This window comes from Chelativorans petroleitrophicus (genome assembly GCF_025398195.1).
Classification (GTDB): domain Bacteria; phylum Pseudomonadota; class Alphaproteobacteria; order Rhizobiales; family Rhizobiaceae; genus Chelativorans; species Chelativorans petroleitrophicus.
Window position 1 is genome coordinate 1 of the sequence record NZ_JAODNV010000015.1, and the last position, 56,142, is coordinate 56,142.

54 protein-coding genes and 2 pseudogenes (1 of these 56 only partly in view) are annotated in these 56,142 nt (G+C 64.3%); 24 read left to right on the forward strand and 32 right to left on the reverse strand.

The window, feature by feature from the left end; genetic code table 11:
- Nucleotides 1–297: 297 nt before the first annotated feature.
- The 6 genes from ligM to NYR54_RS13855 all read right to left on the reverse strand — a co-directional run bounded on the left by ligM (nt 298) and on the right by NYR54_RS13855 (nt 6,831).
- A complete protein-coding gene (gene ligM, locus NYR54_RS13830) occupies nt 298–1,704 on the reverse strand; it encodes a vanillate/3-O-methylgallate O-demethylase (RefSeq protein ID WP_261516282.1) in 1,407 nt (468 codons plus the stop codon).
- Between the two features lie 279 nt (nt 1,705–1,983).
- Nucleotides 1,984–2,721, reverse strand: a complete 738-nt coding sequence (locus NYR54_RS13835) for an ABC transporter ATP-binding protein (RefSeq protein ID WP_261516283.1) — start codon at nt 2,719–2,721, stop codon at nt 1,984–1,986.
- Nucleotides 2,714–3,478, reverse strand: coding sequence for an ABC transporter ATP-binding protein (locus tag NYR54_RS13840; RefSeq protein WP_261516284.1), 765 nt, complete (start codon nt 3,476–3,478; stop codon nt 2,714–2,716). The genes NYR54_RS13835 and NYR54_RS13840 overlap by 8 nt, the downstream gene beginning before the upstream one ends.
- Nucleotides 3,475–4,470, reverse strand: coding sequence for a branched-chain amino acid ABC transporter permease (locus NYR54_RS13845; protein ID WP_261516285.1), 996 nt, complete (start codon nt 4,468–4,470; stop codon nt 3,475–3,477). The genes NYR54_RS13840 and NYR54_RS13845 overlap by 4 nt, the downstream gene beginning before the upstream one ends.
- A gap of 14 nt (nt 4,471–4,484) precedes the next feature.
- Nucleotides 4,485–5,336: a branched-chain amino acid ABC transporter permease gene (locus NYR54_RS13850; RefSeq protein WP_261516385.1), complete on the reverse strand. Its 852-nt coding sequence runs from the start codon at nt 5,334–5,336 to the stop codon at nt 4,485–4,487.
- Between the two features lie 316 nt (nt 5,337–5,652).
- On the reverse strand, nt 5,653–6,831 hold the full coding sequence (locus tag NYR54_RS13855; protein ID WP_261516286.1) for an ABC transporter substrate-binding protein: 1,179 nt from the start codon (nt 6,829–6,831) through the stop codon (nt 5,653–5,655).
- Between the two features lie 439 nt (nt 6,832–7,270).
- Between NYR54_RS13855 and NYR54_RS13860 the strand changes: the two genes are divergently transcribed.
- From NYR54_RS13860 to NYR54_RS13870, 3 genes are all read left to right on the forward strand, one after another.
- Nucleotides 7,271–7,960 carry a GntR family transcriptional regulator gene (locus tag NYR54_RS13860; protein ID WP_261516287.1) on the forward strand — a complete coding sequence of 230 codons (690 nt, stop codon included), beginning with the start codon at nt 7,271–7,273 and terminating at the stop codon, nt 7,958–7,960.
- A gap of 193 nt (nt 7,961–8,153) precedes the next feature.
- Nucleotides 8,154–9,086, forward strand: coding sequence for an AEC family transporter (locus tag NYR54_RS13865; RefSeq protein ID WP_261516288.1), 933 nt, complete (start codon nt 8,154–8,156; stop codon nt 9,084–9,086).
- A 176-nt stretch (nt 9,087–9,262) separates the two neighbouring features.
- Entirely contained in the window at nt 9,263–10,591 is a 1,329-nt protein-coding gene (locus NYR54_RS13870) for an NAD(P)/FAD-dependent oxidoreductase (RefSeq protein WP_261516289.1), read from the forward strand.
- Between the two features lie 24 nt (nt 10,592–10,615).
- Here NYR54_RS13870 and NYR54_RS13875 read toward each other — a convergent pair whose 3' ends face one another.
- The 14 genes from NYR54_RS13875 to NYR54_RS13940 form a co-directional block, all read right to left on the reverse strand.
- On the reverse strand, nt 10,616–11,653 hold the full coding sequence (locus NYR54_RS13875) for an NAD(P)-dependent alcohol dehydrogenase (protein ID WP_261516290.1): 1,038 nt from the start codon (nt 11,651–11,653) through the stop codon (nt 10,616–10,618).
- Nucleotides 11,654–11,709: 56 nt separating this feature from the next.
- A complete protein-coding gene (gene cydB / locus NYR54_RS13880) occupies nt 11,710–12,714 on the reverse strand; it encodes a cytochrome d ubiquinol oxidase subunit II (RefSeq protein ID WP_261516291.1) in 1,005 nt (334 codons plus the stop codon).
- Nucleotides 12,715–12,719: 5 nt separating this feature from the next.
- Nucleotides 12,720–14,156: a cytochrome ubiquinol oxidase subunit I gene (locus NYR54_RS13885; RefSeq protein ID WP_261516292.1), complete on the reverse strand. Its 1,437-nt coding sequence runs from the start codon at nt 14,154–14,156 to the stop codon at nt 12,720–12,722.
- 284 nt (nt 14,157–14,440) lie between these two features.
- The gene (locus NYR54_RS13890; RefSeq protein WP_261516293.1) at nt 14,441–15,610 is read right to left on the reverse strand and encodes a glycoside hydrolase family 172 protein; all 1,170 of its coding nucleotides are present in this window, start codon (nt 15,608–15,610) and stop codon (nt 14,441–14,443) included.
- A gap of 23 nt (nt 15,611–15,633) precedes the next feature.
- Nucleotides 15,634–16,473, reverse strand: coding sequence for a carbohydrate ABC transporter permease (locus NYR54_RS13895; RefSeq protein WP_261516294.1), 840 nt, complete (start codon nt 16,471–16,473; stop codon nt 15,634–15,636).
- Complete coding sequence (locus tag NYR54_RS13900; RefSeq protein WP_261516296.1) at nt 16,466–17,401, reverse strand: carbohydrate ABC transporter permease; 936 nt, start codon at nt 17,399–17,401, stop codon at nt 16,466–16,468. The genes NYR54_RS13895 and NYR54_RS13900 overlap by 8 nt, the downstream gene beginning before the upstream one ends.
- A gap of 105 nt (nt 17,402–17,506) precedes the next feature.
- A complete protein-coding gene (locus NYR54_RS13905) occupies nt 17,507–18,865 on the reverse strand; it encodes an ABC transporter substrate-binding protein (protein WP_261516297.1) in 1,359 nt (452 codons plus the stop codon).
- Between the two features lie 66 nt (nt 18,866–18,931).
- Entirely contained in the window at nt 18,932–19,936 is a 1,005-nt protein-coding gene (locus NYR54_RS13910; protein ID WP_261516298.1) for a LacI family DNA-binding transcriptional regulator, read from the reverse strand.
- Between the two features lie 456 nt (nt 19,937–20,392).
- Nucleotides 20,393–21,898: a tripartite tricarboxylate transporter permease gene (locus NYR54_RS13915; RefSeq protein ID WP_261516299.1), complete on the reverse strand. Its 1,506-nt coding sequence runs from the start codon at nt 21,896–21,898 to the stop codon at nt 20,393–20,395.
- Between the two features lie 11 nt (nt 21,899–21,909).
- Complete coding sequence (locus NYR54_RS13920; RefSeq protein ID WP_261516300.1) at nt 21,910–22,374, reverse strand: tripartite tricarboxylate transporter TctB family protein; 465 nt, start codon at nt 22,372–22,374, stop codon at nt 21,910–21,912.
- A 72-nt stretch (nt 22,375–22,446) separates the two neighbouring features.
- Nucleotides 22,447–23,427: a tripartite tricarboxylate transporter substrate binding protein BugD gene (locus tag NYR54_RS13925; RefSeq protein WP_261516301.1), complete on the reverse strand. Its 981-nt coding sequence runs from the start codon at nt 23,425–23,427 to the stop codon at nt 22,447–22,449.
- A gap of 326 nt (nt 23,428–23,753) precedes the next feature.
- The gene (locus tag NYR54_RS13930) at nt 23,754–24,461 is read right to left on the reverse strand and encodes an RNA polymerase sigma factor (protein WP_261516302.1); all 708 of its coding nucleotides are present in this window, start codon (nt 24,459–24,461) and stop codon (nt 23,754–23,756) included.
- Nucleotides 24,462–24,478: 17 nt separating this feature from the next.
- Complete coding sequence (locus NYR54_RS13935) at nt 24,479–25,000, reverse strand: plastocyanin/azurin family copper-binding protein (protein WP_261516386.1); 522 nt, start codon at nt 24,998–25,000, stop codon at nt 24,479–24,481.
- Nucleotides 25,000–25,374, reverse strand: a complete 375-nt coding sequence (locus tag NYR54_RS13940) for a DUF5602 domain-containing protein (protein WP_261516387.1) — start codon at nt 25,372–25,374, stop codon at nt 25,000–25,002. Before NYR54_RS13940 ends, NYR54_RS13935 begins: the two co-directional genes overlap by 1 nt.
- Nucleotides 25,375–25,734: 360 nt before the next feature.
- Between NYR54_RS13940 and NYR54_RS13945 the strand changes: the two genes are divergently transcribed.
- The 9 genes from NYR54_RS13945 to NYR54_RS13985 all read left to right on the forward strand — a co-directional run bounded on the left by NYR54_RS13945 (nt 25,735) and on the right by NYR54_RS13985 (nt 32,846).
- Complete coding sequence (locus NYR54_RS13945) at nt 25,735–26,181, forward strand: hypothetical protein (protein WP_261516303.1); 447 nt, start codon at nt 25,735–25,737, stop codon at nt 26,179–26,181.
- A 312-nt stretch (nt 26,182–26,493) separates the two neighbouring features.
- A complete protein-coding gene (locus NYR54_RS13950; protein WP_261516304.1) occupies nt 26,494–27,162 on the forward strand; it encodes a tetratricopeptide repeat protein in 669 nt (222 codons plus the stop codon).
- Nucleotides 27,163–27,165: 3 nt separating this feature from the next.
- A complete protein-coding gene (gene der, locus NYR54_RS13955) occupies nt 27,166–28,593 on the forward strand; it encodes a ribosome biogenesis GTPase Der (RefSeq protein WP_261516305.1) in 1,428 nt (475 codons plus the stop codon).
- 152 nt (nt 28,594–28,745) lie between these two features.
- Nucleotides 28,746–29,915, forward strand: coding sequence for a cell wall hydrolase (locus NYR54_RS13960; protein ID WP_261516306.1), 1,170 nt, complete (start codon nt 28,746–28,748; stop codon nt 29,913–29,915).
- A 238-nt stretch (nt 29,916–30,153) separates the two neighbouring features.
- Nucleotides 30,154–30,510 (forward strand): AtpZ/AtpI family protein, encoded by a 357-nt coding sequence (locus tag NYR54_RS13965; RefSeq protein WP_261516307.1) that lies wholly within the window; start codon nt 30,154–30,156, stop codon nt 30,508–30,510.
- A gap of 40 nt (nt 30,511–30,550) precedes the next feature.
- Nucleotides 30,551–31,300: a F0F1 ATP synthase subunit A gene (locus tag NYR54_RS13970; protein ID WP_261516309.1), complete on the forward strand. Its 750-nt coding sequence runs from the start codon at nt 30,551–30,553 to the stop codon at nt 31,298–31,300.
- Between the two features lie 72 nt (nt 31,301–31,372).
- Nucleotides 31,373–31,597 (forward strand): F0F1 ATP synthase subunit C, encoded by a 225-nt coding sequence (locus tag NYR54_RS13975; RefSeq protein WP_261516310.1) that lies wholly within the window; start codon nt 31,373–31,375, stop codon nt 31,595–31,597.
- Nucleotides 31,598–31,663: 66 nt separating this feature from the next.
- Nucleotides 31,664–32,245, forward strand: coding sequence for a F0F1 ATP synthase subunit B (locus NYR54_RS13980; protein WP_261516311.1), 582 nt, complete (start codon nt 31,664–31,666; stop codon nt 32,243–32,245).
- Between the two features lie 115 nt (nt 32,246–32,360).
- Nucleotides 32,361–32,846, forward strand: coding sequence for a F0F1 ATP synthase subunit B (locus NYR54_RS13985; protein WP_261516312.1), 486 nt, complete (start codon nt 32,361–32,363; stop codon nt 32,844–32,846).
- Nucleotides 32,847–32,904: 58 nt separating this feature from the next.
- Here the strand turns inward: NYR54_RS13985 and NYR54_RS13990 are convergent, their stop codons facing one another.
- Complete coding sequence (locus NYR54_RS13990) at nt 32,905–33,642, reverse strand: TetR/AcrR family transcriptional regulator (protein ID WP_261516313.1); 738 nt, start codon at nt 33,640–33,642, stop codon at nt 32,905–32,907.
- 132 nt (nt 33,643–33,774) lie between these two features.
- On the opposite strand from NYR54_RS13990, the gene NYR54_RS13995 reads away from it, so the two are divergent.
- Nucleotides 33,775–34,344: an NnrU family protein gene (locus tag NYR54_RS13995; protein WP_261516314.1), complete on the forward strand. Its 570-nt coding sequence runs from the start codon at nt 33,775–33,777 to the stop codon at nt 34,342–34,344.
- 51 nt (nt 34,345–34,395) lie between these two features.
- Here the strand turns inward: NYR54_RS13995 and NYR54_RS14000 are convergent, their stop codons facing one another.
- From NYR54_RS14000 to NYR54_RS14035, 8 genes are all read right to left on the reverse strand, one after another.
- Nucleotides 34,396–35,097, reverse strand: coding sequence for a ribonuclease HII (locus NYR54_RS14000; protein ID WP_261516315.1), 702 nt, complete (start codon nt 35,095–35,097; stop codon nt 34,396–34,398).
- Between the two features lie 194 nt (nt 35,098–35,291).
- Nucleotides 35,292–36,443, reverse strand: coding sequence for a PA0069 family radical SAM protein (locus tag NYR54_RS14005; RefSeq protein WP_261516316.1), 1,152 nt, complete (start codon nt 36,441–36,443; stop codon nt 35,292–35,294).
- 155 nt (nt 36,444–36,598) lie between these two features.
- The gene (gene moaB, locus NYR54_RS14010) at nt 36,599–37,141 is read right to left on the reverse strand and encodes a molybdenum cofactor biosynthesis protein B (RefSeq protein ID WP_261516317.1); all 543 of its coding nucleotides are present in this window, start codon (nt 37,139–37,141) and stop codon (nt 36,599–36,601) included.
- A complete protein-coding gene (locus NYR54_RS14015) occupies nt 37,134–38,018 on the reverse strand; it encodes a 4-(cytidine 5'-diphospho)-2-C-methyl-D-erythritol kinase (protein ID WP_261516318.1) in 885 nt (294 codons plus the stop codon). The genes moaB and NYR54_RS14015 overlap by 8 nt, the downstream gene beginning before the upstream one ends.
- 13 nt (nt 38,019–38,031) lie before the next feature.
- On the reverse strand, nt 38,032–38,217 hold the full coding sequence (locus NYR54_RS14020) for a hypothetical protein (protein ID WP_261516319.1): 186 nt from the start codon (nt 38,215–38,217) through the stop codon (nt 38,032–38,034).
- A gap of 74 nt (nt 38,218–38,291) precedes the next feature.
- On the reverse strand, nt 38,292–39,152 hold the full coding sequence (locus NYR54_RS14025; protein WP_261516320.1) for a S49 family peptidase: 861 nt from the start codon (nt 39,150–39,152) through the stop codon (nt 38,292–38,294).
- A 68-nt stretch (nt 39,153–39,220) separates the two neighbouring features.
- Complete coding sequence (locus NYR54_RS14030; RefSeq protein WP_261516321.1) at nt 39,221–40,012, reverse strand: tRNA1(Val) (adenine(37)-N6)-methyltransferase; 792 nt, start codon at nt 40,010–40,012, stop codon at nt 39,221–39,223.
- 8 nt (nt 40,013–40,020) lie between these two features.
- Nucleotides 40,021–40,242, reverse strand: coding sequence for a putative signal transducing protein (locus tag NYR54_RS14035; protein WP_261516388.1), 222 nt, complete (start codon nt 40,240–40,242; stop codon nt 40,021–40,023).
- Nucleotides 40,243–40,387: 145 nt separating this feature from the next.
- On the opposite strand from NYR54_RS14035, the gene NYR54_RS14040 reads away from it, so the two are divergent.
- From NYR54_RS14040 to NYR54_RS19360, 5 genes and pseudogenes are all read left to right on the forward strand, one after another.
- The gene (locus NYR54_RS14040) at nt 40,388–41,404 is read left to right on the forward strand and encodes a polyprenyl synthetase family protein (RefSeq protein ID WP_261516322.1); all 1,017 of its coding nucleotides are present in this window, start codon (nt 40,388–40,390) and stop codon (nt 41,402–41,404) included.
- A gap of 165 nt (nt 41,405–41,569) precedes the next feature.
- Nucleotides 41,570–43,648: a tetratricopeptide repeat protein gene (locus tag NYR54_RS14045; RefSeq protein ID WP_261516323.1), complete on the forward strand. Its 2,079-nt coding sequence runs from the start codon at nt 41,570–41,572 to the stop codon at nt 43,646–43,648.
- 297 nt (nt 43,649–43,945) lie between these two features.
- Nucleotides 43,946–44,893: a glycine--tRNA ligase subunit alpha gene (locus tag NYR54_RS14050; protein ID WP_279327548.1), complete on the forward strand. Its 948-nt coding sequence runs from the start codon at nt 43,946–43,948 to the stop codon at nt 44,891–44,893.
- A gap of 351 nt (nt 44,894–45,244) precedes the next feature.
- A pseudogene (gene glyS / locus NYR54_RS14055) lies at nt 45,245–46,834 on the forward strand (glycine--tRNA ligase subunit beta); the annotation flags it as partial.
- 396 nt (nt 46,835–47,230) lie between these two features.
- Nucleotides 47,231–47,872: pseudogene (locus NYR54_RS19360) on the forward strand (DALR anticodon-binding domain-containing protein); the annotation flags it as partial.
- Nucleotides 47,873–47,914: 42 nt separating this feature from the next.
- Here NYR54_RS19360 and NYR54_RS14060 read toward each other — a convergent pair.
- The gene (locus tag NYR54_RS14060) at nt 47,915–48,328 is read right to left on the reverse strand and encodes a hypothetical protein (RefSeq protein WP_261516326.1); all 414 of its coding nucleotides are present in this window, start codon (nt 48,326–48,328) and stop codon (nt 47,915–47,917) included.
- A 63-nt stretch (nt 48,329–48,391) separates the two neighbouring features.
- Nucleotides 48,392–48,730, reverse strand: a complete 339-nt coding sequence (locus NYR54_RS14065; RefSeq protein WP_261516327.1) for a hypothetical protein — start codon at nt 48,728–48,730, stop codon at nt 48,392–48,394.
- Nucleotides 48,731–48,861: 131 nt separating this feature from the next.
- On the opposite strand from NYR54_RS14065, the gene NYR54_RS14070 reads away from it, so the two are divergent.
- From NYR54_RS14070 to NYR54_RS14080, 3 genes are all read left to right on the forward strand, one after another.
- The gene (locus tag NYR54_RS14070) at nt 48,862–49,833 is read left to right on the forward strand and encodes an L-threonylcarbamoyladenylate synthase (protein ID WP_261516328.1); all 972 of its coding nucleotides are present in this window, start codon (nt 48,862–48,864) and stop codon (nt 49,831–49,833) included.
- A gap of 9 nt (nt 49,834–49,842) precedes the next feature.
- Nucleotides 49,843–51,273 (forward strand): FAD-binding oxidoreductase, encoded by a 1,431-nt coding sequence (locus NYR54_RS14075; RefSeq protein WP_261516329.1) that lies wholly within the window; start codon nt 49,843–49,845, stop codon nt 51,271–51,273.
- A 203-nt stretch (nt 51,274–51,476) separates the two neighbouring features.
- Complete coding sequence (locus tag NYR54_RS14080; RefSeq protein WP_261516330.1) at nt 51,477–52,040, forward strand: DUF6101 family protein; 564 nt, start codon at nt 51,477–51,479, stop codon at nt 52,038–52,040.
- A gap of 31 nt (nt 52,041–52,071) precedes the next feature.
- Here the strand turns inward: NYR54_RS14080 and ubiA are convergent, their stop codons facing one another.
- Entirely contained in the window at nt 52,072–53,055 is a 984-nt protein-coding gene (ubiA, locus tag NYR54_RS14085; protein WP_261516389.1) for a 4-hydroxybenzoate octaprenyltransferase, read from the reverse strand.
- A gap of 157 nt (nt 53,056–53,212) precedes the next feature.
- On the opposite strand from ubiA, the gene purD reads away from it, so the two are divergent.
- The 3 genes from purD to NYR54_RS14100 form a co-directional block, all read left to right on the forward strand.
- A complete protein-coding gene (purD, locus tag NYR54_RS14090; protein ID WP_261516331.1) occupies nt 53,213–54,490 on the forward strand; it encodes a phosphoribosylamine--glycine ligase in 1,278 nt (425 codons plus the stop codon).
- A 233-nt stretch (nt 54,491–54,723) separates the two neighbouring features.
- The gene (locus tag NYR54_RS14095; RefSeq protein ID WP_261516332.1) at nt 54,724–55,515 is read left to right on the forward strand and encodes a phytanoyl-CoA dioxygenase family protein; all 792 of its coding nucleotides are present in this window, start codon (nt 54,724–54,726) and stop codon (nt 55,513–55,515) included.
- Between the two features lie 129 nt (nt 55,516–55,644).
- Nucleotides 55,645–56,142, forward strand: the beginning of a protein-coding gene (locus NYR54_RS14100; protein ID WP_261516333.1) for an acyl-CoA dehydrogenase family protein. Its footprint extends 1,272 nt past the window's final position; only the first 498 of its 1,770 coding nucleotides appear in the window; it begins with the start codon at nt 55,645–55,647; the stop codon falls past the right edge of the window.

Consider the following 56,142-nt stretch of genomic DNA (forward strand, 5'->3'; position numbering starts at 1 on the left):
CTCCCCCCTTTGCGGGGGAGAAAGCAACTTCTTGGGCTTGGGCAGAAGCCCAAGTCCTAGAAGTTGCAAGAGGGGGGGATTGTGGCGGTGAGATAGGCCGGAGACTGATTTCTTCTTCTCCTGTCGGGGTCGTCACCAAAACCCCCTCACCGTCTCGGCTTCGCCTCGTCACCGCTCTCCCCCGCTTGCGTGAGGGAGAGGAAACGCCGGCAGCGGCGGTGCGAGCCTCACATAATCGGCATCGGCGCGGCGCGGATGACAGACGGGGTGAAGCGCAGCCGGCGGCGGCGTTTCCGCTTACGCGTTCTGCCTGGTGCGCCAGCCTTCCGCGTAGGACTCGCGGGCCTGGCGGGCGTAGGGTGTCGGCGACACCCGCACGCGGATCTCCGCCTGCCGGTGCCTTTCGGTGGAGGTCTTTGCGGTCGCCTCCGGCTCGCCCCATACCAGCGTCAGCACGTCGCCCACGTTGATGTCCGGATCGACAATGCCCAACGAGAGCATCGCCCGCTCGTTGAAGCTGAAGCCATTGAACATGGAAAGGCCGACCAGCCTGTCGCCCATCATCACCCGATCGAAGCCGGAAGAGGCATAGTTCGGCTGCGGGAAATCGATCCATTTGGCGTTCAGCTCGCCGGGACGGAGTGAGGATTCGATCACCTTCAGCAGGTCTTCCGCGTTCCACTCGAAGGTGACCTTCTTGCGGTGCGGTTTGCCGTGCATCTTCTCCAGCGCGGCACGCCCCACGAAATCATGGTCGAACTTGACGTACATGCCGTAGCCAAGTTCGTAGGGCGTGGTGTAGTAGTCGCGGATGTCGTCGGACACGAAGCTGCCGCCGATGGAACAGACGGCCTCGTAGCTGTCTGCGCCCAGCCATTCGCGATAGCCCTTCAGTTCCTCGCCCGTGTAGATGGCCGGCAGCGGCGAGGGGATCCAGCCCGATTCCAGCGTGTTGGTGGAATAGGCGCGCGAGCCCACTGGCCGCAGGTCCACGCCCGCTTCCTGCGCCGCCTTGAGAATGGCCGCGCGCACCTCGTCCTTCTCGTCATAGGGGCCCCAGATCTCCAGACCCGGCGCGCCGGCCATGCCGTGCCGGAGCGCGCGCACCCGGCGGCCAGCGATATTGATCCAGTCCACATGGAAGAACTTGATCTCGGGCAGCGGGCCGCCATTCAGCTTTTCGAGGACCTTCGGCGCCTCCGGGCCCTGTATCTGGAAGCGGTAGTGGACGCGCCGGACCTCCTTGCCATCGGGATTTGACGGAGAGCGGGGATCGCGCGTGACCTTCACGTCATGCTTGCCGAGCGAGGCGTTGTACTGAACCCAATTGGCCGTGGGCGCCCGGCCGACCAGAACGAACTTGTCGCGCTCCTCCCGGAACGCGATCATGTCGCCAATGACATAGCCTTCCGGCGAGACCGGGACGAAGTGCTTGGCGCGGTTGGTGTCGAAATTGGCAAAGCTGTTGATGGCCAGGCCCTCCAGAAGCTTCGCCGCGTCCGGCCCCTCCACGATGAGCTCGTCCATATGGTGCGACTGGTCGAACAGCACCGCCGACTCGCGCCAAGCGCGCTGCTCGTCGCGCCAGTTGGAGAACTCGGCCGCGACCACAGGGTATACATAGATGCCGATTTTGGAGTTCCTCAACATCTGAACGATGTTGCCTTTTTCCCGCAAGACGGCTTCCAGACTGGAATTTGCCATGGTCGTTCCTCCTGACCCTTGAGTGTTCTGTATACATACTGTCGCCAGGAGGCGGGGATGGCAAGATCATTTGCGGGCTTGCGTCGGTAAGGGGCGGGTCTTCTGCCGGAAAGAGCCGGAGCATCGGGAGCGCGCTGTCGGTGTCGAAGGCGGGTGCGGTATACAGAGCAGGCCTGACCCGTTGCGGGAGGAGCGGCCTGGTAAAGGGTGAGGTGAGAGAAGCGCTGGCCGCGAGGGCAAAGTCGCCGCCCGGGCGGCCACTTGCTGCGAAACCGGCGGTTACTGCGGACCGGCGGCGGTGCCGCTTTCCTCAAGCTTGAGGCCGACATAGCGGTCGAGCACTACCCGGTCGTGCATCAGATCGGACGATGGCGCGCGATAGGCGATGGTGCCACGCTCGATGATCACCGCGTTCTCCGTCAGCGAAAGCGCGACGTCCGCGCGCTGCTCGACCAGCACGAGGGTCATGCCCTCATCCGAGCCCATGCGGCGGATCGCGGCCGTCAGCTCCTCCACGATGATGGGCGCGAGCCCTTCCAGCGGCTCGTCGAGGAGCAGGATGGACGGGTTCGTCATCAGCGTGCGGGCAATGGCGAGCATCTGCTGCTCCCCGCCCGAAAGATGATTGCCCATATGGCCGCGCCGCTCCTCGAGCCGCGGGAAGAGCCGGTAGATCGACGCCAGGTCCCAGCGGCCCGGGCGGGCGGTGACGGTCAAGTTTTCCTCGACGCTCAAGGAGGGGAAGATTTCTCGCTCCTGGGGAACCCAGCCGAGGCCCGCCTGCGCCCGCCGGTGCGGCGGCAGGCGGGAGATGTCCTTGCCCGCCATCCGGATCGAGCCGCGCATCAGGCCAACGATGCCCATGATGGTCAGCAGCAGCGTCGTCTTGCCGACGCCGTTGCGGCCGAGCACGGCGAGGCTGCCGCCCGCGGCAAGCTCGAGCGAGACGCGGTCGAGCACCACGGCATCGCCATAGCCCGCGCGCACATCTTCCAGAACGAGAAGCGGTTCAGCCATGATGCGCCGACCCCAGATAGACTTCGCGCACCCGCGGATCGTCGCGCACCTCCGCAGGCTCCGCTTCCATGAGAACCGCTCCGGCGACTAGCACGATGATGCGGGAGGCGAAGGAGAAGACGATATCCATATCGTGCTCGATGAAGAGCACCGCGATATGTTCCGGCAGCGCCTCGATCACGCGAAAGAGCATCGCACTTTCGTCCTTAGGCACGCCGGCGGCGGGCTCGTCAAGCAGCAGAACCTTCGGACGCGTGGCGAGCGCCAGGGCGATTTCCAGAAGGCGCTGCTGCCCATAGGCGAGATGGCGCGTCCGCTTCGTGGCGACGTCGGCGAGGCCGAGCTGCCGCAGGATCTCGAAACCCTCGCTGATGGCCTGCTCGTGCGCGGTCAGGCTGCGCCAGAATTGCCCCGCGATCCCTTCGCGCTCGCAGATGGCGAGGGTGACGGCCTCGAGCGGCGTCAGGTCCGGAAAGAGCGCATTGATCTGAAAGGTGCGCGTGAGGCCGCGACGGACGCGCGCAGCCGTGCCGGTGCGGGTGACGTCCTGGCCTTCCAGAAGGATGCGGCCGGAATCGGGCCGCATCTCGCCAGTGATCAGGTTGATAAGTGTGGTCTTGCCCGCACCGTTGGGACCGATCAGCGCGTAGCGCGCGCCCGCGGGCAGCGCGAGATCGAGGTCGCGCGTCACCTGCAGCGAGCCGAAGCTCTTCTTTAGCCCCTCGGTGCGAAGCACGATGTCCGCGTTCTTCGTCATTGGTCCCTGCCTGCGAGGCGCGCGAGCCCACCCAGTATGCCGCGCGGCATGAACAGAACCACGACCATGAGCAGGAGCCCGATTCCGAAGTACCAGTATTGCGGATTGATGCCAGAAAGCTGGTCTCGCACCAGAAGGAAGATGATCGCGCCCAGGATGGCGCCGTAGAGCCGTCCCGTTCCTCCCAGAATGAGCATGACGACTACATCCGCCGAACGCTGGAAGCTCAGCACTTCGAGAGCCACCGTGTTGGTGGTCTGCGCAAGCAGCGCGCCCGAAAGCCCCGCGATCGCGGCCGAGATGGTGTAGATCTTGCGCAAATGCCCGCGATAGGCGGAGCCGATGGCGGGCATGCGGCGCACATTCTCCCTCACGCCACGCAGCGCCAGGCCGAAGGAGGAGTTGACGATCCGGCGGCTGATCAGAAAGCCGAGGAAGAGAGTGGCCAGCGTATAGGAATAGGCGGTGTAGCCCCACAGGTCGAAATCGAACAGGCCGAGTATCGGCCATGTGTCGATGCCGCGCAGCCCGTCCGTACCGCCGGTCAGCCAGCTCAAGGCATTCGCCAGCTCATAGGTGAGCAGGCCGAGCCCCAGGGTGACCATGATCAGCGCCAGATGCTGCACGCGCACGATGAGGAAGCTGGCGACGAAGCCCACCAGCCCGGCAAGGGCGCTGGCGAAGAGCAGCCCGGTGAGCGGCTCGCCCCAGCCCGCCTTGGCGCTCAACAGCCCCGCCGCATAGGCGCCCAGGCCGAAGAACATCGCATGCCCCAGCGTGATGATGCCCGCATAGCCAAGGACGAGGTCCACCGAGATCGCAAACAGCGCCGTGATCGCGATCTGGCTGGCGAGCATCAGATAGCTGGGGAAGAAATAGAACGTCAGCAAGGTGGCGAGCCAAAAGGCAATCTCGAAGACCGACCAGCGGCTCCTGCTGCGAAGCCAGGCAAGAGACGCTCCGGGCGCTTGCGTCGTCTGGGTCGCTGTCAAGGTCGCCTCCCGGTTCATCGCTTGCCGAAGAGTCCGAGCGGACGCGCGAGCAGGATCGCCACGAGCAGGAGATAAATCAGGAAGGAGCCTATCTCGGGCACGAAGTATTTCCCCGCAACGTCACCGATGCCGAGCAGGGCCGCGCCGGCGAACGAGCCGGTGATCGAGCCCAGGCCGCCGACGGCCACGACGATCAGCACATAGACAAGAAAGTGGAAGCCGAAGGAAGGATCCAGCCCCACGATCTCGATGGCGAGCGCGCCGCCGAGGCCCGCCAGCCCGCTGCCCAGCGCGAAGGTGATGGCGAAGACCCGCTCGACATTGAGCCCCAGGCCGGCGGCCACGCGCTGATTGTCCACGGCGGCGCGGATCTGCGCGCCGAGCCGGGTGCGCTCCAGGCCGAAGACCAGCAGCGCCGTGATGGCAAGCGAGACGACGATAAGGAAGATGCGGTACACACCGAAGCGCAGTCCGGCGATTTCCACGGAGCCGCGAAGCCAGCCAGGCAGCACGATGGGCTGCTGACCGGTGCCGAACAAATATGTGGCGATCGCCGCGGATACGAATACCAGCCCGATGGTGAAAAGCACCTGATTGAGTTCCCCGGCGCGATAGAGGCGGCGGAAAAGGGTCCGTTCAATCAGAACACTGACAAGGGCGGCGGCGATGAAGGCGAGGGGCAGCGAGAGGAGAAAGGGAAGGCCTAGCTGCCGCATGGCGGTGACGGCGACATAGCCGCCCAGCATGCCGAAGGCGCCGTGCGCGAGATTGATGAAGTTCATCAATCCCAGCGTGACAGACAGGCCGACCGACAGGACGAACAACAGCATCCCGAAGGCGAATCCGTCGAACAGCACGATGACGATATTGCCGATCACGATTAAGACACGCGCCTTGTGGATGTGGATTTCGAAACGGTACTCCCGCCCATGCCGTATTGATCCCGGGTATCGATCCTCCGGTCAACCCCGAGGATGCCAAGCAGAGCGGAAGCCGGTTGTAATCTGCGGCCCTGGCGGTTGCGGCAAAACCGCCAGAGCCGCCCGCCGGGGAGCCAGGAGGCTTATCAGCCCCTTCGCCAGCACCGGATATGACCGGTTGATGCCGGTTTCGACCCCGGCTGCTTCCGCAGATCGCATCGCGGCTTGCCCGCGCCTCAAGCGCGGGCGGGCCAGGCCCGGCTTACTGGGCGCCGTGCAGCGGGTCCTTCACATCCGGGATCTCGTGGATGATGACGTTCTGCAACTCGCCATCAACCTCCTGAACCTCGCGGATGTAGACCGTCTGAATCACGTCGCGCGTCTCGGGATCGATGGACATCGGCCCGCGCGGGCTCTGCCACGACATGCCCTTGGCCGCTTCCACGAGGGCGTCGCCGCTGGCATCGCCATTGGTCTTCTTCAGCACCTCGTAGATGAGGTGCATGCCGTCATACCCGCCGATCGAGAACAGGTCGGGAGCGCGCCCATTGTTCGCCTCGCGATAGCCGGCGACGAACTCGTTGTTGAGCGGGTCGTCGCGCTCAAGCGTGTAGTGGAAGGTGGTGATGATGCCGCGCGCCGTCTCGCCCATGCTCTCGAGCGCTTCGGGATGGGTGAGCTCGCCCTGGGCGAAGATCTTCACGTCTGGCGGCGCAAGGCCGCGATCCACCAGCGCCTTGCCGATCGCCGCGGGCTGTGCGCCGCCCGGAACGAAGATGTAGACGGCCTCGGGATTGGCGTCCTTCACACGCTGGACATAGGCCGAGAAGTCCGGGTTGGCGACCGGGGTACGGTCCGAGCCGACGATCTCTCCTCCCGCTTCGGTGAAGCCCTTGGAGAAGGAGCTTTCGGCGTCATGACCGGGGCCATAGTCGGAGACCAGCGTATAGGCCTGCTTGACGCCGGCCTCCTCGAAGGCCCACTTGCCGAGGGCATAGTTGAGCTGCGGAATAGTCACCGACGTGCGGACGATATAGGGCGACTGTTCCGTAATGACGGAGGTGGCGGCGTTCATCACGACCAGCAGTTTCTTCGCCTGGTCCGCAATCTCCGCCGCGCCCAAAGCTTCCGGAGTGAGCGCGAAGCCAGCCAGGATGTCCACCCCGTCCCGCACGACGAGCTCCTGAGCAAGCCGCCGGGCAACGTCCGGATTCGGCCCGCCCGTGTCCTTCTTGATGATCTCGATCTTCTTGCCGGCGACTTCGTCACCGTGCTTCTGGATATAGAGATCGATACCGGCCTGAAGCTGATTTGCCGCGTCCGCGAACGGACCCGAATAGGGCAGGAGCACGCCGATCTTCACCGTCTCCTGCGCCATTGCCATCATCGACCAGCTGACGCCGAGCCCGAGCGCGACCGCCGCTGCGATTCTCTTTACCATGACGTTCCCTCCCTGTGCCATTCCGGCCTCAACACGCGTCCCACAAGACACGATGCTGAAGCATTGTATACATCGGATACCGAATTAGCCAAGAGGGAGCTTAGCCTACCGAGTCGCTTGGTAAAAGCTCGGAGTTCCTGAAGTGCCGTCAAATGCCTAATGCCGCCCGCCACAGCGCTTGCATGTTGACAAAGCTTTTTGCGGCGACACAGTGTATACAAACGAAGGCCGGATGTCCGGCGCAAATCAGGGATGGGCGGCCGTGCATCGCCGTGGAACTCGGGAGGCGGAGACTGCGCTTGAGGGCACCTTGCCTCAAACGCCTCACCGCGATTCGTCCGCGCGAGGGGAGCATGCCCCGGCCAGGGCCGTCGCTTCCCGGGACGCTTCTGAAAACGCCGACCGCAATCCGTCGCGAACGGAAGGCGCGCTGCTTGCCATGCGCGAACTCATCTTCTCCGGCGCGTTCCGGCCCGGGGAGCGAATTTCGGAGCTGACGGTCGCGGAGCTGACCGGAATCTCCCGCACCCCCATCCGCTCCGCCCTACAGCAGCTTTCGCACGAGGGCTTTGTCGAGGTCATCCCCTCCGGCGGCTATGCCGTGAGGTCCTTCAGCGAGAAGGACGTGTTCGACGCGATCGAGGTTCGCGGGGCGCTCGAAGGCCTCGCGGCACGGCTCGCCGCGGAGCGGGGTTATTCGGCCGGCCGGCTTCGGCCGCTTGAGGACTGTCTCGATGAGCTGGACTCGGTGATCGAAAGGGAGCTCGGCACGGAAGAGGGCTTCTCCCGCTATATGGCGGCGAACCGCCGCCTGCACGCCCTGATTCTGGAGCTTGCCGACAGCCCGGTGCTGAAACAGCAGGTGGAGCGGGCCGTCGCCCTGCCATTTGCCTCTCCCAGCGGCTTCATCATGGCCCAGTCGACATTGCCAGATTCCAGAAAGCTGTTCGTCGTGGCGCAGGATCAGCACCGGTGCGTGGTCGAGGCGATCGCAGAGCGCGAGGGGGCGCGGGCGGAAAGGATCATGCAGGAGCATGCCCGCCTGGCCGCGCGCAATCTGCGGCTGGCGCTGCGCAGCGAAAGCGCGCTAAAGCTCATCCCCGGCGGCGCGTTGATCCGGAATGACTGATCTTGCCGCCTCGGCCTTGTACTAATGACATAGATATTCCAGCCATGACCGGAAGACGGATCGTCTTTGCCGAGACCACCCTTGTGATGCCGGCAAAATTGCCCTACCGCCGGGTGCAGCCTCTAAGTTATTGTTTTTGTGCAATTCCAATTCCGGACGGAAAGTCCGTACACGCTTTTCCCGGAATTGCGCTATGAGTGCTCTGCTCTCCGTCATATTGCCTATCTTCGTTCTGATCGGCGTCGGATTTACAGCGGTTCGCACGCGCTACGTTCCCTCCTCCGTGGTGGAGGCGCTTGGGGCCTTCGTTCTGAACTTCGCCCTTCCGGCGGTCATCCTTCATGCGCTGTTGCAGCAGGACCTGCAACGGACGCTCGACTGGGGCTACATTTTCGCATATGCGGCCGGCTCCCTGATCGCGTTCGTCGCGATCCTGGCGCTTTTCCGGCTGGCGATGGGCAAATCATTGTCCCATGCCGCCGCCGCCGCGCTGGGCGCCTCCGCCTCGAACAGCGGCTTTGTTGGCTTTCCCGTCGCCTCGCTTGCGCTTGGCGCCCCCGCGCTCGCAGCGCTTCCCCTTTCCATGCTGGTTGAAAACATCATCATCATTCCGCTGGCGCTCGCGCTGGGGGAGGCCAGCACTCAGAAGGGGGAGGGGCTCCGCGACATACTTTCGGGAACGCTTCGGCGCCTTTCACGCACGCCTCTGATCGTGGCCATTTTCATGGGCGTGGTCCTTTCGGCGGCTGGCGTGAGCCTGCCGCAGCCGCTTTCCACCGCGCTCAAGATGATGGCAGACGCGTCCGTTCCATGCGCGCTTTTCGTGGTGGGAGGAACGCTCGCGGGGCTGAAGGCCGGGTCCATCGCGGGCGACATCATGGCGATCGTGGCGGGAAAGCTTCTTCTGCATCCGCTTGCGGTCGGCGCGGGGTTTCTGCTCGCCGGAGACGTGCCGGCTGAGCTCATGGCCGCCGGCCTCATATTGGCAAGCTCGCCCATGCTGACGGTCTATCCCATCCTCGGCGCGCGGCTGGGCCATGGCGGAATGTGCGCGGCGGCGCTGCTGATTGCGACCACGGCGAGTTTCCTGACCCTGATCGCCGTTCTCGGCCTTGTCCGTCCATAGACCGGAGACGGCAGCTTCCCGCTCCGAGGGGTCTTGAAGGCTCGGGGCAGGGTTGCCCAGGGAACAGTCTCACGCTCCCGCCGTTGCATTGCGCGGAAAGGAGGGGATGACACTCCCGCTCCGCTGGCGTCTGGGCGGCCGGTCTGAGCGAGGATTTCGCCCTGCGGGAACCGAGTATGAATCAGGAAGGAACGGTAGCGGCACAGCCGCGCGCCCCGCGCATCGTCATTGTGGGGGGAGGCTTTGCCGGTCTCGAAGTGGCGAAGGCGCTGGGCCGCGCCGGTCTTCCGGCCGTAATGCTCGACCGGCAGAACCATCATCTTTTCCAGCCTCTGCTCTATCAGGTGGCCACGGCCGCGCTTTCGGCCACCGATGTGGCTGAGCCGATCCGCAAGGTGCTGAGGCGGTATGAAAGCGTGCAGGTCCTTCTCGGCGAGGTTTCGGAGATCGACACCGCCCGCAATACGCTGCGTTTGGCCGACGGGCTGGTGCTTGGCTATGATTATCTCGTGCTCGCCACCGGTGCGGGGCACAGCTATTTCGGCCATGACGATTGGGCCGAGAGAGCGCCGGGGCTGAAGACGCTTGGCGATGCGCGGCGCATCCGCGCGCTTGCACTGCTCGCCTTCGAGCGTGCGGAGCGCGCGATTGAGCCTGACGAGCAGGCGAGACTGATGACCATCGCCATTGTCGGCGGCGGGCCCACCGGGGTGGAGCTTGCAGGCTCGCTTGCCGAGCTGCGCCGCTACACGCTGGCACGCGATTTCAGGAGCGCCCGGCCGGAGGCGGCCAAGATCATGCTTATCGAGGCCGGCCCCCGAATCCTGCCGGCCTTCTTGCCGGAGACGTCCGATTACGCCCGGCGGCGCCTGGAAAAGCTGGGGGTGGACGTTTTCACCGGAACGCCGGTGGAGGATATCGGCGAGGACACCATCACCTTTGCGGGCCACACGGTTCCCGTTGGCGTTGTGCTGTGGGCCGCAGGCGTGGCCGCATCGCCGCTCGGCGCGCAACTCGGCGCCCCGACGGATAGGGCCGGCCGCGTTATGGTGGATGAGTGCCTGCGGGCCCAGGGCCTTTCCAATGTCTTCGTGCTTGGCGACGCAGCGGCTTTCACGGACCCTGCCGGCAAACCGCTGCCCGGGCTGGCGCAGGTTGCCAAGCAGCAGGGCATCCATCTCGGACAGGGCCTTGCGCGGCACATCAGGACGGGCGCGCCGCTTGAGCCCTTCGAATATCGCAGCCGGGGCAACACGGCGATCATCGGGCGTCACGCCGCAGTCTTCGAGCGGGAGCGCCTGAGGCTCAAAGGCTGGATCGCCTGGCTCGCCTGGGCCATCATTCATGTCTATCTGCTGGTCGGCTTCCAGCACCGGATGATGGTTTCGCTACAGTGGCTCTGGCGCTATCTCACCTTCGAGCGTGGCGCCCGCGTCATGACGGAAGAAAGCTTCGACGTGCGCACGGCCAGGTTGCCGACCCGCACCAGAACCTCGGGCAAGTGAAGTTTCAGGTCCATCGGGTGGGGGCTATGCGGGCATCTCGATCTGCACCTTCACCTGCCCGCGGGGCGCCTCGGCCGCGAACTCGAACGCTTCCACGCTTTCCTCGAAGGAAAAGGTTTTCGTGATCAGGGGCGAGACATCGATCGCGCTGGAGGCGAGCATGGCGACACAGCGCGGGAAGACGTGCGCATAGCGGAACACGTTCTCGATGCGCGCCTCCTTGATCTGCGCGGCTGAGACGTCATAGGCGATGGGCGAGAGGGGGATGCCCACAAAGACCACCGTGCCGCCGGGGCAGAGCGGGTCGAAAACCTCCGCAGCCGCCCTTTCGTTGCCCGAGCATTCGAAGACGATGTCGGCGCCCCAGCCGTCCGTTTCCCTTTTGACCCGATCCGCGAGATTTTCGGAGCGTACGTTCACTGGAGTGACCGGCCCGAGCCTGCTTGCGATGTCCAGCTTCGCCTCGTCCACATCGCTGACGATCACCCGTGCGCAGCCCGCGGCCAATGCCGCAAGAACGGTCACGAGGCCGATCGGCCCGGCTCCGGTTACAACCGCTATGTCCCCGGGCTTCACCCGCGCCTTCGTGGCGGCATGAACGCCGACGGCAAGCGGCTCCACCATGGCGCCGGCCGCGAAGGAGACGTTGTCCGGAAGCTTGAAGGTGAAGTCGGCCGGATGCACGACAGTCGGGCGAAGCACGCCGTGAACGGGCGGCGTCGCCCAGAAGCGCACTGCAGGATCGAGATTATAGAGGCCGAGACGAGTGGCCCGGCTGTTGGGGTCGGGGATGCCGGGCTCCATGCAGACACGGTCGCCGGGCTTGAACTCCGTGACCTCCGCGCCCGTTTCGACTACGACGCCGGCCGCCTCATGGCCGAGAATCATCGGCTCGCGGACGACGAACGGGCCGATCGCGCCGTGGGTGTAGTAATGGACGTCGCTGCCGCACACGCCGACGGTGCGGAGCGCAATTCGCAGGTCGCGCGGTCCGAGCGTCTCCTTGAGGGGAAAGTCCCGCAGCGAGAGTTTCAACTTTTCTTCCAGTACCAGTGCCTTCACGGCAAGCCTCCGTTGCTGCGGAGCGCACACGAGGTCGCTCCCGGCTCGTTCGCGGATCAGTGATAGCCTTCGCCCGGCGCTATCTTGCCGCGGAACACCCAGTAGACGAAGGCAGTGTAGCCGAGCACGAGAGGCAGAAGGAAGATCGTGCCCATCAGGAAGAAAATCTGGGAGGCGGGCGCAGCGGCCGTGTCCCAGAAGGTCAGGTCCGGCGGCACGAGATAGGGCACGTTGGAGATGACGAGTCCCGCATAGCCGAGCAGGAAGAGGACGATTGTGCCGAAGAAGGGAACGGCCTCGCGGCCCTGCCCGATTGCGCGCCACACGATGTAGGCCACGAGCACCGCCGCCAGGGGGATGGGCCAGAGCAGGAAGATGTTGGGCGTGGAGAACCAGCGCTCCGCGACGCGATCGATGGCAAGCGGCGTCCAAAGGCTGATGACCACCATTGCCGCCATGACGACGAGAAGCAGCGTGGGCGCCAGACGCCGGCCAAGGTCCTGCACGGGGCCGGAGGTGCGCATGATGAGCCAGGTGGCGCCCAGCAGGGCATAGCCCGTGACCACCGACAGGCCGACGAAGATCGAGAAGGGTGTCAGCCAGTCGAACGGCCCGCCTGCGAACTGGCGATCCTCCACGGCAACGCCCTGCAGGAGGCCGCCGAGGATCACGCCCTGAAGGAAGGAAGCAATGATGGAGCCGCCCGCAAAGGCGATGTCCCATTTGCGGTGACGGGGCTTGGCGATCCATCGAAACTCGAAGGCGACGCCACGGAAGACCAGCGCCAGAAGCATGCCGATCACCGGCAGGTAGAGGGCCGGCATGATGATCGAATAGGCGAGAGGGAAGGCGACCCACAACCCGCCGCCGCCCAAAACGAGCCAGGTCTCGTTGCCGTCCCAGAAGGGAGCGACGGAGTTCATCATCACGTCGCGCTCCTCCTCGCGGCGGGCGAAGGGGAACAGGATGGCTATGCCGAGATCGAAGCCGTCGAGGATGACATACATGGCCACGGCGGTGCCGATGAGGCCTGCCCAGATAACGGGGAGATACCATTCCATAGCCGTCATCCCTTCGGTGCGGTGAGCGGGCGGCCGGGGCCTTCGCCGGGCTCCCTGCCGGTTGCTTCGCGCGCGGCTTCCTCGGCCGCGGACATCGGCCTGTTGGGCAGGCCCGCCGCCGCTTCGATCGCCTCGCCCATGGGCCCGCGGTTGATGAGCCGGTTGATGTAGAAGATGCCCATCGTGAAGACGACGCCGTAGATGAAGACGAACAGGGCCAACGTGCTTGCGACGCTGGCGCCCGGGACGGGAGAGACGCCGTCAACGGTTCGCATGAGGCCATGCACCAGCCAGGGCTGCCGGCCCTGCTCGGTGACGAACCAGCCAGCGACGATGGCGACGAAGCCGAGGGGCCACATATAGGAGGCCGTGCGTAGGAACAGCGAGTTGTCGAACAGCCTCCCGCGCCACCAAAGGTAAAGACCCCAGAATCCGGTCGCGATCAGCAGAAGGCCGATGCCGACCATAAGGCGGAAAGTGAAGAAGACATTGACGACGGGCGGCCATTCGTCTTCGGGGAAATCCGCCATGCCGGGATAGGTGCCGTCCCAGTCGTGGGTGAGGATCAGCGAGCCGAGATGCGGAATGGCGATCTCGAAGTGATTTGTCCGCTCCTCCTCGTCCGGCAGGCCGAACAGGACGAGATGGCCGGGTTCCTCTCCGCTCCAGTGGCCTTCCATCGCCGCCACCTTGACCGGCTGATGCTCCAGCGTGTTGAGGCCGTGCAGGTCGCCGATCACGAGCTGTAGCGGGGCCGAAACCGCGATCATGCCGACGGCCATGCGGAGCATCGTGCGGCTTTCCTCACCATGCCGTCCGGCAAGCAGATAGCGCGCACCCACGGCCAGCACGACGGCCGCGGTCGTCAGATACGCCGCGTTCAGCATATGGGCGAAGCGGTAGGGGAAACTGGGATTGAAGATCACCCGCAGCCAGTCGACCGGGTAGGCGATCCCGTCGCGAACCTCATGGCCGGCAGGGGTCTGCATCCAGCTGTTGGCGGAAAGAATCCAGAAGGCGCTGGTGGCCGTGCCGAGGGCCACGAGCACCGAGGCCAGCGTGATCAGCCAGGGCGGAAGCCGGTTCCAGCCGAACAGAAGGATGCCGAGGAAGGTCGCTTCCAGATAGAAGGCCATCAGCACTTCGTAGCCGATGAGCGGCCCGATCACATTGCCCGAGAACTCGGAGAAGCGGCTCCAGTTCGTGCCGAACTGATAGGAAAGCACGATGCCGGACACCACGCCCATGGCGAAGGATATGGCAAAGATCTTGGTCCAGAAGCGCGCCAGCCGATGATATTTTTCCTGGCCGGTGCGCATCCACATCAGAAGGAGTACGGCGATGTAGGCCGACAGGCCAATGGTGAAGGCCGGAAAGATGATGTGGAAGGAGACGGTGAAGGCAAACTGGATGCGCGCCAGCGTCACTGGATCAAATTCCATGACCCTCTCCAATCGCCCCGCGCCCCGCGTGAACCGGCTACATAATTGGGAAAGAGTGGCGGCGTGTCCAGCCCTGGGAGGGAAACTGCGTCAAGGTGAGGCGGCTTCCGCACAGTGCCTGCGCCCCGGTTGCGGGCGGAACCGGCTGGTCACGCCGGCTTCAGCGGCATCATAAAGCGGGAGCGGGGTCAAAACGAACCGGCCGGTTGCCGTCGCGCGCATGGCGATCCGAAGCAACCGGCCGGGCGGTTTTCAGGTCAGGAAAAATCGTCGTCCGTTACCGGTTACCGCTCCTGGAAGGGACGGCGGAATGTCGGCAGGCGGTCGCGTACATCCGGCAGCTTGTCGAACGGTTTGTGCGGCTCGGCCTGATACCAGAAGGCCACGGATGAGATATCGTCGGAGCGCCGGTTGGCATGGCCGTGCTCAATTGTCACCCGAATCCGCTTGTGGAAGATCACCGGGTCCTCGATGTGCCAGCGATAGAGCGTGACGGGCTCCGTCCAGTTCGGTCCGCCAGCGGCGATGATGCCGTGATAGGGCCCGCTATATTCCTGCGTCGGGCACCAGGCCGTGTTGAAGTAGTCCTCCGTTCCTGTGCCGTGGAGCGTGGGAGGCCAGGCATCGTTGGCACCGGGGCTGGATTCCGGCCGCGGCTCTATGACCGCCGCCCGCGGCCCGATACGCGGATCCGGCTTGCGCACCGTGTCGGGAACGGAGATGCCCGGCTCCCCGTCGACGAAGATCATGTCGTCGCCTTCGCCGTACCAGTCCCAGAGGGCGGAGCGGCGGCGGGAATAGACGTTGAAGAGCACGCCGACATAGTGGCCGTGACCCTCCGCTTCCAGAATCGTGTAATTGTCCTTGCCGTCCACATTCTCGCCGCCGAACAGGAACTGCTCGTTGGTAAGCCCGGTCTCTTCGAGGCCCTTCGGGCGGTCCTGCCGGTACTGCGCGTGGAAGCGGCCGAGCCCTTCCTCCAGCGCTTCGTGAAGCTCCAGATCGATGTAGTAGTAGAAGAGCAGATCGTCCTCGGCCTCGTTCGTCACCGTAAACTTCATGTGGCTTCCGAAGGGCATGGGGAAATAGCAATTGAAGGCTTTCCCGTCCTCCGGGCTTGCCTGCACCGGGAGGCTTGCGAAGTTCCGCGTCCGCGCGTGCCCCATGCCGAAGAAATCGCCGATCGGGGTTTCGATGCTGGGATGCTCTTCCCCGTCCCAATAGGCGCGCAGCACGATCTTGCGCAGGAAATCGTCGCTCTTGCAGGCCAGCGTGGCCCAGATATGGGTGACGATGCCGGCGCCGTGATATTCGGCGATCGTCACCGTCTGGCCAGGCTCGATGTGCAGCCGGTCGTCATTGCCGCCCGTGCGGTCATAGCTCGAAAAGCGGCGCGTTTTGGCCGTCCGTAGTCTGGCAAGTCCCCTGAGCGGTGACAGCCCCGCATTCGTCATGTTTCTCTCCTTGTCGGTCGCGGCTACTTCAGTCCGCTGGTCTTGATGGATTCCATGATCTGCCGCTGGAAGATCACGAACAGGATGAGCATGGGAAGCGCCACGATGGTCGAGGCGGCCATCATGTAGTTCCAGGCGGCCGAATACTGGCTCTGGAAGTTCGCTATCCCCACCTGCACGACCCAGAGGTTCTGATCGGCCGTGATGGTGAGCGGCCAAAGGAAGGAATTCCAGTTGGCGAGGAAGAACAGGATCGTCAGCGCCGCGAGAATGGGGCGGCTGAGCGGCAGCACGACGCTCCAGTAGATGCGCCAGTAGCCTGCGCCGTCGATAACGGCGGCCTCCTCGAGCTCGCGCGGCAGCGACAGATAATATTGACGCAAGAGGAAGATGCCGAAAGCATTGAAGATCGCGGGCACGATGAGGCCGGCATAGGAGTTGAGCATGCCGAGCGTCTTCACCACGATGAAGAGCGGAACGATGATCACCGGCAGGGAGACGAGCAGGGTGGAGAAGATGGCGAGGAAGATCGCCTCGCGCCCGGGGAAACGCAGCCGCGCCAGCGCATAGCCCGCCATGGAATGGAACAACAGCGCCACGACGGTGACGGTGGCCGACACGATGAAGCTGTTGAACATGTAGCGCAGGAAGGGCACCTCGGTCAGAACATAGATGAAGTTCTGCCACGTGGGCGCCGCCGGGATCATGTTGGGCGAGAAGGATTCCGCCGGCGTCTTGAAGGCGATCGAGACCATCCAGAAGAGCGGAAACAGCGTCATGGCGGCAAGGACGGCAGAGACCGCCATCCAGACGAACTGCAGCAGTCTTGCCTGTGAGGGCGCGAAGAAATGGGGCCTAGGCATGTTCGAAGCGCCCGCCCCGCGTGAAGAGGAAGAGGATGGCCGTCATGAGCACGAGGGCCGCCACGAGGATCGAGGCCATTGCCGCCGCGTAGCCGAACGCGCCGAAGCCGAAGGCCTGCTGATAGATGTAGATAATCAGTACCGCGGTGGAGTTGGCCGGGCCGCCCTTGGTCATCACGTAGATGATGTCGAAGGCCTGCGCGCCGGCCACCGCCGCCACCATGGAGATCATGAGCACGAAGAAGCTCGTGGGTTTGAGCAGGGGCAGCGTGATGTACCAGAAACGCTGTACTGGCCCGGCGCCGTCGATCTCGGCCGCCTCGTAATATTGCACCGGAATGTCCTGCAGCCCTCCCAGAAAGATGAGCATGTAATAGCCCATGAGGAACCAGAGGCTTACTGCCACGACCGCAAGAAGGGCCAGATTGGGATCGCCCAGAAGGGAGACGCCGGGAAGGCCGAGCGCGGACATCAACCGGCTGAGAATTCCGATCTTGTCCACGGACATGAGCTGCCACACCAGCGCCACGACGACGAGGCTCACAACGTGCGGCGCGAAGAACATGGAGCGGATGACGCTGTTGAAGCGGTTCGACTTCTGAACGAGCAGGGCGAGGCCAAGACCGCAGACGAAGAGAAGCGGCACGAGCAGAATGGCGTAGAGGGCAGTCACGCGCGCGGCCTGCCAGAAGAGCGGGTCACGCATCATGCGCTGATAGTTGGCGAGGCCGACGAAGCGGTAGCCGCCAAAGCCGTCCACCTCGAAGAAGCCGATGACGAGCGAGAGCACCATCGGCACGCCGAGAAAGATGAAGAGGCCCAGCGCGTCCGGCAGCACGAACAGGTAGCCGGCGAGCCATTCCCGGTGTTTCGTGGAAAGGCCCCGCTCCTCGCTCGGATAGCTTATCTGCGCAACCTGATCAGTCATTCATTTCCCTTCGGCTCCGGGTCGCCAGCGCGGCCGCCACCCTCCCCGGGGAGGGGAGGGTGGCTGGGGCGGCCCCGCCGCATACGGCCGCCCCTGGGAGGACCGTTAAAGAATCGGCGCGCCGTTATAGGAGGCGAGGAACGCGTCGAGCTGCTGCGAGGCGGCGGTGGCCGTCGCCTGCGGATCGGCACCGCCAAGCTGCGTCTGCTGGATCGCGTCGGAAATGATCTTGTAGACCTCGGGCGGCACGCGCGGCTCGGCTCGGGTGCCCGGATGAATCTCTTGCGAGAACACGCCCATCACGCCCCTGTTGAAGGCGTCGCCGCCTGCCTCCAGTGCGCTGTTGCGCGGCGGCATATCGGACTTGGCCTCCGTGCACCAGTTCACCACGCGGTCGATCGAGCCCTGCTCCATCGAGGCCAGCGCCCAGGCGCAGAACTCGCCGGCCGCATCCGGGTTCCTGCCGCGCGCATTCGCGACGAAGGCCCAGCCGCCGCCGACGGTGACATATTTGCCGCCTGGAGGCGTGGGGAGCGGGAAGACGCCGAAGGGCATGTCAGGAGCGTTGTTGGTAAGCTGGGAGATTGCCCAGATGCCGACATTCTGCATGGCGCAGTAGCCGGAACCGAGATTGGCCGTGGCATCGTTCGCGCCGTAGCCCAGCACCTGACGCGGCGCCACGCCAAGATTGATCGCATCCTGCCAGAACTTCAGCGCCTGCACCGTGGCTGGAGAATCGAACGCGCTGCGTCCGTCCTCGGACTGGATCTCCCCGCCGCCCTGCCACATGAAGGGATACCAGGTGAAGTTCTGATAGTAGCCGGGTTTGGTCTCGAAAACGATGCCGTAGCGCTCGGGTGTGGTGAGCTTCTGCGCCACATCGAGCAGCTCCTCCCATGTCTTGGGCACGTCGTTTTCGTTGAGGCCAGCCTCCTCGAAGGCTTTCACCGAGTAGTAGATGGCCATCGGCTCCACTTCCATCGGGATGCCGTAGATCTTGCCATCCACCATCCGGTTGGCAATCACGCTTTCGGGGAAATCCGCCCGCGCCTCCTCGCTGATGAAGGGCGTGAGGTCATGCAGCACGCCGCCGTTGTAGTAGCGCAGGAAATCGCCAGGCGAGATGATGAAGATGTCCGGGCCGGTTCCGGAAGCGAAGGCCGTGGCGAGCTTCGTTCCGTTGATGTATTCGGAGTTCGGAACGTATTCGAGCTCGATCTTCTGCGCGTGGCTGTCGTTCCAGTCGGCAACGGTCTTTTCGAACCAGGCAACCTGTGAGGCCACCTGACCGCCGGGCGCATAGAACTGCCAGAACTTCAGGGGCGCGTCCTGGGCGCGCACGGCCATGCGGTTGATGAAGGGAAAGCCGGTGACGGTGCCTGCGGCCAGCGCCGCGGTGCCTGCAAGCAGGCTGCGCCGGCTGACTCCGGCGGTCTTCCCGGTTGGGGTTCTGCTGTCGTTCATTGAATCCTCCCTAGACGTTGGGTCTTTCACATCGCGGCGCTTTTCCGTCCGCATCCATTCTCCCGCTCAAGCCGTATCGAACTCGCGCAGGAAGCACGGGATGACTTCGGTGCGCGGAGGTCCTGTGAAGGTGCCATCCAGGCGTTCGAGCAGCATTTCGGTGGCGCGCTTTGCTAGCACGGAGGGGCTTGTGCCCACGCGCGTGAGCTTGGGCCGCACATATTCGAGCTGCGGCTGATCGCCGAACACGGCCATCGCGATGTCCTGCGGAATCCGGATGCCGCGGTCGTAGAATTCCGTCAGCGCGCCGGACGCCATGAGATAATTGGCGAAGAAAATTGCCGTGGGCAGGTTGCCGCCATGCTCCTCGAGAAGCCAGGCGACCGCCTCGCGGCCGGAGGGCGCCAGATAGGTGCCTTCGTAGCGCAGGCCCTCCACCATCGGCGCGCCGTGATCGGCAAGGCCCTGCTCGAAACCTTCCGCGCGCGCCATGGCTTCCTTGAAAAAGGAAGGGCCGGTGACATGGGCCACCCGCCGGTGGCCCTTCTTCGCCAGATAGGCCCCCATCTGATAGCCGCCGCCATAGTCATCGACCTTCACGCTGTCGACGGCGTGGTTGGGCAGGTTGCCGATGAAGACGGCGGGCATGTCGAGGCCGATCAGATGGTCGTGCATGCCGTGCAGCGCGAAATCGCCGACGATCAGCCCGTCCACCCGCTTGTGCCGGATCTGGCGCAGATATTCGCGGCCATGCTCCTGGGAATGGCCGCCGGGCACGTCCGTGTTGAAGATCAGCATGTCGAGGCCGACGGCCTCCAGCTCCGACTGCGCGGTCTTCACCAACTCCGGATAGAACGGGTTGCGGATGTCCGGGATCAGCATGGCGACGATGTTGGTGCGCCCCGTGCGCAGGCTCCGCGCCTGGGGGTTCGGCACGTAACCCAGCTCCTCGATCGCCTTCTCCACCCGCTCGCGCAGCGTCTTCGACACGCGGTCCGCATGGTTGATGACATGCGACACCGTCGTCCGTGACACGCCCGCGCGCTCTGCAACCTTGGCAATCGTGCTCATGCCTTCATCATAATTTCTGTGAATGCATTTGCAAATCGATTTGCAAACCGATTTGTGGATAGCGCGCATTCCGGAAAATCGGGGAACGGGGCCGCGAGGATGCAGAACTGGCGGAACGAGACCGCAAGGATTCAGAACTGGCGCGACGGCGGGGGCGGCGGTCCAGAAAGACGGGACGGCAGTGACGGTGATCCAGAAATAGCGTGAGGGCAGCGACGGCGACTGTCAAATCGTGTCCGGTGAGCTCTGGCCCGGAAGCAGGAGGTGCTGCGCACGGCGGTTCAGCCGGCCGTTCAGGGGAATGGGGTTCGGGGTCCTGTCAGGAGGCGCGCAAAACTCAGGTCGCTTCGCCTTCTGGAGCGAAGCGACCTGAGGGATTGCCGGCTGTTAAGGCTAAGGCGACGGCCCGTAAGGCCTTGTCCGCCGCAAAGGCCTGCTGGCCTCGGATGTCCCGGCTCAGTCCTCTTCGACGAAGACTTCCTCGCGCTTGCGGCGGATCGCCGGCATGAGCGAGAGCACGATTGCGATGACAGCGACGGCGAGCAGTGCGGCGCTGATGGGGCGCTCGATGAAGGTCATCGGATCGCCCCGCGAGATGATCATGGCGCGCCGCAAATGTTCCTCAAGAAGCGGCCCGAGCACGAAGCCGAGCAGCAGCGGCGCCGGCTCGCAATCGAGCTTCACGAGGACGTAGCCGACGAGCCCCAGCAGGGCGATGGCGTAGATGTCGAAAGCGTTCGAACCGATCGAGTAGGTGCCGATGCAGGCGAAGGTGATGATGGCCGGGAAAAGCACGCGATAGGGGATCGTCAGCATTCTCACCCACAGCCCGACCAGCGGCAGGTTGAGGATGAGAAGCAGCAGATTGCCGACCCACATCGAGACGATGACACCCCAGAACAGCGCCGGCTCGTCGCGAATGACATTGGGTCCCGGCGTGATCCCGTGGATGATGAAAGCGCCGATGATCAGCGCCATGACCGGATGGGCGGGGATGCCGAGCGTCATCAGGGGAATGAAGGAGGTCTGTGCCGCTGCGTTGTTGGCCGATTCCGGACCAGCCACGCCTTCAATGGCGCCCTTGCCGAATTCGGCTTCGTTGCGCGAAAGCTTCTTCTCCAGCGAATAGGAGGCGAACGAAGCGAGCACGTGCCCGCCGCCAGGCAGGATACCAAGCGCCGATCCAAGGCCCGTCGCGCGCAGGATCGGCATGATGATGCGCCTGATGTCTTCCTTTGAAAGCCAGAGCCTCTCGATCTTCTTCACCAGCACGGAGCGGGTGGCCTCGTCCTCCAGGTTGCGCAGGATTTCGGCCACGCCGAAGACGCCGACCGCCATGGAGACGAAGTTGATGCCGGAATAGAGCTCGAAATAGCCGAAGGTGAAGCGCGGCTGGCCGCTGTAGAGATCCTGGCCGACCATGCCGAACAGAAGCCCGAGCACGATCATGGCGAGCGCCTTGATGATAGAGCCGTGGGCGAGGGCCACGGAGGCGACGAGGCCGAGCACGATGAGCGAGAAATATTCTGCCGAGCCGAACTGAAGCGCGATGCGCGTTAAGGGAGGGGCCGCCACCGCAAGCACCAGCGTGGCGACGGAGCCGGCGAAAAACGAGCCTACGGCGGCGGTGACGAGCGCCTGCCCCGCGCGCCCCTGGCGGGCCATCTGGTGCCCGTCGATCGCGGTTACGGCAGAGGACGATTCTCCCGGCAGGTTGATGAGGATGGCGCTGGTGGAGCCGCCATACTGTGCGCCGTAATAGATGCCGGCCAGCATGATGAGCGCCGTCACCGGCTCGAGGGTGAAGGTGATTGGCAGCAGAATGGCGACCGTACCCGTCGGGCCGATGCCGGGAAGCACGCCCACCAGCGTGCCGAGCAGAACGCCGACAAAGCAGTAGAGAACGTTGACGGGCGTGAGCGCAACGTCGAAGCCGAGGCCGAGATTGGCGAGCAGGTCCATCGCTTAAGCCCTCAGAAATTCAGCCAGGGGCCGAAGACCCGCAACGGCATGCCGAGCCCCCATACGAAGATCAGCAGACTGATCGCCGTCAGCAGGGCCGCGATGAGAAAGGCTCCGGCCAGGCTCGTTTGCCGGCTGGCGGAAGCGCTCATGAAGGAGCTGACGAAAAGCGAGGGCAGGAGCCCGAGCCCGCGTACCGTGAAACCGAAGAAAACGAGCGCGACCATGACAAGTATGAGCCCGCGCCAAGGAACACGGCCGATCGGACCGTCCTCGGCCGAAGTGGCGAATGACTGCAGAAGGATGATCACGCCGAGGAATATGATGATCCCGGACAGCACCAGGGGAAAGTAGCCGGGCCCCATGCGGAACGCGGTGCCTATCTGGTAATTGAGCGAAGCATAGCCGAAAGCGAGCCCGAAGCCGATGAAAATCAGTCCGGCCAGAAGGTCCTTGGATATTTTCAGAGGTTTCATGGTGCGCGGTTCCAAGGCGAAAACGGAGCGGCCTCATAAGACCGCTCCGCAGCCCTTCGCAACTTGATCGCCTTACTCGGCGGTTACGCCGGCCGCCTTGATGATCGGCGCCCACAGTTCGATCTGCGAGGAGAGCATTTCGGTATGCGCCTCAGGCGTGGCCCGATCCTGGCTAACCACGGTCGTTCCGAGTTCCGCAAAGCGGTCGATCACGTTCTGGTCCTGGAGCGCCGTCTGCAGGGCCGAGGACAGCTTTTCGACGATGGCCGGATCGGTGCCCGCCGGTACATAGAGACCGTGCCAGATGCGCAGCTGGAAGTCGCCAAGCCCGGCTTCCGCCGTGGTGGGTACGTCCGGCAGGTTCGCCAGCCGTTCCTCGGCGGTCACTGCGTAGGCCTTGACCTCGCCGCCCAGAATCTGACCGGTCGTGTTGGTGGTCTGGTCGCACATGATATCGACCTGCCCGCCGACGAGATCCGTGAGAGCCGGGCCGGTGCCTGGGTAGGGAACGGTGGTGAGCTGTGTTCCGATCGCGTCCATGAAGAGCATGCCGCAAAGCTGCGAGGCCGCGCCAATGCCGGCATTGGCAAGGGTCACCTCGTCAGCATGCTCCTTCACGTAATCGATCATCTCCTGCAGGGTCTCTGCCGGAAAGTCCTTGCGGGCGACGATGGTCATCGGCACTTCGGTCACAAGGCCGATGGTCTCGAAATCCTCGAGCGGATCGTAGGGCAAATTCGGATAAAGCGTCGGCGCGGTCGACATGCCGATATGGTGCATGAGCACCGTGTAGCCGTCAGGCTCGGCGTTGGCGACCTGACCTGCCGCCACCGTGCCGCCTGCGCCGGTGACATTCTGGATCACGAATTGCTGCCCAAGCGCCTTGCCCATCGGTTCGGCAATGAGGCGCGTCACCGTATCGGTGGGCCCGCCGGCCGAAAACGGCACGACCATGGTGATCGGCTGGGTGGGATAGTCGTCCTGTGCCACTGCCGCGCCTGCTGCGAGCGATACGGCTGCTGCGGCGGCAAGGACGGTGAAGTGTTTTATCATGTTCGTTCTCCTCCCATTAGGGCTTGTGTTTTCTCATTCCTCCTAAGGGACCCGAGTGTGGCGAGCCAGGGCTTACGACCCGCGGGGGCATCATCGAATGTAAGTGTGCGGGCCGTGTCAAGTGCTTTGCGCTCGAGGGCTTGGGATAGAATCGCGCAATCCGCTGGCGCGGCGTCCTGTCGATATCCGACTAAAGTTGAAGGAATAGCCTTCTACTATGTACCGGAAACGGCGAAAAAAACCGCTCAAAAGCAGCAAAGGACGCAAACAGTATAGGGCGGCGCGGTTCAGCCGCACGGCCATTCCGTTTTGCGAATCCGCCCCGCTCAGACGCTGCCGCGCAAACGCGCAATGACGCGGTCGGCCATCAGGGCACACCGTTTCCCGGCAAAGGGAAAGATGTCCGAAAAACGCGGCTGCAGTGCCTTTTCCAGTTCGGCGCGCAGGAGACGTTTTGCCCGGAAGAGGCGGGTCTTCACGGTTTCCGGCTTCAGCGAGAGAAGGCTCGCGGTCTCCTCGGTTCCCATCCCCTCGATTTCGCGCAGGATGAAAACCACGCGAAACGGCTCCGGCAGCCGGTCGATCGCTTCCTCCAGCAGCCGTCTTACTTGCACGCGGCCCGCTTCCGCTTCTGGGCTCAGCGCGGACGAGTTCAGGGGAAACATGATGATTTCCGCTCCGGCGGCGGGTTCGGATCTGTCGATCTCCGTCAGCTCGACCATGGTGCGCCGGCGGCGCAGCCGCCCATTGGCCTCGTTCAGGGCGATGCGCGTGAGCCAGGTGGAAAATGCCGCGTCACCCCGAAAGCTATCCAGCGCGGTAAAGGCCCTGACATAGGTTTCCTGAACGACGTCCTCGGCCTCCTGCTCGTCCTTCATCATGCTGCGCGCGAGGCGGAACAGGCGCTGGTTGTAGCGCCGGATCAGCGCGCGGATGGCTGTTTCGTCCCGCTTGCGGGCGAGCGCCAGAAGCTGGCCGTCGCTCAAGCCGTCCTTGCCGAACGGGAGGCGCAGGGCCGATAAAAGAGTCTCCAACGCTCGCGTTCCGGCGCTCATCTCGGTTCAACCCTGCCCTTGGCCATGATTTCCTCCACGGCCGGAAATGCCTGCAATGCCGCCTGCGGCAGGCCGTCATCCGCCGCGCTCGCGCTCTGCCAGCCATCCGTCGGCGGAGCACCGACAATGATCCTGCCGACCATGCCGGCCTGTTCGTGCGGGATGCAGAAATAGTCGTAAACGCCCGGCACGGTCAGCTTAACCGAAAAGCTTTCATCCGGCAGCAGATATCCCGAGTCCCACGGTTGGGCGCCGGGCGGGATGCGGTTTGGCTTGCCGGAGTTCGCCGGGTGATAGGCGGTCGCCGTATGCGCGTTGCCGGGATCACGATTGATCCAGCGCACCATCTGGCCCGGCTGGACAAGCAGCCCAACGGGATCGAACCAGACATGCGAACCGCCTACTCTGCCTCCCATGACAATTTCTGCCACCGCCTCGGCGCTGGCGGGGAAGGCGGGAAGCGCCAGGGCGGCGAAGAATCCGCCGCCCATGCCGATCGCTTTCCGGCGATTGAGCATCACTGCGCGACCCTCGCCTCTTCGTCTTTGGAGACGTGCCAGAGGACGATGTGAGCGTGCGGCGTCTCCACGCCGGGATGGCCGGCATTGTAGTGAACGTCCACGTGATCGACCGCGCCGCCCGGCGCCACCAAGTCGTCAAAGCCCTTGTCGGGAGTGAGATCCTCGATGGGAACCATATAGACGGTGCTGACCAGTTTGCCGTCATGATCGTAGGCCAGGAACGGCCCGGCCGGCAGCGTTTCAGGATCGACGAAGAGCTGGCCCAGACCGGGGATGAAATCCGGCAGGGGAGCCAGTTCGCTGACCTTCTGATATGGCGCTGCAGGTGGCGCTTCCGTGACGGTGCTGGCTGCGTCCTGAGCCGAGGCCATCGCGATTCCGCCGAGCAACGCTGTGGCGGTGAGCAGGCTTACTTTCTTCATTGTCTTCCCTCCAGGATCGAGCACCCCCTTTGCGGGGCGTCACCGATTGGATGGAATTGGGCGCGAAAGGTTCCCGGGCTTCATACGGCGTTGCGGACCGGTTATCCACCGACTGCCGTCTGACAGCAGAAATCAAAGCAATGGCATTTTAAAAGATGCGCCAAAGCTTTGCCCTGACCGGCTGCCTCAAGATGCTGATCGATCACAATTTCAGAAAAATCCTGTCCTGCGGTTCACATTCGCTCTCATAACGGGCACTCTCGAAACATAACAATAAGACAAGAACCGTGATCAAAGGGAGAGAGAATCATGGCCGAACGAAGCAGTTTCGCGCAGCGGTGGCAGGAGTATCGTCCGACGAAAGCCGTCTGGCTCTGGTCGTGCGTCGCCGCAGCGATTCTCACCCTTATTGCGGGCTTCACCTGGGGAGGCTGGGTCACCGGCGGGACGGCCAGTTCGATGGCGGCGCGGGCCGCAGAAGACGCCCGCGAGCAGCTTGTCGCGTCGATCTGCGTCAATCGGTTCGTCAATTCTCCGAATGCGGCCGCTACCTTCGCGAAGCTGAAGGAGGCCCGTAGCTGGGAGAGGGATGACATCATCGAAGAAGGCGGCTGGATCACGATCGAGGCGCTCGATGAGCAGATAGCGGGCGCGGCCGATGTCTGTGCGGAAGAAATCATCGCGATGGAGAGCTTGCCGGCCCGCACGGCCGAGCCGAACGCCGCCGCAGCGGAGCCGGATTCCGTTGGAGGTTAGCGAGCGAACTTGAAGGGGGGAACCGCAAGATGGCCACAGGCCGGGAATCTTCCCGGCCTGTGGCCGCAATGGCGGGGTGAGGCGGGAACGGCTTACGTCGCATTCATCGGGGCCTGCTCGCAAATGTGGAAGATGCTGCCGGTGCCACTCGACGTAAGTTTATGCACACGACTGGTGCCGCTCGGAAGGCGCTCACCGGTAACGGCATTGCCAGCAAACAGGGGGCGATTTTGCCGCCCCCCTTCCATGCGCGCAAATTTCCGTTAAAAGGCAGGCAGAACAAGCCGGGGGCCGGCCGCGAACAGGGATTCCATGTCCGACGACAGTTTCATCCGCGAGGTCAATGAAGAGCTTCGACAGGACCAGCTCAGGAGCCTGTGGCGACGCTTTGGCCCCTTCGTAATTGCCGCCGCCGCTCTGGTGGTGCTCGCGACCGCTGCTTATGTCGGCTATGAGCGGTGGATCGAATCGCGCGCGAACCGCTCCGGCGATGCCTTTGCGCGCGCGCTCGAACTTGCCGAACAGGGCAATCACGACGAAGCGCTGAGCGCGCTAGAGGAACTGGAGAGCAGCGGCTATGGCGCTTACCCGCTTCTTGCCCGTCTGCGCGCGGCCACGACGCTGGCGGAGGAAGGCCGGGTCGAGGATGCGATCGCCAAGCTCGACGCCGTGGCCGGGGATGGTTCTGCTCCCGGCGCCATCCGGGACATCGCGCGCCTCAGGGCCGCCCTTCTTCTCGTCGATCACGGCAGCTACGAGGATGTGGCTTCCCGTGTCGAACCGCTGACGGCGGACGGCAATCCGATGCGCCACACCGCCCGCGAGGCGTTGGCGCTTGCCGCCTGGAAGGAGGGGGACAGGGATAATGCGATGGCCCTGTTCGGACAGATCATCGATGATCCTCAGGCGCCAGCCGGGACGCGCCAGCGCGCGGAGATGATGTCCGAGCTGATCGCGGGTTCCGGCGGCGAATCCGGCTAGGCCATGACCTTCAAGGTCGCCATTGTGGGCCGGCCCAATGTCGGCAAGTCGACTCTTTTCAACAGGCTGGTCGGGCGCCGCATCGCGCTGGTGGACGACACGCCGGGCGTTACGCGCGACCGCAGGGTCCACCCCGCCCGCCTTCTCGACCTTCGCTTCGACCTCATCGACACGGCTGGTTTCGAGGAGGCGCCCGAGCCGACGCTCGCCGGGCGGATGCGCGCCCAGACCGAGACGGCCATCGACGAGGCCGATCTCGTCCTTTTCATGATCGACGCCCGCGCCGGCGTCATGCCGGACGACAGCACCTTTGCCGAGGTCGTGCGGCGCAAGGGCAAGCCGGTGGTGCTGGTCGCCAACAAGACCGATGTGCGCGGCACCGAGGCCGGCGTTCTGGAGGCGTTCGGGCTGGGCCTCGGGGAACCGGTTGCCATCTCGGCCGAGCACGGGCAGGGGATGGCCGAACTTCGCGATGCCATTGCCGAACATGCCGGGGAGGCGGCCGATGCCGCGCCCGAAACGGCGGAGGGAGCAGGCGAGGGCGCTGCGCTTCCCGGCGAAGATATCGATCCCGATGCCGAGCCCCCCGCCTATGACGCGCAAAAACCCATCCGGATCGCCGTGGCCGGGCGGCCTAACGTCGGCAAATCCACGCTCGTGAACGCGCTCATCGGCGAGGAGCGGATGCTGACGGGCCCCGAGGCCGGGATCACGCGCGACGCCATATCAGTGGACTGGTCCTGGCGCGGGCGCGGCATGAAGCTTTTCGACACGGCGGGCATGCGGCGCAAGGCGCGCGTGCAGGAGAAGCTGGAGCGGCTTTCCGTGGCCGAGACGCTGCGCGCCATCCGCTTTGCGGAAGTGGTGATCGTCGTGATCGATGCCACCATGCCCTTCGACAAGCAGGATCTGCAGATTGCCGATCTCGTCTTTCGCGAGGGGCGGGCGTCCGTCATCGCCTTCAACAAGTGGGACCTCGTGGAAGACCCGCAACGCACGCTCGCGGAGCTGCGCGAAAAGACGGAACGTCTGCTTCCGCAGGTGCGCGGGATTCGGGTCGTGCCGGTCTCGGCGGAAACGGGCCGCGGCCTCGACCGCCTGATGGAAGCCGCGGTTGCCACCCATGAGGTCTGGAACCGGCGGGTTCCCACCGGCCCGCTCAATCGCTGGCTGAACGCGGCCGCCGCGCAGCATCCTCCGCCCGCAGTTTCCGGCAGGCGGCTGAAGCTCAAATACATGACCCAGGTGAAGACGCGGCCGCCGGGCTTCGTGCTGTCCTGCTCGCGGCCCGAGGCCATGCCGCAGTCCTATGTCCGTTATCTGGTGAACGGGCTTCGGGAAGCCTTCGATATCTTCGGCGTTCCCATTCGCGTTGTGCTGAGAACCTCCGAAAATCCCTACGCCGGCCGCGCCCGCCAGAAGCGCGGCTGAGGCGGCACATCCGGCTTTCGGCAGCTCTTCCAGTCCGGCTTCTACGGACAGCGGACCGCATGCGCCGCGTTCCCGCGTTAACCGGTGATCAAGGTTAATCAAATAGCCTCTGCGCATCTGAGTATTCGATTGATGCGTTCGGTGAGGGGTCGGTGCTGCTTTCAGGTGTGACGCTGCGTGGGGCTGCGGACCGCAGGCGCTCTCTTGTTCCTTCTCTGGTTGTCGGGCTGGGGCTGTGGATCGGCTTTCCGACCGCGACCGCCTATCAGGACATGGTGAGCCTCGTTACGCATCAGGAGGCGGGCGCGCGCTGGGCGGCCGTCATTGAAGCAGCCGTGGCGGGCTCGGTGCACGAGGCGGAGATGCCGTTTGCCAGCGGGGGCGAGCGGCTCGAGGGCCTGTCCGGCTCCGGCCTCGAGGCTCCGGGAATAGGCACGGTCGCCTTCCGTGCCGGCAGCAAGAAGACGGACGGCTTTACCGACGAGTCCGCCATCAACCGCACCGGAAAGAAGGGGCGCCTGGTCAAGGTTCTGCCCATGGCTCCGCCGCGGCTTTTCAATGCCGGCACGATCCTGCAGCAGACCGGTTCTCTTCTGAAGCCGAACCCGTTGGGCGAAGTGCTGATGGCCTTTGCCCAGCCGGAGATCAACGGCAAGGAAATCCAGATCGCTTCTGCCTTCCATTTCCGGCATGAGAAGCGCGGGCCGGAGCTTCCGCCCGCCATTGCCGAACTCGTCAACAATGAGGAGGGCGACATCCTGGCAACCGCCTATGCGCCGTCGGAGCCCGACTACGCCAAGACTTCGCCCTTCGCCACCATCCTGCGCGACGAGAATCAGGGGCGCTTCATTCCGCCTGTGCCGCCGACCGACCATGCCTGGGCGCGCAGGCCCCTGCCGCCGGAGGTCTTCAGCGAGCGCGAGCAGCAATGTCTTGCTGCGGGCATCTATTTCGAGGCGCGCGGCGAGCCCGTGCGCGGGCAGGCCGCGGTGGCGCAGGTGATCCTCAACCGCGTCCGCAACCCCGCCTATCCGAATACGATCTGCGGCGTCGTCTATCAGAACAAGGACTGGCGCAACCGCTGCCAGTTCTCCTTCGCCTGCGACGGCATCAAGGATCGCGTGGCAAGTCCCGCCCATTTCCGCCTAGCTCAGGAGGTCGCATTTGCGGTGACGGCGGGGAAGATATGGCTGGAGGAGGTGGGAACCTCGACCCACTATCATGCCACCTATGTCAACCCGCGCTGGGCAAAGGCGATGGAGCGGATGAAGAAGATCGGCCGTCATATCTTCTACCGCACCTATGGCGGCGGCTGGGAGTAGCCAGCCGCTCTTGCCCTGAGGGAGAGCGCGCCGCGCGCACGCGGCGCGATTCCGTGCGCGGGAATCCAGATTGCAGGTGAAGGCGCTTTGTCGCACCACATCAACACCTTGATTTCATAACGCAAAACTTCGCTGTTTCTTCCTCGTGGCGCGGCTTGACTGGCGCGAGGCTGCTCTCTATGTTGCGCGCGACTTCGAGGGCGGGTATCCGCCGGCCGGAACCGGCTTGGAGGCTCTGATGGCTGACGGAGACGAGCCTGGCGATCTGGACGGACGGCGGCGCGAACTCGAAGCTGTCCTGGCGGCGCGGCGGCAGAAAGAAGCCGAACGCAGCGGGGGCGCAAAGACGGGCGGTACGGGTAGCTTCGCGGACGCGCTGCGGCTTTCCAGCGAATTTATCGCCGGTGTCGTGGTCGGCGCTGCTCTCGGCTGGTTCGTAGATGAAATGGCCGGCACGACGCCATGGGGGCTGATCGTTTTCCTGCTCCTTGGCTTCGGGGCGGGCATTCTCAATGTCCTGCGTTCGGCAGGGCTGGTTGCTGAATTCGGGTCGAAGGCGCCGAAGAAGGGCGAAGACGACCAAGGAAGGGAATAGCGGCGTTTCACGCTGCACGATGAAGACGAGGGACCCGTAAGTGGCCACAGACCCGATCCATCAGTTTCAGATCTCGCGCTGGATTCCGATCGAGGTCGGCGGACTGGATTTCTCCTTCACCAATGCCTCCGCCTTCATGGTGATCACGGTCGCGACGGCCGGTGCGTTTCTCTATCTGACGACCTCCAGCCGCGGCCTCGTGCCCGGCCGGCTGCAGTCCATCTCCGAGATGGCCTACGAGTTCGTGGCATCCATGCTCAGAGATGCGGCCGGCAATCACGGGATGCGGTTCTTCCCGTTCGTCTTCTCGATCTTCATGTTCGTGCTGGTGGCGAACCTGCTCGGTTTATTCCCCTATTTCTTCACCGTGACCAGCCACATCATCGTCACCTTCGCGCTGGCGATGCTCGTCATCGGTACGGTGATCGTCTATGGCTTCTGGAAGCACGGGCTTGGTTTTCTGAAGCTCTTCGTGCCGCAGGGCGTGCCGGTGGCCCTTGCGCCCCTGGTGGTCGCGATCGAGGTGGTTTCGTTCCTCTCGAGGCCCATTTCGCTCTCCGTTCGTCTTTTTGCCAACATGCTGGCCGGGCACATCACGCTCAAGGTCTTTGCCGGCTTCGTCACCTCGCTGAGCGCGCTCGGGATCGCGGGTGTCGCGGGTGCGGTGCTGCCGCTTGCCATGACCGTGGCATTGACGGCGCTCGAATTGCTGGTGGCGTTCCTGCAGGCTTACGTCTTTGCCGTGCTGACCTGCATGTACCTGAACGATGCTCTGCATCCTAGCCACTAGGACAGTCTCACGAGGCGGGTTCCCCGCCAGGTTCATCCACATCAAGGTTCAAGATCCACAAGGAGTTGCAAGATGGAAGCAGAAGCAGCAAGGGCAATCGGCGCGGGCATAGCGTGCCTTGGCATGGGCGGCGCCGGCATCGGCCTCGGCCACATCTTCGGAAGCTATCTGGCGGGCGCGCTGCGCAACCCCTCCGCCGCCGACGGCCAGTTCGGTCGCCTCATCTTCGGCTTCGCCGTGACGGAGGCACTGGGCATCTTCTCGCTGCTGATCGCGCTGCTCCTCCTGTTCACCTGAGCGGCCAGAACCGTTCCGGAACCGGCCGCCCTGTGAGCGGCCGGATCTGACGACAAGGAGAAAGCCATGTTCGTGGCATCGGCATATGCCCAGGCGGCCGAACCGCCGGCAGGCGACCTGCACACGGAAACGGGGGTTGCGGTCGATCATGCACCGGAGGGTTCCTTTCCGCCTTTCGACAGTTCGACCTTTCCTTCGCAGCTCCTTTGGCTGGCGATCACCTTCGGGCTTTTCTACCTGTTCCTGAAGCGGGTTGCCCTGCCGCGCATCGCTTCCATCCTGGAGGTGCGGCGCGACCGCATCGCCCAGGATCTGGACGAGGCCGCGCGCATGAAGGAAGAGGCCGATGCGGCGGTGGCGGCCTATGAGCAGGAGCTTGCCGAGGCGCGCCGCAAGGCTGCGGCAATAGCCCAGGAAGCGCGCGACGCGGCCAAGGCGGAGGCCGAGGCCGAGCGCCGCAAGGTCGAAGCGGCCCTCGAGACCAAGCTGGAGGAGGCTGAAAGCCGCATCAGCGAGATCAAGAGCGCGGCGCTTGCGGATGTCGGGACCATCGCCGAGGAGACTGCCGGCGCCATCGTCGAGCAGCTCGTCGGCGGCCGGGTTGACAAGAAGGCGCTGGCCGAGGCCGTGAAGGCCGTCCAGTCCTAGATCTTTTCCGTGTTTCACGGAAACACGGAAAAGATCTCAAGTTATTGTTTTTGCGCAATTCCGGACGAAGAACAGTATCCATCTTTCCTGGAATTGCGCTAGCGAGGAGCAGACCATGGACGCGACATTCTGGGCGCTTGTTGCGCTGATCATCTTCGTGGCCATTCTGGTCTATGTGAAGGCGCCTGCGAAGCTCGGCGAGGCGCTCGACAGGCGTGCCGAGCGCATCCGCAACGAGCTGGACGAGGCGCGCAGGCTGCGCGAGGAGGCCCAGCAACTTCTGGCCGACTATCAGCGCAAGCGCCGCGAGGCGGAGCAGGAAGCCAAAGACCTGGTCGAAGCCGCCAAGCGGGAGGCCAAGGCCATCGTGGCGGAGGCGAAGCAGAAGACGGAAGAGTATGTCGCGCGGCGCACCGCCCTGGCGGAGCAGAAGATCGCCCAGGCCGAGCGCGATGCGGTGAACGAGGTTCGCGCCCGCGCCGTTGATGTGGCGGTTGCCGCGGCCGGCAAGCTCATCGCCGACAAGGTGGACGCCAAGACGGGGGGCAAGCTGTTCGAAACCTCGCTTCAGGAAGTGAAGTCGCGGATGAAGCTGAACTGATTACCGGCTTCTTCTTCCCACACGATCACATACCGCCGGGCTCTGCTCCGGCGGTTTTTTATTCAGCCGCTAGATCAACCGCCTGACGCGGCGGCTCGTAGGGAATATCGAGCAGGCGGCAAAGCTCCTGAAGGCATTCCTCATAGACCGGTTCCAGATCGGAATAGGCGAAGCTGATCTGGTTCAGAACCTCCATACACAGAAGCCCGTAGAGCCGTGTCCAGCATGTGAGGAAGATATAGGCAGCTTCCGGCGGCAGGAGACCGTCGATCTTTTCGGAATACGCATGGAGCTGCACTGCGAGCGAGGGGTCCATATCCTCCAGGCTCGGGAGGGGAAAACGCTGCGTCTCCCAGATCTCGACAACCTGATCCAGGAAAACCTGGCAAAAGGCCCGCCCGGAGTTGTTTTCGTCCGGGCTGCACTGTGCGATTCGTGACGTGGGTACTCGGCTGGCGAACAGCCAGGCGAATTCGGCCGGGTGGGAATTGGCCCAGGATCTCAGCGCGCGCGAAATGGCAAGCAGACGGCGCCCTGGCGTATCAGCCGCGGGATGGTCCGCAGCCGCGCGCATGGCGGCGATCAGCTCCCGGAAGAAATCGGACGTCAGCGCGTCGATGAGTTCGCGCTGGCTGGAGTAGTAGCGGTAAAGAGCGGGGCCGCTCACGCCCATCTCGCGCGCCACCGCGTTGATGGTGACGGCGGCGCTGCCTTCCTTGACGAGCAGCCTGCGCGCGATGCTGCGAATTTCCGTAAGCGCCGCCTCACGGAGACGGGCGCGCCGCTGTCTTAACACCACCGGAGCGGCAATGGCTTGAACTACCCTGCATGGCATGTAACATACTATAACAATAGTTAGACCTACTAACAAGCATCGTTAAAGCAAGCCTGGCGGGGTGTAACCGGCGCGGGCTGGAGAGAAAAACGCATGGCTGTTCTGATTGCCGGTCTGATCCTGTTCCTTGGTACGCATTCCACTCGCATCGTAGCGCCGGGTCTGCGCGAGAGGGTGGTTGTGAACGGAGGCGAGCGCGCCTGGCGCGGGCTCTACACCCTTCTGTCCCTCATCGGTCTGGTGCTGATTATCTGGGGATACGGGCTTGCGCGGCAGGACGCCGTCATCCTGTATCAGCCGGCGGCAGGGATGCGGCACCTCGCCTTGCTTCTGCTGTTGCCGGTTTTTCCGCTGCTGTTTGCCTCGCACATGCCGGGCCGCATCAAGGCTGCCGTCGGTCACCCCATGCTGGCCGCCACGGTGTTGTGGGGGATTGCACATCTTCTGGCAAACGGAACGCTGGCCGACCTGCTTCTGTTCGGAGGCGTGGCCGGATGGGCGGCTGTGGACTGGGTGTCCTCGGTGCGTCATCCGCGCAAGCCGGTGACGTCACGCGCGCCTTCCTTGAGGAACGACGTGATTTCCGTGATAGGCGGCCTGGCGGTTTACGGAATTCTCGTCGGCGGGCTCCACGAGCTGCTTATCGGCGTCTCGCCCATCTGATCCTGCCGCACATCGCGCCGCCGGCAGCGGGCCGCCGCTGATCGCCTCCGCTCAACCCTCAAGCTGGGGGAATTCCTCGCTCAACGCGCGGGATGCTTCATCCCCGGTCTTGAATGGCGCGAAGCTCATGCGGTGCAGCCGCGTAATGGGGCCGTAGGCGGCGATTGCCGAACGGTGGCGCGCCGTGGCGTAACCCACATGACTGTCAAAGCCGTAATGCGGCGTGAAATCGCTTGCGCGGATCATCATGCGGTCTCGTGTGACCTTGGCGACGATGGCCGCGGCGGCAACCGACTGCGAGCGCTGGTCTCCCTTGATCACCGCGCGACAGGGGCAGGATAGACCCGGCGGAATATCCCTTCCGTCCGCCAGCGCATAGGCCGGCCGGACGCAAAGCCCTTCAGCCGCCCGCCGCATCGCTTCCAGGCTCGCCTTCAGAATGTTGGAGCCGTCGATCGAGGACGCGCACAGCGATGCGACGGAAACGGCGAGCGCGGTTTCGCAGATGGCGCGGAACAGGACCTCGCGCTGTTCGGCCGACAGGCGCTTCGAATCGTCGAGCCCATTGGGAATGCGCTCGGGATCGAGGATCACCGCCGCGGCCACCACGGGGCCTGCGAGCGGCCCGCGCCCTGCCTCATCCAGCCCGGCGACAGGCGCATAGCCCTCGCGCATGATGCCGGATTCGAGCACGAAATCGGGCCGCACCGGCAGGTCGAACAAAGACGGAGAATCGGAATGCGAAGGAGCCATTGCGGCGATGCTCGCATCGCATCCGATTCTCCGCAAGGCTTTCCCGGATCGGGGGGCGGACAAAACCGGGGAAAGCCGGCCGCCGAGCCCCGGGGACGGACATCGACGGCTTCATCCGGTCGGTCCGGGACAGCTTGAGGGGGGAGGCGGGCTGTCCGGACGTTCGCAACCGGAGGATCAAAGGAGGGGGAGGATCAAAGAAGAACCAGCTGTTCCTCCTTGGCTTTCGCCCTGAAGAGATCCGTACGCAGCCTGCGCCGCTCGGTATTGAGGCCCAGGCGCTTGGCGGCTATCTCGAAACGACGGCCGATCTGCCATGCGTAAGGACCCGTTCCCTTCATGCGCCTGCCCCATTCCGAATCGTAATCCTTGCCCCCGCGCATGGAACGGATGAGCGACATCACGTGGCGGTAACGATCGGGATAGTGCCGAAGCAGCCACTCCTTGAAGATCGGGCTCACCTCCAGCGGCAACCGCAGGATGATGTAGCCGGCCTCGCGCGCGCCTGCCGCATGCGCCGACTCCAGGATGCGCTCAATCTCGCTGTCGTTGAGGCCCGGAATGACAGGGCCGATCATCACCGATACGGGGATGCCAGCCTCGTTGAGCGCGCGCATGGCTTCCAGCCTGCGCGGCGGCGTGGCCGCGCGCGGCTCCATGGTGCGGGCGATCTTGCGATCGAGCGTGGTGACGGACAGCGCCACCTTGGCAAGACCCCGCTCCGCCATGCGCGAGAGAATATCGATGTCGCGCATGATGAGGGCGGATTTGGTGACAATGCCGACCGGATGCCCGAACGCCTCCAGCACCTCGAGAATTTCGCGCATGATGCGCCATTTCTTCTCGATCGGCTGATAGGGATCGGTGTTCGTTCCGATGGCGATGATGCGAGGCACGTAGCCCGGCCTGGAGAGCTCCCTTTCCAGAAGGCGCGCCGCATCCGGCTTGGCAAAAAGCTTCGATTCAAAGTCAAGGCCTGGCGACAGCCCCATATAGGCATGCGTGGGCCGCGCGAAGCAGTAGACGCAGCCGTGCTCGCAACCCCGATACGGATTGATGGAGCGGTCGAACGAAATATCGGGGGACGTGTTGCGCGTGATTATGGTGCGTGGCCTTTCCACCTGCACGTCGGTCTTGAACGGCGGCAGGTCCTCGATCGTCTCCCAACCGTCGTCGAAAACGTGCCGGGTCAGCGGTTCGAAACGGCCGCTCGGATTGATCCCGGCCCCGCGTCCCCTGCGGAGGTCCTCGCCGATGCGCAAACCGGCCTCATCGATGACCGCATTGGCCATCGCGATGTTTCTGCCGTTGAAGGCGATGCTGTCCGCCCGCGCGATCTGTTCCATGCCCGCTTCTCCACATGCCCGATGGGAGCGCCCGATGAGTCTCAGGATGAATCTATTCCTATTCCAGGAATGAGAACAAATCAAGAACTTTTGCGCAACAAAGAGGTTCCCTGTGAACAACTGGTTGAAGGTTGGGGATGGGAAGAGGGGAACCCTCAGGCTTTTCCGGCGCCTCGCCTGAGATGCTCGTCGAGCCGGGGCATGATCTCGACGAAGTTGCAAGGCATGTGCCGGTAGTCGAACTGGTCCTTCAAGATGTGATCCCAGGCATCGCGGCAGGCGCCGGGGGAGCCGGGCAGGACGAAGACGAAGGTCTGCGCGATCAGCCCAGCCGTTGCGCGCGACTGGATGGTGGAAGTGCCTATCTTTTCGTAGGAAATCCTGTGGAAAAGCTGTGAAAAGCCGTCCATCCTCTTCTCGAAGAGCGGCTCCAGCGCCTCCGGCGTCACATCGTGGCCGGTAAAGCCGGTTCCGCCGGTCGTAAGAACCGCGTCGATCTTCGGGTCGGCGCACCAGGCGGTGACGGTTTCCCGGATGCGCTCCACCTCGTCGCGGACGATGGCGCGCGCCGCCAATTCATGGCCGGCTGCGGCGATACGCTCGGCGAGCGTGTCGCCCGATTTATCGTCGGCCAGCGTGCGCGTGTTGGAAACCGTGAGGACCGCAAAGCGGACGGGGATGAACGGCCGCTCAGCCATGGCTGGGCTCCGCTGAGAGGGTGGCGGCCGGGCAGACGAACCATCCCGGGCGTTTCTTTCTGATTTGTCCGGCTGCCTTCTCCGCGGTCTCGATGCTTTCGAAGATTCCGAAGCAGGTGGCTCCCGATCCAGACATGCGGGAGAGGAGTGCTCCCTCAGCCTCGAGAAGGCCGAGCGTATCTGCGATCTCCGGAAGGAGCGACAGCGCCGGGGCCTCCAGATCGTTGCGGGTGGAACGCAGCCAGCGGATGATTTCAGCCAGGCTTTCGCAGCGGGGCAGGGGACCGAGGCCCTGATTGTCCCGCTTCTGGAGCCGGGCAAAGACCGCCCGCGTTTCCAGCGGTTTGCCCGGATTGATGAGGAGGAGCGGCAGGGAGGGGAAACCGGCCGCGGGCTCCAGCTTCTCGCCGATGCCGCGCGCCACGAGAGGGCGCGAGGCGAGGCACATGGGCACATCGGCACCCAGTTCCAGCCCGAGCCGCGCAAGATCCTCCTCGGAGGCGCCAAGCTTCCAATGACGTGCAAGAAGGCGAAGCGCGGCGGCCGCATCGCTCGACCCGCCGCCGATTCCCGAGGCCACGGGCAGGTTCTTCTCAAGCCTCAGCATCACCGGGCTTTGCGCCCCGGCTCCGAAATGAAGGCGCAGGAGATCGCGCGCCCTCAACACCAGATTGCCTCCGTCTGCGGGAAGGGATGAGGCAAAAGGCCCGGTGACGGAAAAGCCGTCCTGCTCCGCCTCTTCCACCGCCAGCCGGTCGCCGTGCCCGGCAAAGATCACGAGGCTTTCGATGAGGTGATATCCGTCAGCGCGCCGGCCGGTGACATGCAGCGCCAGGTTGATCTTCGCGGGAGCCGCGCCTTCAGGCGTGGCGGACATGAAGGCCGTGCCCTCAGTCCTTCGCCAGATGGTATTCACCTGTTCTCGGGTCCCTCACCAGTGTGCCCATGCTGCGGTTGGCCGCCTCGCGGCGGACGCGCTCCATCCGCCGCGTCACGCGCTCGGCTTCGCGCAGGAAGGCGCGGTAGCCCACATAGGCCACCACGGCGATGACAACGAAAAAGATCAGTTGGGGCATGGTGAGGGCTCCTCCTCGACGCTCATGCAGGTGCCAATGATAGTGCGTTTCCCTTGCGGCGCAAAACGGGCGGTTCAGAGGCCATATCGCCTCCACAGCGCCTGTTCCTCCAGGGCTTCCAGCAGGCCGGAGGCAGCCGCGGCGGCGATGTCGGTTCCGCTTGGCCTGAGACCGAAGAAGCCCAGCTTGCGGCCGAACACGCCGCGCGACTGGCTGATGAGCTTCAGTCGCGTCTTCGGCCCGAAGCGGTTCTTGAGATAGGAGCGCATGTCCCCGAGCGCGTCCACAAGCCCGAGGGCGTGCCCGCGCTCGCCGGTCCAGAACAGGCCGGTGAAGAGCTCGTCGTCATCGGCTAGCTTCGCGCCCCGCCTTTCCTTGACGAGCGCGATGAAACCCTGATGCACTTCTTCCTGCAGGGCCTTCAGCCGTTCGATGTCCTCGGGTTTTTCGGGCTGGAAGGGATCGAGGATCACCTTGTTGCGGCCCGAGGTATAGACGCGCCGCTCCACGCCGATCTTCTTGATCATCTCCGGAAAGCCGAAGCCGGCGGAAACGACTCCGATCGATCCCACAATAGAGGACGGATCGGCGATGATCTCGTCGCCGGCGAGCGCGATCATATAGCCGCCGGAGGCCGCCACATCCTCGACGAAGACGAGCACGGTCCTCTTCTTTTCCTCCGCCAGATCGCGGATGCGCCGGTAGATGAGGCGGGACTGCACAGGAGAGCCGCCGGGAGAATTGAGCGAGATCGCAAGCGCGGGAGCCGGGACGGCGAAGGCCTTTTCGAGAAGGCCGGCCACGGATGCGAGCGAAAGATGCTGCCGCACGGGACTGCCGCCCGACATGATGGCGCCCTGCAGCCGAACCACGGGGATCGTGACTGCGTCGGAGCGAAGGGGTTTCGGCAGGAGGCGCGCCAGCGATTCTTTCACGTCGGTTTACTCCACGGTCTTACTTGAAATCTCATGTAGGTGCTTGCCTGCCGCGCGCAAAGCCCATTTCAGTCGGCAAACAGCGCCTCCCGGCCATTGATGATGGCATCGGCGCGCGCGGTAAAGCCGCGTCCCGTCTCTCCATGCAGAACGAGAGGCGGCAGGAGTGCGAAGCCGCCGCGGTCACCCTTTCGCGCCCTGAGGATGATGCGCAGCGCCTCCACACCCGGCCGTGGGTGCACCGGCACGGCGCGCGGGCTGCCGAAGCGGCCTTCGAGCGCGGACAGGATTTGCGCCAATGACGCGGGGCGCGCGATGACCGCCACCCTGGCGCCCGGCCGGGCCATTGCCGCGGCCGTCCTCAGCCAGCGCTCGAACAGCCCGTCATCCATCACATGCGCCTGCCGCCGGAGCGGGTCGGGGCTTGCCCGGTCGTGGGCGGCGTTGAAAGGCGGATTCATGATGATGAAGTCGAAGGCGTTTTCGGCGAGCCCGGCTTCCGCGCGGTCGCTTCCTGAAAGCTCGACATCGGCCTGAAGAACCTCGATGCGGGAAGCAAGCGCGCTGTTGGCCGGCAGACGGAGACTCTCCTGCGCACAGGCGACCATCTCCGGCTCCCGCTCCACCAGGAGCACCCGCGCCTCGGGGCAGCGCGCGGCGACGGCGAATCCTGCCGCTCCCGCACCCGCGCCGAGATCGGCAAGCGCTCCGGCGAAGCCCGCCTGCACGGCCCCGGCAAGCAGCATGGCGTCGAGCCCCGCGCGATGGCCCTTGCCGGCCGGCTGAACGAGATGAAAGCGGCCTCTGTGAAAGGCGTCGATCGTGAAGGCGCGATCGTCGAGGGGTGGTCCTTCCCGCATGGGCACGCCTATCGAAGCTGGTCGCCCGCCACGCCGGCGTCCTTCAGCAGCTTGCGCGCCGCCTCGGCCTGCTCTTCGGTCACCAGAACGCGGCGGGGCAGCACGCCCAGCGACCCTTCCATGATGCTCATATTCTGGTCGGCGACCAGAAAGTTGATCCCCGCGTCGCGCAGCAAGCTTTCGACAAAGGAGATGACGACGGCGTCGTTGGTTCGCAGGAGCTCGATCATGGGCGTGACGTTGGCAGGTCTGGCGTTCCTTGTAAATGCGATGCGGTTGCTCTTGGCCCCGGCCCGCGCTAATTCGCCGCTTGCGGGACTGTCGGCCGCAGCCATACAGTCGCCCGGGCGGGCGAGGAAGAAAAGGGAGTTCCTGGTGGGTGTCGTAGTGAACCTCGAAGACGGCAAGCGCGACAGGGGCTCGATCGAAGGCCTGATCGAGCTTACCAGGAGCGACATGACCCGCGTCAACGAGCTCATTCTGTCGAAGGCGGGGTCGGATGTGGAACTGATCCCGCAGCTTGCCCGACATCTCATCTCCTCTGGCGGCAAGCGGCTTCGCCCGATGGTGACGCTCGCTGCGGCGCAGATGTTCGGCTATTCGGGCGAGGGTCATGTGAAGCTCGCCACCAGCGTCGAATTCATGCACACCGCGACGCTGCTGCATGACGATGTGGTGGATGAGAGCGATCTGCGGCGCGGCAAGCAGACGGCGCGCATGATCTGGGGCAACCAGGCCAGCGTGCTGGTCGGCGATTTCCTGCTCGGCCAGGCCTTCCGGATGATGGTTGAGGTCGGATCGCTCGATGCGCTGGAGGTGCTTTCCGACGCGGCGGCCGTTATTGCCGAAGGGGAGGTCATGCAGCTTGGCGTGGCCAAGAATCTCGAGACGACGGAAGACGAATATCTGGCCGTCATCAAGGCGAAGACGGCAGCGCTTTTCTCGGCGGCGGCGGAGGTTGGCCCGATCATCGCCAAGGCCTCGCGCAGCGACCGGTCAGCGTTGCGTTCCTACGGCACCAATCTGGGGCTTGCCTTTCAGCTTGTCGATGATGCGCTGGATTACGGCGGCAGCACCCGGGATCTGGGGAAAAATGTCGGGGACGATTTCCGCGAGGGTAAGGTGACCCTGCCCGTGATCCTTGCCTACAGGCGCGGATCGGAGGAGGAACGGCGGTTCTGGAAGGATGCGATCGAAGGGGAGCAGGCCGATGCGGCCGCGCTCGACAAAGCAATCCGGCTGATGCACCGGCATGGCGCCATTGTCGATACGGTGGGCCGCGCGCGCCATTTCGGCGAGATCGCGCGCGATGCGCTCGCTCCGCTGAAAGCCACGCCGCAGAAGGCCGCTCTGGTGGACGTCATCGATTTCTGCATCAGCCGCGTGGTGTGATATAGTTGCGCCGGGATCGGCGGGGCATTGCCGCACCGGCGCGCCCGGTGCGTCCGCCCGGCGGAAACGACGCTTTCCCGTTGAAGCTTAATCGCAAAAACGCCATGCTCTGCAGGTAGCGAGGCTGCAGCGGTTGATCGGGACGAAAGGAATATGATGCGGGCAATGAAGGCACGACTCCAGGCAAGCGCCCTGGCAGTCATGGTCATGGCGCTTGCGCTCGAAAGTGGCGTTGCCGCACAGGCCGAAACCAGCATCGAGACGGTGCCGACCCATTCCTTTTCCGGCGCATATCTCGCCGGCCGTGCCGCTGAATTCGACAATGATCTGGAAAGCGCCATCTCCTACTACGAGCGCGCCATCGCCTTCGATCCGGACAATGTCGAGCTTCAGCAAACGCTGCTGCTCGCGCTCGTCTCGCGCGGGCGCATGGAAGAGGCGCTGCTCTATGCCGAGAAGCTCAAGAGCGTGCCCGAAGCGGAGCGCTTTTCCAGGCTGGTTCTAGCGGTGGATGCCTTCAAGAAGGAGGACTATGCCGCCGCGGAGAGATGGCTGAGGCTGGCTCTCGAGTCGGATCTCGACCGGTTGATCACCGGGATAATGACCACCTGGGCGGTGACCGGACGTGAAGGCCCGGAGGCGGGACTTGCGCGTCTGGATGGCCTGGAGGGACCGGCCTGGTACGACCTTTTCAAGAGCTATCATCGCGCGCTGCTTCTGGCCCAGGCAGGCCGCGGGGATGAGGCCTCCGAAGCATTCGAGACCCTGATCGGCGCCTTTGCAGGGCGCCCCGTGACGGCGGACACCTTCGGCCGCATCGCGGAAGCCTATGCGGCGCTGCTTTCGAGCCGCGGCGACACGGAAAAGGCCTTCGAAGTGCTCGAAAAGGCCGAGGCGGCCGGCGGCGGCGTCGCGCTTGTCCCGGAACTGCGGCGGCGGCTCGAGGCGGGCGAGGCAATCGATCCGGTCGTCGTCACGCCTTCCGATGGTGCCAGCGAAATCCTGCTCAATGTCGCGACGGAACTCGCCAACACAGGCGGCGATTCCTTCGTGCGCCTCTATCTGCGTTACGCGCAGGCGCTCGACCCGGACAATGATGCGGTTCTGGTGCAGCTTGCCCATGTGGCCGAGCGGCAGCAGGAGGGAGAAACCGCGATCGCGCTTTACCGGCAGATCGGTGAAAGATCGCCGCGCGCGCGCTTCGCCGGCCTGCAGATCGGTCTCAATCTCGCGGACCTCGAGCGCAACGACGAGGCCGTCGAGCATCTGAAGCAGGTGCTCGAAGACGATCCGGACGACATGCGCGGCTATCTCGCGCTAGGCGGCGTCTATTTCGCGCAAAAAAACTATCGCGCCGCCGCCGATCTCTATGACACCGCGATTGCCCGGATCGGCGATCCCAAGCCTGAGCACTGGAACATCTTCTACCAGCGCGGCATCGCCTATGAGCGCCTGAAGGAATGGCCGAAGGCCGAGCCCAATTTCCGCAAGGCGTTGGAGCTTTATCCCGACCACCCGCAGGTTCTGAACTATCTGGGCTACTCCTGGGTGGATATGAACATGAATCTGGAGGAGGGGATGGAGCTGATCCGCCGGGCCGTGGAATTGCGGCCGAGCGACGGCTACATCGTCGATTCGCTCGGCTGGGCGTATTACCGGCTGGGCCAGTATGAGGAGGCAGTGGAGCATCTGGAGCGGGCCGTCTCGCTGAGGCCCGACGATGCGATCCTGAACGACCATCTGGGGGATGCCTACTGGCGCGTAGGCCGGCGACTCGAGGCGCGTTATCAGTGGGCGCATGCGCGCGACCTCGATCCGGAGCCGGAGATTCTGGCCCAGGTGGAAAGGAAGCTTGAAGAGGGGCTGCCGCCGGTGGAGGATGACCGAAAGCTGGCTGAGGCGGCAGGTGCCGCCCGCAATGTGATGAACGATGCATCCAACGCTCTGCCACCCGAGGCGGCCGCGCCGGAGGCGGACGCTTCTCCTGCTGCGCCCGAAACGCCGGGAACTGCCGAAGCCGATAAAGATCAGCCGAAGCCTGCACAGGCGGAGCCTAAGCCTGAAGCGTCTGCCGAGCCGGATGCGGAAATCTACACCGTGAAGCCGGGACAGACCTTATGGTCGATCGCGGTGGAGGAGCTTGGGGACGGCGAACGCTTCCGGGAAATTCTGGAACTCAATCCGGTTCTCAAGCGCGATCCGAACCGCATCCGTCCGGGGCAGGAGCTGCGGCTGCCGCGTTAGCCTTTTCGCGGTTGGCATTCATTTCAGCTCAGAAGCGTGGCGTCGGCACCAATCCTCCTCTCGATGGGGAGGGTCGGCGCGCAGCGCCGGGGTGGGGTGTCATGACTGAGACCGTTTGGACTTGCATCGTGCGTTCTCTGCGGCCGGCCGGCAGCCGCCAACGGGAAATCCTTTCCTTCCGGCCGCTACAGAGGAGCGTGGAACCACTTCTTGACGCCCGCTGAGCCGCACAATAGGACGGGCTGCGCCCGAAAGACTCCGGAGAGAAATCGCGTGTCCGTCGAACCGCTTCCGCACATGCACCCCGCCCGTTCGTTTCAGGGGCTGATCCTCACCCTTCAGAACTATTGGGCGGAAAAAGGCTGTGTCATTCTCCAGCCTTACGACATGGAGGTCGGCGCAGGCACCTTCCACCCAGCGACTACGCTGCGCGCGCTCGGGCCGCGCCGGTGGAATGCGGCCTATGTGCAGCCCTCGCGCCGGCCCAAGGACGGACGATACGGCGAGAACCCCAACCGGCTGCAGCATTATTACCAGTACCAGGTTATCCTAAAGCCCAGCCCGCCCGATCTGCAGGAGCTTTATCTGGGCTCGCTGGCGGCAATCGGCCTCGATCCGCTTCTCCACGACATCCGTTTCGTCGAGGACGACTGGGAAAGCCCGACGCTTGGCGCCTGGGGGCTTGGCTGGGAGTGCTGGTGCGACGGTATGGAGATCTCCCAGTTCACCTATTTCCAGCAGGTCTGTGGCATCGAGTGCGCCCCGGTCTCAGGGGAGCTTACCTACGGGCTGGAGCGGCTCGCCATGTATGTGCAGGGGGTGGACAACGTCTATGAGCTCAACTTCAACGGGCTCGAAGGCCCGGACAAGGTGACCTACGGTGAGGTCTTCCTGCAGGCCGAGCAGGAATATTCGCGCTTCAACTTCGAATACGCCGACACGCAGCTCCTCTTCCGCCATTTCGAGGATGCGGAAAAGGAATGTCGGGCGCTGCTCGAGGCAGGTGCCAGGGGCCTGGAGGCGGGCGGTCTGCACCAGATGGTCTTCCCCGCCTACGACCAGTGCATCAAGGCGTCCCACGTCTTCAACCTTCTTGACGCGCGCGGCGTGATTTCGGTCACCGAGCGGCAGAGCTACATCCTGCGTGTGCGCGAGCTCGCGAAAGCCTGCGGCGAAGCCTTCCTGAAGACGGACGCCGGCGGCGCGACGCCCACCTCACCCTTGATGGGAGAGGTCGCCGCGTAGCGGCGGGTGGGGGTGCATAAAAGGTGCCCCATGTCCGGCCTGTTGCCGGCCAGTTCGACGGTGCGGCGGACGCCGGTCCTCTCCTCGGAAAAAGCCTGATAGGCGGTAAAGCAGGCCAGCAGCGCAATGATCTGCAGTAGGGTCGCTGCCGTTTTCATGGCCGTTCCTGGCAAAGCTTCGCCGTCTGAAGCGTTCGCGCTTCAGCGTCCCTTCGAAGGAGTGAGTGATTTGCTCCCTAGGACGGCGGAGTGCATCGCGCGTAACCGGACCGCCGACGCAGCACCAGAATGGTGACACGAGCCGGTTGAGTTGCTATTGCCCGCGCAGTCTTCCAAGCATCGAGCCTGCCCAATGCCCGACCTTCTTCTTGAACTTCGCAGCGAGGAAATTCCCGCCCGTATGCAGCGCAAGGCTGCGGGCGACCTGAAGAAGCTCGTGACGGACGGTCTGGTGGAGGCGGGGCTTACCTATGAGGCCGCCACGGAATACTGGACGCCGCGAAGGCTCGCGCTCGACATCCGCGGCGTCACCGCCCGCTCGCGCGACGTGCGGGAGGAGCGCAAGGGGCCGCGCACCGACGCGCCGGAAAAGGCGATCGAAGGCTTTCTGCGCGCAGCCGGGCTCTCCTCGATCGAGGAGGCGGAGGTGCGGTCCGACCCCAAGAAGGGCGATTTCTACGTTGCCGTGATCGAGAAGAAGGGACGGCCGGCCGAGGAGATCATCGCGGAACTGCTGCCCGGCATCATCCGCGATTTTCCCTGGCCCAAATCCATGCGCTGGGGTGAGGCCTCGCGCAATCCCGGCTCTCTGCATTGGGTGCGCCCGCTGCAGTCCATCCTCTGCACCTTCGGCCCGGAGACCGAGGAGCCGGTGGTTGTCGATTTCGAGGTGGACGGAATCCGCTCGTCCAACGTCACCTATGGCCACCGCTTCCACGCGCCGGGGCCAATCACCGTGCGCCGCTTCGACGATTACGTGAAAAGCCTGGAAGAGGCGAAGGTCGTGCTCGATGCCGAGCGGCGCAAGCGCATCATCCTCGATGACGCGAAGAACCTCGCCTTCGCCAGCGGTCTGGAGCTGGTGGAGGATGAGGCGCTTCTGGAGGAGGTGGCCGGGCTGGTGGAGTGGCCGGTCGTTCTGCTGGGCACCTTCGAGGAAGACTATCTGGCGATCCCGGCGGAGGTGGTGCGGCTTACCATCCGCGCCAACCAGAAGTGCTTCGTCACGCGGCCGCAGGGCGAGTCGGAAAAGCTTTCCAACCGCTTCGTCATCACGGCCAATATCGAGGCGTCCGACGGCGGAAAGGAGATCGCCTACGGCAACGGCAAGGTGGTGCGTGCGCGCCTTTCCGATGCGCTCTATTTCTGGAAGACCGACCAGGCCGACCTGCCGGACCTCGACCGGCTGAAGAGCTCGGCCGAAAAATTCGGCCTCGATCTGAAAAAGCCGCTCGACCAGCGCATGGCGCGGCTCGACCATCTGAACGTGACCTTTCACGCCAAGCTCGGCACGCAAGGCGAGCGCGTGGAGCGCATCCGGCGGCTTGCCCGCGAGCTGGCGCCGATCGTCGGCGCCGACCCGGACCTTGCCGAGCGCGCGGCGGTGCTCGCCAAGGCCGACCTGCAGACGGAGGTGGTGGGTGAGTTCCCCGAGCTTCAGGGCGCCATGGGCCGCAAATATGCCGAGCTTCAGGGCGAGCACCCGTCCGTCTGCGCGGCGATCGAGGAGCATTACAAGCCGCTCGGCCCATCGGATGTCGTACCCACCGACCCGGTTTCGGTGGCGGTCGCGCTGGCCGACAAGCTCGACATGCTGGTGGGCTTCTGGGCGATCGACGAGAAGCCGACGGGGAGCAAGGACCCCTATGCGCTGAGGAGAGCGGCGCTGGGCGTGATCCGGATTGTGGTGGAGAATGGGATAAGGCTGGGGCTAGCACCAATCATGGTACGAGCGAGTACATTCCTTGTCTCTACCTCGACTAGTTTTTATTCTTTCTACAGGAAAATTTCGGCCCGGTATGAAAACCCAGTTCCCGAGGTCTACGCTGATGAGCTTCGCAACAGCCTAGCCAAAGACTTTTGGTGGCCGCTGGCTGTTTCAGATACTGATGTTGCTCGGATCTCTGCGACGTCATTTATGGACGACATACCATTTAATGACGGAGCCTGGTTATCGGCGCAGGTTGTTTTCGATGCGTTAGCCGACATCTATGAAATCGAAAACAATCTGCCTTGCGGGACTGTAGATGACCTCTCCCGCACGAAGGGGATGACCAATATTGAAGCCGTTCAGTCAATACGGTCTGCGTTTGCTACCCTAACGCATCGGAAGAGATTGGACCTCCTCTCCTTCTTCCACGACCGCCTGAAGGTCTATCTCCGCGATCAGGGCGCGCGGTACGATCTGATCGACGCGGTGCTGGCGAGCAGCGCCCTCCTCCCTCTCGACGGGGGAGTTGGCCGCGAAGCGGGTGAGAGCGAGGGCGAAACGGCGTCCTCCGACCCCACCCCGGCGCTGCGCGCTGGCCCTCCCCATCAAGGCGAGGGTGGGGTGCTCAACGACGACCTCCTTCTGATCGTCCGCCGCGTGGAGGCCCTGTCGGAGCTGCTCGGCACCGAGGACGGCAAGAACCTGCTGACCGGCACCAATCGCGCGGTAAGCATCGTGGCCGCCGAGGAGAAGAAGGGCACGCGGATTGCCGAGGCGGTCGATCCGGGCCTCTTCACCGAACCGGCGGAGAAGGCGCTCCACGCCGCGGTGAATCAGGTTGAGAAAGAGGCGGCCGAAGCGATTCAGAAACAAGACTTTTCCGCCGCCATTAAGGCACTCGCCTCGCTGCGCGCGCCGATTGATTCATTCTTCGAGGAAGTCCTCGTAAATGACGAGAATGATTCAATTCGCGCCAACCGGCTCGCGCTGCTTAACCGCATCCGGCAGGCCACCGGCCAGGTGGCCGATTTCTCGAAGATCGCGGGCTAGCAAGTCTGGATCGTTCCGGCGTTCATGAAACGCCGGAATGATCTACCTGAATACGTACACCGCGAGCGCGACAGTTACATAGGTGAGCAGGCCCGAAAGCGGCCCGGCCCGCTGCAGCCAGCCCGGCGGAGGGCTGCCCGGCGGTGTACGCGCCATGGCCACGCGGGCGGCGATAACGACGGCGAGGATGATGAAAGCGGCGAGGATCTTGAGGGCGAAGGCCGTCCCCAGCATCGCGCCGCCATAATCGACAAGCCACATCCAAAGGCCCGTCGCCCACAGTAGCAGCACGCCGATGAGCGTGACGAGCGCGAAGGTTTGCCTCAGCGCAATGAGTGCGGGCGGAGGCGGGCCTCCTGCGCGCTTCGCCTGAACGGCAACCATCGCGCCGGCCATGCCTCCGGCTGCACCCTGCATCAGGCCGAAAAGATGCAGCGTCTTCATCAGGACCAGCATTGCGGATTCCTCCTTCTCGATGCCTGGAAGGTCTGCGGGCAGGGGCGGGAGGCGTCAAGCCGCCTATTGAACCCTCATGACATCTTCTGTCGGCAGCGTGCCGGACGCCTCGGTCAACTCCGCGCCGTGCTCATGCGTGGGCACATCGATGCCGCCGCGCAGCGGCAGCGGGTCGCGGGCGCTCTGGCGCTTCACGGCAGCCGTGGTCCCGTTCACTACAGCCGCTTCGCCGGCCATGCCGATGGAGGACAAGGCTTCGGCCGGCTCTATCGCGACGACCGATGGGGCATCGCCCGCGCTGCTGGGCTTAAGCACGAGAATCGAGGACGCATGCGCCGGGCACACGGCGAGCGTGATCACAAGCACTATCGGCCGGAGCGTGGAAACCACCAGCACCCCCATGAATCTTTGCCTTCAATCATCCGATCATAACCTTGAAGGGATTAACAAAATGGTGACGATTCGCCTTGCCGCGGGGTCCCGGGCGCGATAGGCACGGGCCGTGTCGAACGCCGATCTTGAGGAAAAAGCGCGTGGCCGAAATCCTGGCCCAGGACGATGCACTTGAGACCGCCTGCCGCCTGCTGGCGGAAGGCGAGCCGGTGGCACTGCCGACGGAAACCGTCTACGGCCTTGCGGCTGACGCCACGAATGGCGAGGCGGTGGCGCGCATATTCGAGGCCAAGGGCAGGCCGCGCTTCAATCCGCTGATTGCCCATGTGGCGGACCTCGCCATGGCGGAGCGGATCGCGATCTTTTCGCCGCTTGCCCGGCGGCTTGCCGAAGCCTTCTGGCCGGGGCCGCTCACGCTCGTTCTCACGCACAGAGAGGGCTCCGGCGTCCATCCGCTGGTGACCGCGGGCCTAGCCACGATCGCGCTGCGCTGTCCCCGAGGGTTCGCGGGGGAGGTGATCAAGCGGTTCGGCCGGCCGCTTGCCGCCCCCAGCGCCAATGTCTCCGGCCGGATCACCTGCACCACCGCCGAAGCCGTGAACGCGGCTCTTGGCGATCGCATCCGGCTGATCGTGGACGGCGGGCCTGCGCCAGTCGGCGTGGAATCGACCATCGTCAAGGTGGCGGAGGACGGGCTTTTTCTGCTGCGGCCCGGCGGTCTGGCTGCGGAAGAGATCGAGAAGGTGGCGGGCGCGCCCCTGAAGCGCGGGGAAAAGAGCGTGCAGGCGCCCGGCATGCTTGCATCGCACTACGCGCCGCGGGCGAAAATGCGCCTCAACGTAACCGAGGTGGAGCCCGGGGAGGCGCTGCTTGCCTTCGGTTCTAGGCGGGCGAAGGGGGCAGAGAAGGCCGCCCGCATGCTCAATCTCTCGCCTTCGGGCGATCTGCGCGAGGCGGCGAGCAATCTCTTTTCCTATCTTTCCGCGCTCGATGCTGCCGGTGGTGCGACCATCGCGGCGGAGCCTATCCCGGGGGAAGGACTCGGCGAAGCGATAAACGACCGGCTCGCCCGGGCAGCGGCGCCCCGTGACACGGATGGCAGGGTGACATAGGTTCGCGCCATGGAAGCATCGTCCTATCCGCTCGATCCCGCACTCATTGACCGTTTCGCGGCGATTGTGGGCGAACGCCACGCCCTGCGCAGCGAAGCCGATATCGCCCCTCATGTCGTGGAACAGCGCGGGCTTTTTGGGGGGCGCACCGCGCTGGTGCTGAAGCCGGGCAGCACGGAGGAGGTGAGCCGCATCCTGAAGCTTGCCACCGAGACCGGCACGCCGATCGTGCCCCAGGGCGGCAACACCGGGCTTGTCGGCGGCCAGATGCCGGATGGCTCGGGGCGGGAGGTGGTGCTTTCGCTCTCGAGGCTCAACCGCATCCGCGAAATCGATCTCTATTCCAACACGGCCACGGTCGAGGCGGGGGTGGTGCTTCAGACCTTGCAGGAAGCGGCTGCCGCCAACGACCGGCTGTTCCCGCTGGCGCTTGCCTCGCAGGGGTCGTGCCAGATCGGCGGCAATCTGTCCTCCAATGCGGGCGGCATCGGCGCGCTTGCCTATGGCACGGCCCGCGATCTCTGCCTGGGTGTGGAGGTGGTCCTGCCCACCGGCGAGATTTTCGACGACCTGCGCAAGCTCAAGAAGGACAACACCGGCTACGATCTCAAGAACCTCTTCGTAGGTGCCGAGGGCACGCTGGGGGTGATCACCGCGGCTGTGGTGAAGCTGTTCCCGAAGCCTAAGGGGCGCGAGCTTGCCTGGGCGGCGGTGGGCTCGCCGGTTGCGGCATTGAAGCTGTTCGAGGCGGCGAACGACAAGGCGGGCACGGCGCTTACGGCCTTTGAGCTTATGGAGAAGACGCCGCTCGACTTCGCACTGCGCCACATTCCCGGCACCCAGGCGCCTTTCGCGGAGGATTATCCGTGGCATGTGCTGATTGAAATTTCCTCCGGCCGCTCGGCCGAGGATGCCCGCGCGCTGATGGAGGCCATTCTGGGCGCGGGGCTGGAGGCGGGTTGGGTGACCGACGCCGTCATCGCGCAGAACGAGGCCCAGGCGGCAGCTCTCCGCCATCTGCGGGAAGCCATGTCGGACGCGCAGAAGCCCGAGGGCGGCTCGATCAAGCACGATATTTCAGTGCCGGTTGCCGCCATTCCCGAGTTCATCGAGCGGGCCGGCCGCGCGGTGCAGCAGGTGGTGCCGGGAAGCCGCGTCGTCTGCTTCGGCCATATGGGCGACGGCAACCTCCACTATAACGTCTCGCAGCCGGTAGGCATGGACAGGGCCTCATTCCTTTCGCACTACCGCGCCATGAACGATGCGGTGCATGCCGTGGTGCGCGCGCTGGGCGGCTCGTTTTCCGCCGAGCACGGGATCGGCCGCATGAAGCGCGACGAACTCATCGCCACGCAGCCCGCCATCGCCACCGAGCTCATGCGGCGGATAAAGAAAGCGTTCGACCCGGCCGGCATCATGAATCCGGACAAGGTCATCTGAACGGTTCTTTCGCGAGCGAAAATTTTGTGAAGCTTCGTGTGGTTGGAATCCGCTAACCAAAGCCCGGATCAGCAAAATTTAACCGAGTTTTTTTGGCGGGAGGTAACGAGCCGCCGCTACAGTGCCTTCTCATAAGAGGCCGGAAAATCGGCCCAGAGAGAACCGGAACACCGGCTCTCAGGAGAAACAGGAAGGCACATAGAATGGCAAGTGGTCTCAAGCCAGTCTGGGCGGGCCGCGCGATGCGGCTTGATCCTTTCCATCTGCCCCAAATGGTAAGCTATGCCTCTCAGGACGATTTCGGCGAGGTCACCTTCACCATCGGCAAGCGCGGCGTGCGCATGCGCCGCATGCTGGACAAGAGCGGCATTCCGGTCACCTTCGCGCTGCCGCCGGCCGCCTTTCGCGGCGTCGCGGCGCGCGCCATAGAGGATGAGGACGGCAATGTGACCGTCACCCTCGAACTGCTCCATCGCGACCCGATGCTGTCGGTTCCGCTTCTGGTGGCCGGCGATCTCGATGACGTGGCCGCGGACTGGCGCGCCTGGGCGGATGCCTACCGCCTGCCCATGCTGCTGGTGGAGGCCGACGGCGTGGCGCGCACGCTGGAAGAGTCGCTCGGACAGATAAAGACCCAGCCGCCGCAGGAGCGGCGCCAGGGACAGGTGGTGCGCCAGCGCCGTCCCCGCTTCCTGGCACGGCGCAAGCAGGGTACACTGGGCCTGAGGCTGGTGGTGGAAGGCGAAGAGATCATCGCACGCAACTGAGCGTGCGAGGCCGGCCAGCCGGTCTCGGAAATCAGAAATACGGACTTACCGTCGCCCAGGCGCCGCCTCCCAGGAGGCCGAGGAAGATCAGCCAGCCGACCACCGAGTTCGACTTGAACAGCGCCAGGCACTGGTCCGGGTCGTCGATGTCGAGGACCCGGATCTGCCGCGCCATATGGGCCCCGGCCGCCACCAGCCCGGCAAGCGCGGGCATGGGGACGGCCGCGTGCGCGAACGCCACGGCGAAAAACAGGAGCGCGCAGCCATAAAGCGCCACGAGCCAGCGCTTGGTGTTCTCCCCGAAAAGCCGCGCCGTCGAGCGAACCCCGACCAGTGCATCGTCCTCCTTGTCCTGATGGGCGTAGATCGTGTCGTAGCCGATCACCCACAGAATGGAGCCGCAGTAGAGAAGCAGCGGCGCAAGCGAGAGGCTGCCGAAATGCACGGCCCAGCCCATCAGCGCGCCCCAGGAAAAGGCAAATCCCAGAAAGAGTTGCGGCCAATCCGTGAATCTCTTTGCGAAGGGATAAATGGCCACCACCGCCAGCGATCCGAGGCCGACGAGGATCGCGAAGGCATTGAACTGAAGCAGGACCACAAGCCCCACCAGCGCCTGCAGGACGAGAAAGACCCAGGCCTGCCGGCGCGAGACCTGGCCCGCAGGCAGCGGACGCGAGCGCGTCCGCTCCACCTGCTCGTCGAGATCCTGATCCACAAGATCGTTGTAGGTGCAGCCTGCCCCGCGCATGGCAATGGCGCCGACAAGGAAGAGCAAGAGCAGCCATGGCGAGGGAAAGACGCTCGAAGGCGCCGCACCGGGCTCCGCGCCCGCGCTGGCGGCCAGCGCAAGCGACCACCAGCAGGGCCACAAAAGCAGCTTCCAGCCGATCGGCCGGTCCCAGCGGGCGAGCTGGGCGTAGGGCCATGCCGACCGGGGCAGGAAGCGGTAGACCCAGTGCCCGGACGGGGCATCGGCCACCCGGCCGCGCATTTGCCGTGACTGGATGATGTCCATGCCTTCCTCTCGCGGGTCCGTGCGCCACCTGTGGAGTGGCAAGATGGGCGCCTGCCGTCAAGCGTTACATTTGCGTGTGACACGGCCTGCCGTGCTTGACCTTGAGCGGATTCGGTCATAGCCCGTTCGCCACGGAAAAGAGCAACGGCTCGATGGCATGAACGTTCTTCTTATCGGTTCCGGCGGGCGGGAACATGCGCTGGCCTGGAAGCTCGCCGCCTCGCCGCTTCTTGGGAAGCTCTATGCCGCGCCCGGAAATCCGGGCATTGCGCGGCATGCCGAATGCGTCGCCCTCGATGTGCGGGACCATGAGGCGGTGGTGGATTTCTGCCGCGACAATGGGGTGGATTTGGTCGTGGTCGGCCCGGAGGCTCCGCTGGTGGCGGGAATCGCAGACGACCTCATCGCCGCGGACATTCCCGTTTTCGGGCCGACCGCCGCCGCGGCGAGGCTTGAAGGCTCCAAAGGCTTTACCAAGGATCTGTGCGCCCGCTACGGCATACCGACAGCGGCCTATGCCCGGTTTGCCGATGCACGGTATGCGAAGGATTACGTTAGGAGCGCTGGCGCGCCGATCGTGGTGAAGGCCGACGGGCTTGCGGCTGGCAAGGGAGTCACCATCGCCACGAGCGAAGAGGAAGCCTTGGCGGCGATCGATGCGTGCTTTTCCGGGCAGTTCGGGGAAGGCGCGGAGGTGGTGATCGAGGAATTTCTCGAAGGGGAGGAGGCGAGCTTCTTCTGCCTTTGCGACGGAAAGACCGCGCTTCCCTTCGGCACGGCCCAGGACCATAAGCGCGTTGGCGAAGGCGATACCGGCCCCAACACGGGCGGCATGGGAGCCTATTCGCCCGCACCGGTGATGAGCGACGAGATGATCGAACGCACCATGCGCGAGATCATCATGCCGACACTGAAAGGCATGGAAGAAAGGGGTTCCCCCTTCATCGGCGTGCTCTATGCCGGGCTGATGATCACGAAGGAGGGGCCGAAGCTGATCGAATACAACGTCCGCTTCGGCGATCCCGAGTGCCAGGTGCTGATGCCGCGGCTCAAGGACGATCTACTTGCGCTGATGAAGGGCGCGGTGGACGGCCAACTCGCCCATATGTCGGCGCGCTGGCGCGACGAGGCAGCGCTCACTGTGGTGATGGCGGCCGAAGGCTATCCCGGCACGCCGCAGAAGGGCTCGCCCATCCGCGGGCTGGAGGCGGCGGAGGCGGAAGGCGCGGATGTCTTCCACGCGGGAACGGCCATGCGGGATGGCGCGCTCGTTGCGAATGGCGGGCGCGTGCTGAACGTGACGGCGCTCGGCCGCACGGTGACGGAGGCGCGCGACAAGGCCTATCGCGCCGTCGATCGCATCGACTGGCCCGGCGGCTTCTGCCGCCGCGACATCGGCTGGCGCGCGGTGGAACGGGAAGCGGGCGGGCGCTGATCCGTGCTCGCCGTAACGACCAAACTCGTTTCAAGGCCAGAATCAGATGAGCGGCTGAGCGTTTCCGGATTCATGCCCCGCCTGTCTTGATCTCACCATCCCTTTGATCTAGCGTCCGATCATGATGTTCATGTCCACATTCTTCCCGCTGATCTGAACGGCTGAAGCCGCCCCGGCGCCTTTGCGCCGGATGGATCAACAAGGCGCCCAAAGGCGCCAGCGGAGAATGGACAATGCCGGAAAACAGCGAATTCAGCCTGACCGAACGTCAGGTCCGGACCTTCATCGACGATGGATTCGTCAAGATCGACAATGCCTTCAGCCCTGATCTTGCAAGGCAGTGCAGGGAGGAGCTGTGGGCGGAAATCGGCCTCTCGCCGGATGAGCCCGAACATTGGGTGCAGCCGGTGATTCGCGTGGCGCACAAGGCTTCGCCGCCTTTCATCGAAGCCGCCAACACGCCGCGCCTGCACCGCGCCTACGATCAGCTCGTAGGCGAGGGCAGGTGGATCCCGCCCAAAGCCATAGGGACCTTCCCCATCCGCTTCCCCTCGCCGGAATCGCCCGGCGACGACGGCTGGCACGTGGACATGAGCTTCGGCACCGACCACGCTGATTTCATGGAGTGGCGCGTCAACGTGAAAAGCAGCGGACGGGCCCTGCTGATGCTCTTCCTGTTTTCCGATGTCGGCCCCGACGATGCGCCGACACGGATCCGGAAAGGCTCGCACCATGTAATCGCTCGGGAACTGCTGCCCTTTGGCGAGGCCGGAGCGACGCTCAGGCAGCTATCGTCGGACGGCTACCGTTCGACGGAGCATTGCGAGGTCGAACTGGCGACCGGAGCGGCCGGCACCGTCTATCTGTGCCATCCGTTCGTCGTTCACGCCGCCCAGCCGCATCGCGGAAAGGAGCCGCGCTTCATGGCGCAGCCTCCGCTTCTGCCGAAAGGTGAGTTCGATCCGGCCCTGCCTCCCTCGCCGGTTCAGATCGCCATCCGGCAGGCTTGCGGGCTGACATTCTGACCGGCAGGCACCCGGGACCGTCTAGCGCTCCCGGGTGCTGCCCTTTCTTTGGTGCTCCTGTCACCCGACAAGGCTGGCCGCGCGAGGCATTTCCCGCTAGCTTTCAGGTGAGACAGAGGAGGTGACGGCATGTATCGCGCGCCCATCGAGGAGATCAGCCATACGCTTAACCACGTCGCGGGAATGCGCGCGATGCTGGATGAGGGGCTTCTCGACGACCTCACTCCGGATCTCGTCGAAGCCATCCTGACAGAAGCGGGGCGCTTCGCTGCGGAGGAAATGGCGCCGCTCGCCCGTGCGGGTGATGAACACGGCGTGCGTCTCGAAGACGGGCGGGTGACGACACCTCCCGGCTGGCCTGAACTTTACCGCAAATGGTGTGCGGGCGGCTGGAACGCGCTAGCGGCACCGGTTCATCTGGGCGGGCAGGGCCTGCCCATGATGCTTTCGGTGGCGGCGCTGGAAATGTGGAATTCCGCCTCCATGGCCTTCACCATTGGCCCGACGCTCACGATCGGCGCGATCGAGACGCTGGAGCGGCACGCCACAGACGAACTGAAGCGGACATATATTGGGAAGCTCGTTACCGGCGAGTGGATTGCCACGATGAATCTGACGGAGCCGCAA

Excerpts from the sequence above, each read along its gene's own strand:
- ligM (WP_261516282.1), bottom strand. The coding sequence starts at position 1,704 with ATGGCAAATTCCAGTCTGGAAGCCGTCTTGCGGGAAAAAGGCAACATC.
- NYR54_RS13835 (WP_261516283.1), bottom strand. The coding sequence starts at position 2,721 with ATGGCTGAACCGCTTCTCGTTCTGGAAGATGTGCGCGCGGGCTATGGC.
- NYR54_RS13840 (WP_261516284.1), bottom strand. The coding sequence starts at position 3,478 with ATGACGAAGAACGCGGACATCGTGCTTCGCACCGAGGGGCTAAAGAAG.
- NYR54_RS13855 (WP_261516286.1), bottom strand. The coding sequence starts at position 6,831 with ATGGTAAAGAGAATCGCAGCGGCGGTCGCGCTCGGGCTCGGCGTCAGC.
- NYR54_RS13860 (WP_261516287.1), top strand. The coding sequence starts at position 7,271 with ATGCGCGAACTCATCTTCTCCGGCGCGTTCCGGCCCGGGGAGCGAATT.
- NYR54_RS13865 (WP_261516288.1), top strand. The coding sequence starts at position 8,154 with ATGAGTGCTCTGCTCTCCGTCATATTGCCTATCTTCGTTCTGATCGGC.
- NYR54_RS13870 (WP_261516289.1), top strand. The coding sequence starts at position 9,263 with ATGAATCAGGAAGGAACGGTAGCGGCACAGCCGCGCGCCCCGCGCATC.
- cydB (WP_261516291.1), bottom strand. The coding sequence starts at position 12,714 with ATGGAATGGTATCTCCCCGTTATCTGGGCAGGCCTCATCGGCACCGCC.
- NYR54_RS13885 (WP_261516292.1), bottom strand. The coding sequence starts at position 14,156 with ATGGAATTTGATCCAGTGACGCTGGCGCGCATCCAGTTTGCCTTCACC.
- NYR54_RS13890 (WP_261516293.1), bottom strand. The coding sequence starts at position 15,610 with ATGACGAATGCGGGGCTGTCACCGCTCAGGGGACTTGCCAGACTACGG.
- NYR54_RS13895 (WP_261516294.1), bottom strand. The coding sequence starts at position 16,473 with ATGCCTAGGCCCCATTTCTTCGCGCCCTCACAGGCAAGACTGCTGCAG.
- NYR54_RS13900 (WP_261516296.1), bottom strand. The coding sequence starts at position 17,401 with ATGACTGATCAGGTTGCGCAGATAAGCTATCCGAGCGAGGAGCGGGGC.
- NYR54_RS13905 (WP_261516297.1), bottom strand. The coding sequence starts at position 18,865 with ATGAACGACAGCAGAACCCCAACCGGGAAGACCGCCGGAGTCAGCCGG.
- NYR54_RS13910 (WP_261516298.1), bottom strand. The coding sequence starts at position 19,936 with ATGAGCACGATTGCCAAGGTTGCAGAGCGCGCGGGCGTGTCACGGACG.
- NYR54_RS13915 (WP_261516299.1), bottom strand. The coding sequence starts at position 21,898 with ATGGACCTGCTCGCCAATCTCGGCCTCGGCTTCGACGTTGCGCTCACG.
- NYR54_RS13920 (WP_261516300.1), bottom strand. The coding sequence starts at position 22,374 with ATGAAACCTCTGAAAATATCCAAGGACCTTCTGGCCGGACTGATTTTC.
- NYR54_RS13925 (WP_261516301.1), bottom strand. The coding sequence starts at position 23,427 with ATGATAAAACACTTCACCGTCCTTGCCGCCGCAGCAGCCGTATCGCTC.
- NYR54_RS13935 (WP_261516386.1), bottom strand. The coding sequence starts at position 25,000 with ATGCTCAATCGCCGGAAAGCGATCGGCATGGGCGGCGGATTCTTCGCC.
- NYR54_RS13940 (WP_261516387.1), bottom strand. The coding sequence starts at position 25,374 with ATGGCCTCGGCTCAGGACGCAGCCAGCACCGTCACGGAAGCGCCACCT.
- NYR54_RS13945 (WP_261516303.1), top strand. The coding sequence starts at position 25,735 with ATGGCCGAACGAAGCAGTTTCGCGCAGCGGTGGCAGGAGTATCGTCCG.
- NYR54_RS13950 (WP_261516304.1), top strand. The coding sequence starts at position 26,494 with ATGTCCGACGACAGTTTCATCCGCGAGGTCAATGAAGAGCTTCGACAG.
- der (WP_261516305.1), top strand. The coding sequence starts at position 27,166 with ATGACCTTCAAGGTCGCCATTGTGGGCCGGCCCAATGTCGGCAAGTCG.
- NYR54_RS13965 (WP_261516307.1), top strand. The coding sequence starts at position 30,154 with ATGGCTGACGGAGACGAGCCTGGCGATCTGGACGGACGGCGGCGCGAA.
- NYR54_RS13975 (WP_261516310.1), top strand. The coding sequence starts at position 31,373 with ATGGAAGCAGAAGCAGCAAGGGCAATCGGCGCGGGCATAGCGTGCCTT.
- NYR54_RS13980 (WP_261516311.1), top strand. The coding sequence starts at position 31,664 with ATGTTCGTGGCATCGGCATATGCCCAGGCGGCCGAACCGCCGGCAGGC.
- NYR54_RS13985 (WP_261516312.1), top strand. The coding sequence starts at position 32,361 with ATGGACGCGACATTCTGGGCGCTTGTTGCGCTGATCATCTTCGTGGCC.
- NYR54_RS13995 (WP_261516314.1), top strand. The coding sequence starts at position 33,775 with ATGGCTGTTCTGATTGCCGGTCTGATCCTGTTCCTTGGTACGCATTCC.
- NYR54_RS14000 (WP_261516315.1), bottom strand. The coding sequence starts at position 35,097 with ATGGCTCCTTCGCATTCCGATTCTCCGTCTTTGTTCGACCTGCCGGTG.
- NYR54_RS14005 (WP_261516316.1), bottom strand. The coding sequence starts at position 36,443 with ATGGAACAGATCGCGCGGGCGGACAGCATCGCCTTCAACGGCAGAAAC.
- moaB (WP_261516317.1), bottom strand. The coding sequence starts at position 37,141 with ATGGCTGAGCGGCCGTTCATCCCCGTCCGCTTTGCGGTCCTCACGGTT.
- NYR54_RS14015 (WP_261516318.1), bottom strand. The coding sequence starts at position 38,018 with ATGTCCGCCACGCCTGAAGGCGCGGCTCCCGCGAAGATCAACCTGGCG.
- NYR54_RS14020 (WP_261516319.1), bottom strand. The coding sequence starts at position 38,217 with ATGCCCCAACTGATCTTTTTCGTTGTCATCGCCGTGGTGGCCTATGTG.
- NYR54_RS14030 (WP_261516321.1), bottom strand. The coding sequence starts at position 40,012 with ATGCGGGAAGGACCACCCCTCGACGATCGCGCCTTCACGATCGACGCC.
- NYR54_RS14035 (WP_261516388.1), bottom strand. The coding sequence starts at position 40,242 with ATGATCGAGCTCCTGCGAACCAACGACGCCGTCGTCATCTCCTTTGTC.
- NYR54_RS14045 (WP_261516323.1), top strand. The coding sequence starts at position 41,570 with ATGAAGGCACGACTCCAGGCAAGCGCCCTGGCAGTCATGGTCATGGCG.
- NYR54_RS14050 (WP_279327548.1), top strand. The coding sequence starts at position 43,946 with ATGCACCCCGCCCGTTCGTTTCAGGGGCTGATCCTCACCCTTCAGAAC.
- NYR54_RS14060 (WP_261516326.1), bottom strand. The coding sequence starts at position 48,328 with ATGCTGGTCCTGATGAAGACGCTGCATCTTTTCGGCCTGATGCAGGGT.
- NYR54_RS14065 (WP_261516327.1), bottom strand. The coding sequence starts at position 48,730 with ATGGGGGTGCTGGTGGTTTCCACGCTCCGGCCGATAGTGCTTGTGATC.
- NYR54_RS14075 (WP_261516329.1), top strand. The coding sequence starts at position 49,843 with ATGGAAGCATCGTCCTATCCGCTCGATCCCGCACTCATTGACCGTTTC.
- NYR54_RS14080 (WP_261516330.1), top strand. The coding sequence starts at position 51,477 with ATGGCAAGTGGTCTCAAGCCAGTCTGGGCGGGCCGCGCGATGCGGCTT.
- ubiA (WP_261516389.1), bottom strand. The coding sequence starts at position 53,055 with ATGGACATCATCCAGTCACGGCAAATGCGCGGCCGGGTGGCCGATGCC.
- purD (WP_261516331.1), top strand. The coding sequence starts at position 53,213 with ATGAACGTTCTTCTTATCGGTTCCGGCGGGCGGGAACATGCGCTGGCC.
- NYR54_RS14095 (WP_261516332.1), top strand. The coding sequence starts at position 54,724 with ATGCCGGAAAACAGCGAATTCAGCCTGACCGAACGTCAGGTCCGGACC.